Origin of the sequence: Trichococcus sp., assembly GCF_049684335.1 — a bacterium.
Lineage (GTDB): Bacteria > Bacillota > Bacilli > Lactobacillales > Aerococcaceae > Trichococcus.
The window spans coordinates 1-47,144 of sequence record NZ_JBAVFV010000050.1 but is presented as its reverse complement, the minus strand read 5'-3'; the positions used below and the strand labels follow the sequence as shown (position 1 = coordinate 47,144).

General features: G+C 46.4%; 45 protein-coding genes. 43 read left to right on the top strand and 2 right to left on the bottom strand.

Going from position 1 to position 47,144, the window contains the following annotated elements; all coding sequences use genetic code 11:
* Positions 1-141 precede the first annotated feature (141 nt).
* The 35 genes from WBM30_RS09230 (at position 142) to WBM30_RS09060 (ending at position 36,699) form a co-directional block, all read left to right on the top strand.
* Positions 142-1,155 (top strand): ABC transporter ATP-binding protein, encoded by a 1,014-nt coding sequence (locus WBM30_RS09230; protein ID WP_424900442.1) that lies wholly within the window; start codon positions 142-144, stop codon positions 1,153-1,155.
* 1 nt (position 1,156) lies between these two features.
* The gene (locus WBM30_RS09225; protein WP_424900441.1) at positions 1,157-2,098 is read left to right on the top strand and encodes an ATP-binding cassette domain-containing protein; all 942 of its coding nucleotides are present in this window, start codon (positions 1,157-1,159) and stop codon (positions 2,096-2,098) included.
* Between the two features lie 2 nt (positions 2,099-2,100).
* Positions 2,101-3,063 carry an ABC transporter permease gene (locus WBM30_RS09220; RefSeq protein ID WP_424900440.1) on the top strand — a complete coding sequence of 321 codons (963 nt, stop codon included), beginning with the start codon at positions 2,101-2,103 and terminating at the stop codon, positions 3,061-3,063.
* Positions 3,064-3,219: 156 nt separating this feature from the next.
* Positions 3,220-4,056, top strand: a complete 837-nt coding sequence (locus WBM30_RS09215; RefSeq protein WP_424900443.1) for an ABC transporter permease — start codon at positions 3,220-3,222, stop codon at positions 4,054-4,056.
* A 15-nt stretch (positions 4,057-4,071) separates the two neighbouring features.
* On the top strand, positions 4,072-5,844 hold the full coding sequence (locus tag WBM30_RS09210) for an oligopeptide ABC transporter substrate-binding protein (RefSeq protein WP_424900439.1): 1,773 nt from the start codon (positions 4,072-4,074) through the stop codon (positions 5,842-5,844).
* Between the two features lie 198 nt (positions 5,845-6,042).
* A complete protein-coding gene (gene rnc, locus WBM30_RS09205; RefSeq protein ID WP_424900438.1) occupies positions 6,043-6,732 on the top strand; it encodes a ribonuclease III in 690 nt (229 codons plus the stop codon).
* Positions 6,733-6,763: 31 nt separating this feature from the next.
* Positions 6,764-10,324 (top strand): chromosome segregation protein SMC, encoded by a 3,561-nt coding sequence (gene smc, locus WBM30_RS09200; RefSeq protein ID WP_424900437.1) that lies wholly within the window; start codon positions 6,764-6,766, stop codon positions 10,322-10,324.
* A 14-nt stretch (positions 10,325-10,338) separates the two neighbouring features.
* A complete protein-coding gene (gene yidA / locus WBM30_RS09195; RefSeq protein WP_424900436.1) occupies positions 10,339-11,151 on the top strand; it encodes a sugar-phosphatase in 813 nt (270 codons plus the stop codon).
* Positions 11,152-11,183: 32 nt separating this feature from the next.
* Entirely contained in the window at positions 11,184-12,197 is a 1,014-nt protein-coding gene (gene ftsY, locus WBM30_RS09190) for a signal recognition particle-docking protein FtsY (RefSeq protein ID WP_424900435.1), read from the top strand.
* Between the two features lie 225 nt (positions 12,198-12,422).
* Entirely contained in the window at positions 12,423-12,770 is a 348-nt protein-coding gene (locus tag WBM30_RS09185; RefSeq protein ID WP_086628138.1) for a putative DNA-binding protein, read from the top strand.
* 20 nt (positions 12,771-12,790) lie between these two features.
* Complete coding sequence (ffh, locus tag WBM30_RS09180) at positions 12,791-14,203, top strand: signal recognition particle protein (RefSeq protein WP_424900434.1); 1,413 nt, start codon at positions 12,791-12,793, stop codon at positions 14,201-14,203.
* A gap of 92 nt (positions 14,204-14,295) precedes the next feature.
* Positions 14,296-14,568, top strand: a complete 273-nt coding sequence (gene rpsP / locus WBM30_RS09175; protein ID WP_068560440.1) for a 30S ribosomal protein S16 — start codon at positions 14,296-14,298, stop codon at positions 14,566-14,568.
* Positions 14,569-14,581: 13 nt separating this feature from the next.
* On the top strand, positions 14,582-14,827 hold the full coding sequence (locus WBM30_RS09170) for a KH domain-containing protein (RefSeq protein ID WP_086628136.1): 246 nt from the start codon (positions 14,582-14,584) through the stop codon (positions 14,825-14,827).
* 159 nt (positions 14,828-14,986) lie between these two features.
* A complete protein-coding gene (rimM, locus tag WBM30_RS09165; protein ID WP_424900433.1) occupies positions 14,987-15,502 on the top strand; it encodes a ribosome maturation factor RimM in 516 nt (171 codons plus the stop codon).
* Entirely contained in the window at positions 15,502-16,248 is a 747-nt protein-coding gene (trmD, locus tag WBM30_RS09160; RefSeq protein WP_424900432.1) for a tRNA (guanosine(37)-N1)-methyltransferase TrmD, read from the top strand. The genes rimM and trmD overlap by 1 nt, the downstream gene beginning before the upstream one ends.
* Positions 16,249-16,415: 167 nt before the next feature.
* Positions 16,416-16,769, top strand: coding sequence for a 50S ribosomal protein L19 (rplS, locus tag WBM30_RS09155; protein ID WP_086628133.1), 354 nt, complete (start codon positions 16,416-16,418; stop codon positions 16,767-16,769).
* A 126-nt stretch (positions 16,770-16,895) separates the two neighbouring features.
* Positions 16,896-17,330: a hypothetical protein gene (locus tag WBM30_RS09150; RefSeq protein ID WP_233442740.1), complete on the top strand. Its 435-nt coding sequence runs from the start codon at positions 16,896-16,898 to the stop codon at positions 17,328-17,330.
* A gap of 36 nt (positions 17,331-17,366) precedes the next feature.
* A complete protein-coding gene (locus WBM30_RS09145; RefSeq protein ID WP_424900431.1) occupies positions 17,367-18,176 on the top strand; it encodes a Cof-type HAD-IIB family hydrolase in 810 nt (269 codons plus the stop codon).
* A 32-nt stretch (positions 18,177-18,208) separates the two neighbouring features.
* Positions 18,209-18,967 carry a prolyl oligopeptidase family serine peptidase gene (locus WBM30_RS09140; protein ID WP_424900430.1) on the top strand — a complete coding sequence of 253 codons (759 nt, stop codon included), beginning with the start codon at positions 18,209-18,211 and terminating at the stop codon, positions 18,965-18,967.
* 64 nt (positions 18,968-19,031) lie between these two features.
* Positions 19,032-19,376, top strand: coding sequence for a metal-sulfur cluster assembly factor (locus WBM30_RS09135; RefSeq protein ID WP_424900429.1), 345 nt, complete (start codon positions 19,032-19,034; stop codon positions 19,374-19,376).
* 130 nt (positions 19,377-19,506) lie between these two features.
* Entirely contained in the window at positions 19,507-22,128 is a 2,622-nt protein-coding gene (clpB, locus tag WBM30_RS09130; protein ID WP_424900428.1) for an ATP-dependent chaperone ClpB, read from the top strand.
* A 159-nt stretch (positions 22,129-22,287) separates the two neighbouring features.
* The gene (locus WBM30_RS09125) at positions 22,288-22,890 is read left to right on the top strand and encodes an NfeD family protein (protein ID WP_424900427.1); all 603 of its coding nucleotides are present in this window, start codon (positions 22,288-22,290) and stop codon (positions 22,888-22,890) included.
* Positions 22,887-23,873, top strand: a complete 987-nt coding sequence (gene floA, locus WBM30_RS09120; RefSeq protein ID WP_424900426.1) for a flotillin-like protein FloA — start codon at positions 22,887-22,889, stop codon at positions 23,871-23,873. The genes WBM30_RS09125 and floA overlap by 4 nt, the downstream gene beginning before the upstream one ends.
* Positions 23,870-24,523, top strand: a complete 654-nt coding sequence (locus WBM30_RS09115) for a hypothetical protein (RefSeq protein ID WP_424900425.1) — start codon at positions 23,870-23,872, stop codon at positions 24,521-24,523. The genes floA and WBM30_RS09115 overlap by 4 nt, the downstream gene beginning before the upstream one ends.
* Positions 24,524-24,544: 21 nt before the next feature.
* Positions 24,545-25,300: a sugar phosphate isomerase/epimerase family protein gene (locus WBM30_RS09110; protein WP_424900424.1), complete on the top strand. Its 756-nt coding sequence runs from the start codon at positions 24,545-24,547 to the stop codon at positions 25,298-25,300.
* 191 nt (positions 25,301-25,491) lie between these two features.
* Positions 25,492-26,637 (top strand): tRNA guanosine(34) transglycosylase Tgt, encoded by a 1,146-nt coding sequence (gene tgt, locus WBM30_RS09105; RefSeq protein WP_107996018.1) that lies wholly within the window; start codon positions 25,492-25,494, stop codon positions 26,635-26,637.
* A gap of 77 nt (positions 26,638-26,714) precedes the next feature.
* Positions 26,715-27,062 (top strand): preprotein translocase subunit YajC, encoded by a 348-nt coding sequence (gene yajC / locus WBM30_RS09100; protein WP_108033845.1) that lies wholly within the window; start codon positions 26,715-26,717, stop codon positions 27,060-27,062.
* Positions 27,063-27,096: 34 nt separating this feature from the next.
* The gene (locus WBM30_RS09095; protein WP_424900423.1) at positions 27,097-27,378 is read left to right on the top strand and encodes a post-transcriptional regulator; all 282 of its coding nucleotides are present in this window, start codon (positions 27,097-27,099) and stop codon (positions 27,376-27,378) included.
* A 629-nt stretch (positions 27,379-28,007) separates the two neighbouring features.
* The gene (gene adhE, locus WBM30_RS09090; protein WP_424900422.1) at positions 28,008-30,611 is read left to right on the top strand and encodes a bifunctional acetaldehyde-CoA/alcohol dehydrogenase; all 2,604 of its coding nucleotides are present in this window, start codon (positions 28,008-28,010) and stop codon (positions 30,609-30,611) included.
* 266 nt (positions 30,612-30,877) lie between these two features.
* On the top strand, positions 30,878-31,522 hold the full coding sequence (locus WBM30_RS09085; RefSeq protein ID WP_424900421.1) for a metal-dependent transcriptional regulator: 645 nt from the start codon (positions 30,878-30,880) through the stop codon (positions 31,520-31,522).
* Positions 31,523-31,547: 25 nt separating this feature from the next.
* Positions 31,548-32,678 carry a DNA polymerase IV gene (dinB, locus tag WBM30_RS09080; RefSeq protein WP_424900420.1) on the top strand — a complete coding sequence of 377 codons (1,131 nt, stop codon included), beginning with the start codon at positions 31,548-31,550 and terminating at the stop codon, positions 32,676-32,678.
* A gap of 40 nt (positions 32,679-32,718) precedes the next feature.
* Positions 32,719-33,540 carry a ZIP family metal transporter gene (locus tag WBM30_RS09075; protein WP_424900419.1) on the top strand — a complete coding sequence of 274 codons (822 nt, stop codon included), beginning with the start codon at positions 32,719-32,721 and terminating at the stop codon, positions 33,538-33,540.
* A gap of 158 nt (positions 33,541-33,698) precedes the next feature.
* The gene (locus tag WBM30_RS09070) at positions 33,699-34,379 is read left to right on the top strand and encodes a metal-dependent hydrolase (RefSeq protein ID WP_424900418.1); all 681 of its coding nucleotides are present in this window, start codon (positions 33,699-33,701) and stop codon (positions 34,377-34,379) included.
* Between the two features lie 23 nt (positions 34,380-34,402).
* Positions 34,403-35,725 (top strand): DRTGG domain-containing protein, encoded by a 1,323-nt coding sequence (locus tag WBM30_RS09065; RefSeq protein ID WP_424900417.1) that lies wholly within the window; start codon positions 34,403-34,405, stop codon positions 35,723-35,725.
* An 11-nt stretch (positions 35,726-35,736) separates the two neighbouring features.
* Positions 35,737-36,699, top strand: coding sequence for a DHH family phosphoesterase (locus WBM30_RS09060; RefSeq protein ID WP_424900416.1), 963 nt, complete (start codon positions 35,737-35,739; stop codon positions 36,697-36,699).
* A gap of 68 nt (positions 36,700-36,767) precedes the next feature.
* Here WBM30_RS09060 and zwf read toward each other — a convergent pair whose 3' ends face one another.
* Positions 36,768-38,288, bottom strand: coding sequence for a glucose-6-phosphate dehydrogenase (gene zwf / locus WBM30_RS09055; protein ID WP_424900415.1), 1,521 nt, complete (start codon positions 38,286-38,288; stop codon positions 36,768-36,770).
* A 265-nt stretch (positions 38,289-38,553) separates the two neighbouring features.
* Here zwf and WBM30_RS09050 point away from each other — a divergent pair, with 265 nt between their 5' ends.
* Entirely contained in the window at positions 38,554-39,870 is a 1,317-nt protein-coding gene (locus WBM30_RS09050) for a DEAD/DEAH box helicase (protein WP_424900414.1), read from the top strand.
* 102 nt (positions 39,871-39,972) lie between these two features.
* Here the strand turns inward: WBM30_RS09050 and WBM30_RS09045 are convergent, their stop codons facing one another.
* The gene (locus tag WBM30_RS09045; RefSeq protein ID WP_424900413.1) at positions 39,973-40,761 is read right to left on the bottom strand and encodes a DUF1189 family protein; all 789 of its coding nucleotides are present in this window, start codon (positions 40,759-40,761) and stop codon (positions 39,973-39,975) included.
* A gap of 141 nt (positions 40,762-40,902) precedes the next feature.
* Here WBM30_RS09045 and WBM30_RS09040 point away from each other — a divergent pair, with 141 nt between their 5' ends.
* From WBM30_RS09040 to WBM30_RS09010, 7 genes are all read left to right on the top strand, one after another.
* A complete protein-coding gene (locus WBM30_RS09040; protein WP_424900412.1) occupies positions 40,903-41,511 on the top strand; it encodes a superoxide dismutase in 609 nt (202 codons plus the stop codon).
* Positions 41,512-41,721: 210 nt separating this feature from the next.
* Positions 41,722-42,177 carry a MarR family winged helix-turn-helix transcriptional regulator gene (locus tag WBM30_RS09035; RefSeq protein WP_424900411.1) on the top strand — a complete coding sequence of 152 codons (456 nt, stop codon included), beginning with the start codon at positions 41,722-41,724 and terminating at the stop codon, positions 42,175-42,177.
* An 83-nt stretch (positions 42,178-42,260) separates the two neighbouring features.
* Positions 42,261-43,352: an ABC transporter permease gene (locus WBM30_RS09030; protein ID WP_424900410.1), complete on the top strand. Its 1,092-nt coding sequence runs from the start codon at positions 42,261-42,263 to the stop codon at positions 43,350-43,352.
* A 10-nt stretch (positions 43,353-43,362) separates the two neighbouring features.
* A complete protein-coding gene (locus WBM30_RS09025; RefSeq protein WP_424900409.1) occupies positions 43,363-44,040 on the top strand; it encodes an ABC transporter ATP-binding protein in 678 nt (225 codons plus the stop codon).
* 35 nt (positions 44,041-44,075) lie between these two features.
* Positions 44,076-44,474: a DUF2177 family protein gene (locus tag WBM30_RS09020; protein WP_424900408.1), complete on the top strand. Its 399-nt coding sequence runs from the start codon at positions 44,076-44,078 to the stop codon at positions 44,472-44,474.
* Positions 44,475-44,512: 38 nt separating this feature from the next.
* Complete coding sequence (locus WBM30_RS09015) at positions 44,513-46,306, top strand: DAK2 domain-containing protein (protein WP_424900407.1); 1,794 nt, start codon at positions 44,513-44,515, stop codon at positions 46,304-46,306.
* Positions 46,307-47,074, top strand: coding sequence for a DUF1295 domain-containing protein (locus WBM30_RS09010; RefSeq protein WP_424900406.1), 768 nt, complete (start codon positions 46,307-46,309; stop codon positions 47,072-47,074).
* Positions 47,075-47,144 lie beyond the last annotated feature (70 nt).

Here is a 47,144-nt window from a genome sequence, read left to right as displayed (position 1 = left end):
GGCCAAGAGGGCCGATTATGGCAGAAATATGAAATGCATTAAAACTGAATGAAATAGCGGTTGTTTTTGAATGTGCTTAAACGTATAATGTTAGGAGATATTTCATCAAGTTAGTTATATAAGCATGGAAGGAGGCGCACGATGGGACTTGGAAGACCTTTGTTGGAGATAAACGCATTACACACCGCATTCCGAATGCAGGAGAACTACTATGATGCAGTGGATGATGTTTCCTTCAGTCTGGAGAAAAATGAAATTTTGGCGATTGTCGGAGAGTCCGGCTGCGGGAAAAGTACCCTGGCCACAACAATCGTCGGACTCCATAATAAGGCGAATACCCGAATTTCGGGAGAGATCATCTATCAGAACCTGAATCTTATCGATCTGAATGAAACGCTCTATAACCGCATTAGAGGAAACGATATCGGGATGATTTTTCAAGATCCTCTTTCGGCCCTCAATCCTTTGATGACGGTAAGTGAACAGATAGACGAAGTGCTGCTTTATCATTCCAGAATGACAAAAGAGGAACGTGCGCTACGTGTGAACGAATTGTTGCTCCAAGTTAAAGTGGAGGATCCGGAAGGGACAGCGACACGCTACCCGCATGAGCTGCCCGGGGAAGCGCGCCAACGGGTCGGCGTGGCCATTGCTGTTGCCTGTGAGCCGCCGATCATCATCGCTGATGAACCGACGACCTCTTTGGATGTCACTGTTCAAGCTCAAATATTGGATCTGTTGAGTGAAGTGAGGGATGACACAGGTGCCGGGATCATCCTGATCACCCATGATTTGGGTGTCGTAGCAGAGATTGCGGACAGAGTAGCCGTCATGTATGCGGGCCAGATTGTCGAAACAGCCGCTGTCGTTGATCTGTTCACGGATCCGAAGCATCCGTATACCCGTTCTTTGTTGCGTTCGATGCCGCAGGCGAATGGCGCCCTAGATTCGGATTCCGGGGAACTTTATGTGATTCAAGGGGATGTTCCTTCCTTGCAACGATTGCCTAAACAGGGTTGTCGTTTTGCGGAACGGATTCCATGGATCCCATTTTCCGCTCATGAACAATCACCAAAAATGCACGAGATTTCTAAAGGACATTTTGTCAAATGCACGTGCTATGAGTCCTTCCGTTTTAAAGGGGAGAGTGAATAAAATGGGACTTTTGGAAATCAAGGATTTGAAGGTTCACTACCCGCTCAAGAGCGGCTTCTTATCCAACAAAAAGAGCCTTGCAGCCGTTGACGGCATCAGCCTTTCCTTGGAAGCAGGGAAAAATTACGGTCTGGTGGGCGAATCAGGGTCCGGAAAATCAACTGTCGGAAGAGCGATCGTCGGATTGGAGCGGATCACTGCCGGCCAAATCATTTATGAAGGCACTGATGTAATCTCTGCGATAGGCAAGCGGAAATCAGCCCACAAACGCAATGTTCAGATGATTTTTCAAGATTCGAGTGCGAGTCTGAATCCAAAAAAACAAATCGGGCAGAGCATTTCTGAACCTTTGCATAATTTTGAGCAGCTTTCCCATCAGGAAGAGAAAAAACGCGTGCTGGAACTGCTGGAAATGGTAGGATTGCCGGAAGATGCGCTACGTAAGTATCCTCACGAATTCACGGGTGGACAGAGACAACGCATTGCATTGGCAAGGGCGGTTGCACTACGGCCAAAGTTTGTCATAGCTGATGAACCCGTTTCGGTATTGGATCTTTCCGTTCAGGCGCAAGTGCTGAATTACATGAAACGTATCCAAGAACAATATAAACTCAGCTATCTGTTCATTTCTCATGACCTAGGCGTCGTGAAGCAGATGTGTGATGAATTGGCCATCATGTACCGAGGAAGGTTCGTGGAATACGGAGACAGGCAGGACATCTATCTCAACCCGCAGCACATCTACACGAAACGGCTCCTTTCCGCAATTCCGAACTTGGATCCGGGCAATCGGGAGTTGCACAAGCATTTGCGGCGGGAAATAGAATCAGAATATAAACAAAGCATGGAAAGTTATCTGGCAAAAGACGGTCGTGTTGGGGATTTGATCCCGTTGTCGAAAACGCATCAGATTGCCGGAAAACCATCGAAAGGAGAGCGTTAACGATGTGGAACAGAATTCTGAGACGCTTCTTCTTTATCATTCTGCAACTGTTGGCATTCAGTTTATTGGTGTTTGCACTGGCGCAATGGATGCCTGGAGATGCTCTGACTGGGCTGATCATCCCGGGGATGGACCAGAACAGCGTTGACGCGATCCAAGTGAGCGCGGTCCTGGATAATCCTTGGTACATTCGGTATCTGCAGTGGATCACAAATATGCTCAGCGGGGATTTCGGCCTCAGTTACACTTACCGGATGCCTGTTGATGTTCTGGTTGGCGCAAGGCTTGGCAACACGCTCTGGTTGGCAGCGGCCTCGCTCTTGTTATCATATCTGGTTGCTGTTCCGCTTGGCATATATGCAGGACGTTTTAATGGCTCTTTGGGAGATAAAATCATTCGTTTTTTGAACAACATCAGTTTTGCGTCGCCGATATTTGTTGTTGCCTTGCTGTTGGTTTGGCTTTTTGGATTTCAACTGGAATTGTTTCCGACGCGGGGTATGCCCTTGTTGCCGGAAACGCTAGGTGTATTTGCTTCTCTTTGGAATAGACTCAACCACTTAGCGTTACCGGCGCTGACTTTTGCCCTCTCGGCATCCGCAGGCAACATCCAACGGTTAAGGTCGGGTATCATCGAGGCAAAGCAAGAAGATTATGTACTGACAGCCCGCTCAAAAGGGGTTCCGGAGAGCATGGTGTATCGAAGGCACATTTTCAGGAATGCGAGTATGCCGGTAACTTCTCTATTGGGCTATGACATTACCGGTTTCATAGGGAGCAGCATCTTTATCGAATACATCTTTTCCTATCCGGGAATCGGCCGATTGTTCATCAGTTCTTTAAATTCACGTGATTTCAGTGTCATCGTTGCCTTGTTGCTGATTTATGGGCTGGCTGCTTTGATCGGTACGGTAGTATCTGACATCATTTTGACTATTGCGGATCCGCGCGTTAGGATGAGATAGCAAGAAGAAAGGGGGGATATGTTGAATACGGAGGAAGAAAAGAAAGCAGGAAGAATGGAAGAGTTGAAGACGGAGATTGCCTCCATTGCGGTAGGCGAGCACCGTTTGAGCCACGAAGTGAATGAGGAAACCAAAATAGTTGTTGATTTCCGCGGTATGCTAAGAGAATTCCGAAAAGACAAGTTGGCGGTCATTGCTTTTGGAACGCTCGTTTTTCTCTTGTTTTTGGTCTTTGTTGGCTCCCTTTTTTTTGATGAGAGTCAAGTCCTGCAGGTAGATTTGTTGAACAGGTATGCTTCGCCGGGGAATAACCATCTGTTGGGGACGGATGAAGCGGGACGGGATGTACTGGGCCAAATCTTGCTGGGAGCGCGCACCTCGCTAGTGGCGGGGACCGCCGTGACAGTCTTGACCGGATTTATCGGAATCGGATTGGGTCTGTTGTCAGGCTATTACGGGGGAGTTCTGGATGTCCTGCTTATGCGCTCTGTTGATTTCATCATGTTTCTGCCAGCAAGTGTATTGGTTCTCGTGCTGGTAGCCATCGTATCGGAATACAATTTCTTTACTTTCATATTGCTTATGAGCGCATTCAGCTGGGCTGGGAAATCAAAGGTTTTTCGTAACCGGACGCGTGCGGAGGCCAAACATGACTATGTGCGGGCGTCCAGAACTGCAGGGACAAACGACTTGCTGATCATGTTCCGTGAAATCCTGCCTAATTTAAGTTCCCTGGTCATCATCAATACGACGATGTCCTTGGCAAGGAATATCGGGATGGAGATAGGTTTGAGTTTTTTGGGCTTAGGGTTACCATACAGCATGCCGAGTATAGGTAATTTACTGCGCTATGCCATTTCCCCCACAGTCTTTGAAAACTATGTATGGGTATGGTTACCAGCATCCATACTCATCTTTGCAGTGTTGTTGTGCATCATTTATGTCGGACAAGCATTGCGGCGGGCGGCAGATGCTAAACAAATGCAAGGATAATAAGGAGGATGAGGTATGCTGAATAAAATGATTGTTCCGTTCTTGTTGGCTGCGCTGTTGGCCGGTTGCGGAAACAAGGATATCCTATTGGAAACGGACGGAGACTTGTCCAATTCATCAGCTGTCATACAGGAATTCGATACTGTCATGAACAGCGATGCTCCTGCCATCGCCGGCGGAGTGTTGAAATACGCTCTGGTTGCCGAATCCTCTTTCCAAGGTATTTTCAGCCCTGTTTTTTCCGAAGATTCTTATGACGAGGAACTCATGGGTTTTTCCCATGAATCCATTTTTTCGTATGATGAGAAGTTTCAGCTTACGCAAGATGGTATGGCCACGTTTGTGCGCAATGAAAATTTAAAAACAGTATCGATCACATTACGGGATAACCTGAAGTGGTCGGATGGAGCGGCACTTACAGTTGATGATATCCTGTATGCCTATGAGGTGATCGGGCATCCGGACTATGCCGGATCCCTTTATGGAGCGGCTTTTGCGAATATCGTGGGCATGACCGAATACCATGAAGGCACTGCAGATACGATTGGCGGTATCGAAGTATTGGATGATACGCACCTCACCATCGCTTTCGAAGAATTGAATCCGTCCCTTATGCAGGCAGGAGGAGCCTTGTGGAGCCAACCACTACCAAGGCATCAACTGGGAAGTATTCCTGTATCCGAAATGATGAATGCCTTACAACTCCGTGAACAACCAGTAGGGACGGGTCCGTTCCGGGTCAAAGCCATTGTTCCAGGCGAGTCGGTCCTTTTTGAAGCCAATGAATATTATTGGAAAGGGAAACCGAAACTGGATAATATCCTTGTTGAAGTAGTCGGGGCGGCAACGATCGTATCCGAAATGGAAGCAGGAAATTACGACGTCGCTGTCATGCCGGCAAGCTCTTACGAAAGCTACAAAGATTTCGACAATATAACCTTGCTGGGCAGAAAAGAATTGGCGACAACTTACATTGGGTTCAAATTAGGATCCCGAGATGTTGAATCAGGCAACAACAGCCTTAATCTGAGTTCAAAAATGGCGAATACGGCATTGCGGCAAGCGATGGCGTATGCACTGGACAATGAATTTGTTGCCGCGGTCCTATTCGACGGGCTGCAGCAACCGGCAAACGCTATGATTCCGCCAGAGTTTGAAGGATTCAGTGAGAATGAGTCAACGGGCTTCAGTTACGATCCTGTAAAGGCCGTAGAGCTACTGGATGAGGCCGGATATCTGGACAGTGATGGCGATGGTTTTCGGGAAACACCGGACGGAGAGCCACTCAAAATCAGCTTTGCGGCCGTGGCAGGTGGAGACGCTACGGAGACGGTTGTTGCCTACTATATCCAGCAATGGCAAGAAATCGGTTTGGATGTCTCGCTCGCCACAGGAAAATTGATTGAATATCAGAAGTTCCATGATATGCTTGCATCAGATAGTCCGGCTATTGATGTCTATCAAGCAACCTGGGGGACAGGTATGGATCCCAATCCGACCGAAATGTTTGGTCGTACCAGTTCTCTCAATTATACCCGTTGGACTAACGAAAAGAATGACACTTTATTGGATCAGATCAACGCTGAGGCTGCCTTGAACGAAAATGCGCGGATGGAAATCTATCAAGAATGGCAAGCGTTGCTGTTTGAGGAAGTTCCTGTCATCCCCACTTTCTGGCGTACGCAGATTTTTGCTGTCAATAACCGCGTCAAGAACTTCAATATCCGTTATGGTGCAACCAGAGGATGGGAAACCATCGAGCTGACATCAGAAGACCCTGTTCGGTAGCGTACGATCAGTTTATTTATCAGAAATGAGGAAGAGGCCCGGACTTTTGTCTGAGCCTCTTTCTTATGAAAACGGACAGACTGTTCGAGAACGAAATTTGCGTGCTTATGGCAAGCATTTGTCGTATAATGAAAAAGGACTCTATTTTCAAAAGTACCTTGACTGCAAGGAGTCCATTCAAGGAAAGGAGGGAACAAGTTGGAAAAAATAGTCAAACAAATAGCAACTGATTTCTCGATTGTTTTCAGCAATGAGAAACTCTTGCGTGAAGCATTTACCCATTCATCTTATGTGAATGAGCATCGTCATCTGGTATTGCAGGACAATGAACGACTGGAATTTTTAGGCGACGCAGTTTTGGAAGTCGTCATCTCCGATTATTTGTTTCATACCTATGATACGTGGCATGAAGGCAAAATGACCCGTCTGCGTGCACAGATCGTCTGTGAACCAAGCTTATCCGCTTTCGCGAAGGACTGCCATTTTGACTCCTATATCCGTTTGGGTAAAGGGGAAGAGAATATGGGCGGAAGGCAACGTCCGGCTTTGCTATGTGATGTGTTCGAAGCATTCATCGGAGCCGTATACCTAGACCAAGGAATCGAAGCCGCCAGAAAATTCATTAACCAAGTCATGATCACGAAGTTAACAGAGGATGCTTTTTCACATGTGATGGATTACAAGACCAGCCTTCAGGAAGAACTGCAAAAAAATGGGGACGTGGATATCCAATATATCCTCCTGAACGAAGACGGTCCTGCTCATGCAAAACAGTTTGACGTGGAAGTGCGAGCTTTCGGAAAAGTCCTGGGCCAAGGACAAGGCCCAAGTAAAAAAGCCGCCGAACAGAAAGCGGCACAAAACGCTTTGGAATCTATAAAAAAATGAAAAGCAAGGTTCACCGGAAAGGATGTTATCTTTGCATCTTGAAAGAATAGAAATGTCGGGTTTCAAATCATTCGCCGACAAAACCGTAATCGAATTTGATGAAGGTGTGACAGCAGTAGTAGGGCCGAACGGGAGCGGCAAAAGCAACCTTTCGGAAGCTGTCCGCTGGGTGTTGGGGGAACAATCCGCAAAAAATCTGCGCGGGAAAAAAATGGACGATATCGTTTTTGCCGGATCGCAGACACGCAAACCTGTCAACATTGCTGAAGTTACCCTCATCCTGAACAACGAGGACGGATTCCTGCCGCTGGAATTCAGCGAAGTGAGCATCACCAGGAGATACAACCGCAATGGCGACAGTGATTGTTTCATCAACAAAAAACCATGCAGATTGAAAGACATAACAGAATTATTGATGGATTCGGGTATCGGAAAAGACTCTTTTTCCATGATTTCGCAAGGGAAAGTGGAACAGATTTTTCAGAATAAACCCGAGGACAGAAGGATCATCCTTGAAGAGGCTGCCGGGGTAGCCAGATACAAAAACCGCAAAACGAGTGCCGAACGGAAGCTCTCACAAACGGAAGAGCATCTGAATCGGATCGAGGACATCCTGCACGAAATCAACAGCCAACTCGCTCCGCTGGAAACTCAACGGAAAACGGCTTTGGCGTATAAGGATAAAAAATCAGCATTAAGCGAGATCGAAATTGCTTTGACCGCTTCCGAAATTGAGCGGCTGAATGCGCAGTGGCAGACGAGCAAACGCGAGCTGAGCGAGTACGACCGAAAAATCAGCACGGAAGAACGGTCTCTAGCAAGCACGCAGACTGCTTTGCAGCAACTGAAACAAAAGTTGGATATGTGCGACGAACAGTTGGAAACACTTCAGACCGGCTATGTCACTGTCATCCAGAAATTGGAGCAGCTAGAAGGGCAAAAGCAAGTCTTCCAACAACGAGCGATGTACTCGTCAAAAAATCAAGAAGAGCAAGCCCAGATCATCGCTGAAAAAGAGGCGCTGATCAAGACGGAAAAAGCCAATCTGGCGGCCTTGCGTACGGAGCTTGCGGCGAAAGTGGAAGCGAGGAAGGAGCTTTCGGAAAAAAGAGCGAGCCTTTCCGAAAAAGAAGCGCAGCTGACGCAAAATAAGGCGGAGCTTGTCCAGCAACTCCGGAATGATTACATCAACAGGTTGCAGGAGCAATCCAGCAACCGGAACACAACCGTCCATCTTGAAAAAGAAATGACGCTTGCAACCGAACAGGAGCACCGTTTCCTTTCGAAAGGCGACGAACTCAGGAAGAATCTGCGCCAACTCAAAGCAAAACAGCAATCGTTGAATGAGGAATATGTCCAGTTTGTTGAAGAAAATGCCAATCTGGAATCGGAACTGCACGACTGCAAACAAAACAGCTTCCGGCTTGTCTCCAAGCTCCAACAACTGAACGCGGAGCTGGATACCGTAACCCGGAATCTGCAGCAGGCGGAAGCCCGGCGCGAAAGCCAACAGGAGTTGGACGACAGCTATGCCAGCTATTATCAAGGCGTAAAGGAAATGCTTCGGAGAAGGGAAAGCGTTCCGGGCATCCGTGGTCCAGTCGCTGAATTGATCCAAGTTCCCGAAAAATATACCTTAGCCATCGAAATCGCTTTGGGAGCCACGATGCAGCACATCGTGGTCGCGGACGAACGTACTGCTTCCCAATGTATCGGCATTCTGAAAGCCCAACACTTGGGGCGCGCCACGTTCTTGCCGATGACAGTCATCCAGGGCAAGTCTTTGCCCGCGGCTGTGCGGACGACATTGGCGAACAGCCCCGGATATATCGGCATCGCGAATGAGCTGATCGATCATGAGGAAATGTATAATGCGATCGTCAGCAGTTTGTTGGGGACAACGATTGTAGCGTCAAATATCCAGGACGGTTTGCAGATTTCCAAGAAATTGCAGAGCCGTTATCGCATCGTAACCCTTGAAGGGGATGTCATCCATGCTGGCGGATCGATGACGGGTGGTGCGACAAGGCGTCAACAAGAGGCATCCTTATTGGCCCGAAAAAATAATCTGAACAAGCTGACCGACTATGTGCAACAGTTGTCCGTCCAATACAATCAGCTCAAGCGCGAGCAAGAGAAATGGTCGCTGCAGCAACAAAGTCTGCAGGAGGAACTGGATGATAAACGCCAAAAAGCGACCATCAAACAGTTCGAACTGCAGCAAAGGGAAGCTTCCCTGCAGCAAGTGAGAGCTGAAATCGCAACGAAAGAAAAAGAATCGGCCGCACATGAATATGAAAAGCGCATGTTCTATGAAGAGAAAGAGGACAGACAAACGCGATTGGCCCAAGCCCAACAAAATTTGCTCGTCCTCAACAGCGAAATCGACCAGCTTCAGAAGGATATAGCGGAATCCAGCTTGGATGAAGAGGAGCGCTTGAAACTGCTGCAGGACGTCCAGTCGAACCGTCAGCAGGCAGACCAAGAGCTTGCTGTCCTACAGGAGCAGGAAAAGCAATTGCGGCGTGACGTGAAACTGTCGACTGAGCGCATCCAAACGGAGCAGGAAGTCATCAGCTCGCTGAAAGGCAAACAAGATCAAGTCGCCAAGTTGGCCGATACGGAGACGCTGACCATCCAAGAGATCACGATGCAGCTGAAGTCCACTACTGCAGAAAAAGCTGGATTTGATGCAGATTTGAGACAGTTGCGGGAGCGGAAAAAGCAAACCGAACAGAATCGTGCCGTTCAGGAAACCGAACAGAACGAAAAAAATAAAAATCTCCAAAAATTATGGAGTGAGCACGCCAAGCTGGAAACGAATGCCGGGCGCTATGAAATCGCCATTGACCATCACCTTGCGCATTTGAGCGAGGAGTACGGTCTCAGCTTTGAAGCCGCGAAACAGGACCATCAGTTGACCCAGGAGCCTGAAGAGGCGACCCGCCTAGTTAAACAGCTGAAAAAGGACATCGAAGAGCTGGGCCCGATCAACATGGGTGCAATCGAGGAATATGATCGTATTTCCGAAAGGTTCACTTTCCTTTCGGAACAGCAGACGGATCTGCTGTCTGCCCGAGGAAACCTTCTGAACACGATGAACGAAATGGATGATGAAGTCCGTTTGCGTTTCAAGGAGACTTTCATTCAAATCAAAAAGCAATTCGAAAAAACCTTCCCGAAATTATTCGGTGGCGGAAAAGCGACGTTGGAGCTGACGGATCCGAACGACCTGTTGGAAACCGGCATTGAAATTGTCGCGCAGCCACCAGGCAAGAAACTCCAGCAGCTCAGCCTGCTCTCCGGAGGGGAAAAAGCCTTCACGGCGATTGCGCTCCTGTTCGCCATCATCGAGGTCAAACCGGTGCCGTTCTGCATTTTGGATGAAGTGGAGGCTGCCTTGGATGAAGCGAATGTATCCCGTTTTGGGAAATATCTGGCAGCATCAACCGAATTGACTCAGTTCATCGTGATCACCCATCGCAAAGGCACGATGGAAGAAGCGGATGCATTGTACGGTGTGACCATGCAGGATTCCGGTGTATCCCGCTTGGCATCAGTCAAATTTGAAGATTACGAAGACATAGGTTAAGGGGATGAAGATAAATGATTAAATTGATTGCACTCGACTTGGATGGCACGTTGCTGAATCCTGACAAAAAGATCAGCGATGCGAATAAACAGGCGATCCACCGCGCCCGGGAAGCCGGCGTGAAGATTGTCCTTTGTACTGGACGCCCGCTCATGGGCATCAAAGATTATGTGGATGAACTGGACCTGCTTCAAGCAGAAGATTACTCGATCACCTATAACGGCGGATTGGTGCAAAAGAATAAAACATCGGAAATCATTTCCCAAAAAGTGTTGAATTACGGACAGATTGTGGAACTCTATGATCTGAGCAAAGAACTGAATATCCCGATGAACATGCTGGATCTGGAGTCCGTATACGAACCTGAATATCCGGAAGGCAGAGAGTCGTTGTACAAGAGCCTACAGAGTTCGAGTTTGCCGTTCGTAGAAAAAAACATCGAAGACTTTCAAGCGCAGCATGCGTTCAATAAAGTTGTTTTTTGTATCGCGCCTGCTGTCTTGGATGAAGCGATCGCCAAAATACCGGCGGACTTCTACAGCAAATATTCGATGATGAAATCACGTCCGCTTCTGTTTGAAGTCATGCATCCTGAAGTCGACAAAGGCAATGGCATCGCGGCTTTATGCGATCATCTGGGCATCACTGCCGATGAGGTTATGGCTTGCGGAGATGAAGAGAACGATTTGGCGATGCTGGATTTTGCGGGCGTAAGCGTTGCGATGGGTAACGCTCCCGATAAGATCAAGGAACGGGCGAGCTTCGTCACGAAGACAAACGGGGAAGATGGCGTCGCACACGCAATCGAAACGTTCGTCTTTGCGTAAAAAGAAGCAGCCATAAGAGAGGAAGTGTTCAGATGGGATTATTTGATCGAATAAAACGCGCGTTTACAGGTGAAGATGTCGTTCAGACACCGGTAACCGAAGAAAATAAGATTGTCATCGACAAATTCGACAAGGGCATGGAGAAGACGCGCAAAAGCTTTTCAGAGAAGATGAATGAACTGTTCGCCGGTTTCAGAGAGGTGGATGAAGAGTTTTTTGATGACCTGGAGGAAACGCTGATATCCGCAGACGTTGGTTTTGATATGACACTGGCACTTTCGGATGTGCTGCGTGATGAGGTCAAGATGAAGAACGTGCGCACCGGAGAACAAGTGAAGAATGTCATCATCGAAAAAATGGTCGAAATCTATGAAAAAGGCCAGACGGAATTGCCTACCATCAAAATAAATGAGGATGGGCCGACCGTTATCCTGTTTGTGGGCGTAAACGGAGTGGGGAAAACGACGACCATCGGTAAGTACGCTTATCAGTTGAAGAACCAAGGGAATAGCGTCTTGTTGGCGGCCGGAGATACTTTCAGAGCCGGGGCAATCGAACAGCTGGAAGTTTGGGGGGAACGTGTCGGTGTGCCGGTCGTGACGAGCGATGCAAAAAGCGATCCCGCTTCCGTCGTTTATGACGCGTTGAAACAAGCCAAAGAAGAAAACTACGACTATCTGCTGATCGATACAGCGGGCAGACTGCAGAACAAAGTGAACCTGATGAAGGAATTGGAGAAGATCAACCGGATCATCGCAAGGGAAATCCCCGGCGGCGCAACCGAAACGTTGTTGGTGCTTGATGCCACGACGGGTCAGAACGCTTTGATACAGGCGAAGCAATTCAAGGAGACGACGGATGTCACCGGCTTGATCCTGACAAAGTTGGATGGCACGGCGAAAGGCGGCGTCATCCTGGCGATCCGCCAGGAAATGGATATACCCGTCAAATTCGTCGGTTTAGGCGAAGGTTTGGATGATCTGCAGGCGTTCGATCCGGAACAGTACATCTACGGACTGGTAAAAGATTTGCTTGAGAAAAAATAGCGAAGCGGGTTGTCCCTCCCGATGAGGAACGCTTGCATAAGCAAAAGGTGACAGAAGCATGGTCAGGCCGGCAATCCCGTTGCGATTGCCGGCCTGACCTTACTTTTTGCTGCGGTAACACGGCATCAGTACAATTTATGGTTGACTAAGCTCAGCAAAATCGGTAATCTAATGAAGTGTAAAGTTTTTTTCTTGACAAGTCCGTATGAGAAGGAAGGTATTCTGATGGAACTGGAAAAAACCAATAATATGAATACTCTTTATGAATTCTATAATGTCCTGTTGACGAACAAGCAGAAAGGCTATCTTTCTTTGTATTATGGTGATGACTATTCGTTGGGCGAAATCGCTGAAGAATTCGCGATCAGCCGGCAGGCAGTGTACGACAATATCAAGCGCACCGAAAAAATTCTGATGGATTATGAACAGAAATTGAAATTGGCGCAAAACTATAGCCTCCGAAACAAAAAATTGGACGAATTGGCGAACTATGCCGAAGAAAAATATCCCGCAGACAGAACTTTGCAGAGCTTGATCAACAATCTGGAAGAACTGGATGACAAAGACGAATAAACAGTTAGGAAGTGGCAAATATGGCATTTGAAGGGTTATCCGAGCGTCTCCAAGGCGCGATGACCAAAATCGGCAAAAAAGGTAAAATTTCGGAAGCCGATCTGAAGGAAATGATGCGTGAAGTACGTCTGGCTTTGCTGGAAGCTGACGTGAATTTTAAAGTCGTAAAAGAATTCGTCAAAAAAGTGAATGAACGAGCGTTGGGCTCAGATGTGCTCGAGTCGCTTTCACCGACACAGCAAGTCATTAAAATCGTCAACGAAGAACTGACGGAATTGATGGGCGGGCAGCAGGAACCATTCCAATTTTCTGCCAAGCCACCAACTGTCGTAATGCTGGTCGGCCTGCAGGGTGCAGGTAAGACTACGACTGCCGGAAAACTTGCCAATTACATGAAGAAAAAAGAGAACAAACGCCCGATGCTGGTCGCAGCCGACGTCTATCGTCCAGCGGCGATCAATCAGTTGCAGACATTGGGCAAACAATTGGATTTCCCGGTGTATGCATTGGGTACCGAAGCAAATCCGGTCGATATAGCGAAGCAGGCAGTTGAGCAAGCCAAACTCGATGGACGCGATCTGGTCATCATCGATACGGCGGGACGACTGCACGTGGATGAAGTGTTGATGACAGAGTTGAAGAACATCAAAGCTGCCGTCAATCCTACGGAAATCCTGTTTACGGTAGATGCGATGACGGGGCAGGATGCCGTCAATGTGGCGCAATCCTTCAATGAACAGCTCGGCATAACCGGTGTCATCCTTACCAAATTGGACGGGGACACACGCGGCGGGGCTGCGCTATCCATCCGTTCCGTAACCGGCAAGCCAATCAAATTTACGGGTCAAGGCGAAAAGTTGGAAGACTTTGAACCGTTCTACCCTGAACGCATGGCTTCCAGAATACTGGGCATGGGCGATCTAATGACGTTGATCGAACGTGCGCAACAAGATTTTGATGAGACAAAAGCGGCGGAAATGGCTGAGAAAATTCGCGAGAATACCTTCAACTTCAATGATTTCATCGAGCAGATGGATCAAGTTACCAACATGGGGCCGCTTGAAGACCTCCTGAAGATGATTCCGGGCATGAGCAACATTCCGGGACTGGACAAAATGAAGATCGATCCCAAAGATGTGGCCCACATGAAGGCAATCGTACTTTCGATGACGCCCGCTGAACGCGAAAACCCTGAGCTTCTGTCGCAGAGCAGACGCAGACGGATCTCGAAAGGTTCCGCAAGATCATTGGCGGAAGTCAACCGTCTGATCAAGCAGTTCAACGAATCCAGGGAAATGATGAACAAGATGTCCAAAGGCAATTTTGCAGGGATGGAAGGTCTCCTTGGACAAGGCCCGAAAGGCAAGATGGGCAAGATGGCCATGCAGCAAATGGCCAGACGAATGAACAAAAAGAAGAAAAAGAAAAAATAATTCCAAGTGTAAAGAGAAAACACTTTACAAGCAAATGGAAAACTGGTAATATATAAAAATGTGAGATATAGATATATGGAGGTGTTATATAAATGGCAGTTAAAATTCGTTTAAAACGTATGGGTTCTAAAAGAAACCCGTTTTACCGCGTCGTTGTAGCTGATTCACGTTCTCCACGTGATGGACGTTTCATCGAAAAAGTAGGTACATACAATCCAGTTGTTGAACCAGCTGAAGTTAAATTTGACGAAGAGTTAGTTTTGAAATGGTTAGCTGAAGGTGCACAACCTTCTGATACAGTTCGTAACTTACTTTCTCAACAAGGTATTATGAAAAAATTCCACGACTCTAAGTTAGCTAAATAAAAGGGTGGTTTAAATGCCTGAAATTTCAGATTTAATCCTGGCAATTGTCAAACCTTTGATCGTCCACGATGATAAGATGTCCATCGAAATCAAAGAGACAAGTGAGTTCATGGAATATCACTTGCATCTTGATGCCGAGGACGTCGGCCGTGTGATCGGGAAACAGGGACGTGTCGCTAGAGCGATCCGTACAATTGTATACAGTGTCAGAACCAAAGGCACAAAACGTGTCCGCCTTGTGATCGAAGGGGCCGAATAATCCGCTTCAATTGCGGATCCGGTCGTTTCCACTCGGTGGATGCCTAACTTAATAGCGAATAGATAGAAGCGGATGATGATACAATTGTAGCACTTATCCCTTCTATTTTATTATGTACAGAAACGTTGACAGTACGATTTATGTAAGGAGAGGTGAAAAATGGAAAAATTTTATGATGTCGGAAAAGTTGTGAATACGCAAGGGCTTAAGGGTGAAGTGCGTGTCATTTCCAGCACTGATTTTGCGGATGAACGCTACAAAAAAGGGGCTACGCTCTACTTGTTCCGCGAAAACAGCGAACCCATCACTCTGAAAGTAGCCAGCCACCGCGTGCACAAGAATTTTAATATGCTGACATTCGAGGGGTACAATCGGATCGAAGAGGTTGAGCCGTTCAGAGGTGGGATCCTGCGGGTTTCGGAAACACAGTTGGAGGACCTTTCGGATCATGAGTTCTATTATCATGAGATCATCGGCTTGTCCGTCGTCAGTGATGCCGGCGAAGAATTGGGTATCATCAAAGAAATTTTGCCGCTTGGGGCGAATGATGTGTGGGTTGTATCCAAACCAGGCCGAAAAGATTTATTGGTTCCGTATCTCGCTTCCGTAGTGGAAAAGGTATCTTTGGAAGATAAACAGGTCACAATCCACCTTCTAGAAGGAATGATGGACTGATGAAGATAGATATATTGACGTTGTTTCCGGCGATGTTCGAAGGCCCATTGTCCGAGTCGATCATCGGGAAGGCGATCGAGAGTGGTCGTGTTTCGATCACTTGCACGAACTTCCGCGATTATTCCGAAAACAAACACAATTCCGTCGATGATTATCCTTTCGGCGGCGGAGCAGGCATGCTGCTGCGGGCGCAGCCGATAGTGGATGCGCTGACGGACATCGAGGTCCAGTCTCCCGAAACAAAAAAAAGGATTGTCCTTTTGGATCCATCCGGAAAAACCTTCAATCAGGATCTGGCGGAAGAGTTTGCCGAAGAAGAGCACCTTGTCTTCATCTGCGGTCATTACGAGGGCTTCGATGAACGCATCAAGCAACACGTTACGGATGAAGTTTCGATTGGTGATTATGTTCTGACCGGAGGCGAATTGGGCGCGATGGTCATGATCGACGCTACAGTACGTCTGTTGCCGGCGGTATTGGGCAATGAACAATCGAACAAGACTGATTCATTCTCGACCGGCTTACTCGAGCATCCCCAATATACGCGACCGCGCGATTTCCGGGGGGATGTCGTTCCTGAAGTGCTTTTCAGCGGCAACCACCAGAAAATCGCTGATTGGCAAGAAAAAGAATCTTTGCGCAAAACCTGGCTGAGACGTCCGGAAATGTTGGGGAAAATCACTTTGTCGAAAAAACAGCAAGCTTGGTTGGCGGAGATACTGCTGGAAGAAAAGGCCGACAATTAAGCGCAATAGTGCGCCTTAAATTTCAAACAATGTAAACGAAAAATACTTTACACGTCAAAATTATTGTGGTAGAATTCTACAGGTGAGCAGAGAGACTGCTCCATAATACGATATTCCGCTGTGCAGAATGATTGTGTATGAATGTCGGTTGGAAGGAGAAAAAAAACATGAGTCAATTACCATTGATTGAAGCAATTACACAAGGACAATTACGTAGTGATATTCCTACATTCCGTCCTGGAGACACTGTTCGCGTCCACGCTCGCGTAGTCGAAGGAACAAGAGAACGTATCCAATTATTCGAGGGCGTAGTCATCAAACGTCGCGGATTCGGAATCAGCGAAACTTATACAGTACGTAAAATTTCCAACGGTATCGGTGTGGAACGTACATTCCCATTGCACACACCTCGTGTAGCTCAAATCGAAGTTGTTCGCTTCGGTAAAGTGCGTCGTGCAAAACTTTATTACTTGCGCGCATTACACGGAAAAGCTGCTCGTATCAGAGAAAAACGTCGTTAATATTCCGCATGTCATATGGAAAGGTCTGGACTTCGGTTCCGGACCTTTTTTGTATACCGTGAGAAGCGTATTTCTTGGGAAAAATGTGCTATACTTGTAGCACCATATATGAAAAGAGTGATAGTCTTGACGATATTAGCAGCGCTTGATCAAAAATTCCAAGAAAAAGGCATGCCACTGAAAAGTCATCCCATCCAAAATGGTCAGTATTTGTATCAAGGAAAATTCAATCTCGATAAAGAACATTCCTTGCCGTTTGGTGTAGTCATCGCTAAAGATGAGGCCGAAAGTGATTTTCAGATCAGTTACAGAAAATTGGCTTACCTGAATAATTATGCTGATAAAGTGAACCTGTTGGAACTGATCAATGAATTGAACCAAACCAAAACTTTTTATTATACACTTTGCCTGGCGGGGGATGGCGAGATTTTCCTTCGACTTTTGGGCCGCTCGACAACGGATGTCAAACCATTATACGAAATGCTCGTGATCGGATCGAATATAGCAAAGGTCATGACAGCAGAATTAAAAAGCAAATTTCCGTCGCTTGGGATCGAATGAGTATTCGTCTCTGTAGCGGCAACCGCAGGAGGAATTATGAAACAAAAATTAATCGCTTTAGATTTGGATGGAACTACACTCAACAATCAGTCGTTGTTGAGCGATCGGACAAAAAAAGTGCTGGCAACGTTGCAAAAGGATAATCACCTGGTTATGATCGCAACTGGCCGTCCTTACAGAAACAGCAAAGAGTTTTATGAGACGCTCAAGATGACTACTCCGTTGGTGAACTTCAACGGTGCTTTATGCCACAATCCCACTGACAGCAATTGGAGTAATTATTATCATAAGACGCTCAACAAAGATTTTGCGATGGATCTGATCGAACAACGTGAAGAGATGGGAATCGACTTCATCTGTGTAGAAGGCAAAAATAAACTGTTTGCATCCACCGCAACGTTGCCCGCAAACGAATATTTCCCGAAAAATCTTCTGGCGACGCAAATCACTTCTAAGGATACGCTGTCGGAAAACCCTACTTCGATGAATGTATTTTCGGAGGAACGGAATTTGGAAGCCATCCGTGACCGGATATTGGCGCGTTATGGGAATTCCATTGAAATCCGCACGTGGGGTGGCACGATGCCCTGTCTTGAGATCGTATCCGCCGGTGTCCAAAAAGCGCTTGGCGTTGAAGTGGTCGCTAATAACTACGGCATCAAGCGGGAAGATATTCTTGCCTTCGGTGACGAGGACAACGATATGGAAATGATCCGCTATGCTGGTCACGGTGTCGTCATGCAGAATGGAATCACGGCATTAAAGAATATTGCCGACGATGTAACGATGCATACGAATCATGAGGACGGCTTGGCCATCTATCTGGAAAAATATTTTTGCTTATAGCAGCCAATCAGAGCTGAAAAAGAGGGATCCAATTGATCGTAATCGAAAGAAAACTCATAAATAATATACCAATTCTGGAAATCGTAGAGGAAGACAAGAAAAACAAGACTATTCCGCTCGCGTTCTTTTATCATGGTATCACGAACCAAAAAGAAAGAGGTTTGGAGCCCGGCTATGCATTAGCCAGTAACGGCATGAGGGTTGTCATCCCTGATGCCTATCGTCATGGTGAACGCAAAGATGAGGCCTATGCTGGTGAGCCGGCGGCAGAATTCTGGTCGGTAGTCCTGCAAAACATCAAGGAACTTCCTGATATTGTAGCGTTTTACGTCGAAGCGGGATTGGCAAAAAGAGACAAGGTTTCGGTCACAGGACTTTCGATGGGAGGCATCACGACGTGCATCGCCTTGACGCAATATCCATGGATCCATTCGGCAGCCTGCTTGATGGGCAGTCCGGATCCGATTGGGTTATCCCATTGGGCATTGAAGTCTCGCTGGGTGGAAGGCTTGCCGCCGATTGATGATGAGAAAGTCAAAGTCTTGATGGCGCCTTTTGAAAGTCTAAGCCTCAAAGAACATCCGGAGTCGCTCGTGGACACGCCGTTTTACATCTGGCACGGCACAGCCGACGAAAGTGTTCCGTACGAACAGATGGCTCAGTTCGTCAACTCCATCAGCGAGGAAGCTTTTGCGGAGAATATTTGCTTCCGGACCACAGAAGGTGCAGGGCATCGGGTTCCTTACGCTATTTTTGAGGAAATGGCTGTATTTTTGGGGAACGTATATTAACATTGAATTTCTGCACACAAACTGTTATCATCAAATTAATCCTGAAAAGTTAGAGGTGTATGCAATGACTGAAGAAATAAATCCCCAATATTCGCAAGAAGAATTGGAAAGCATAAAAGAACGCGTCTTAGCGGCGCTTGAGCAAGTGATAGATCCTGAATTAGGAATAGATATCGTCAATTTGGGTTTAATCTATGAAGTGGAATTGGAACAGGATGGATTCTGCCTGATCCAAATGACGCTGACAACGATGGGCTGCCCATTGGCGGATGTCATCACCGATGAAATTCACCGTGCTTTGAAAAGCGTTCCTGAAGTAACTGAAACGCAAGTGAAATTGGTTTGGTATCCTGCCTGGACAACCGACAGGATGTCCCGATATGCACGCATCGCGCTAGGAATCCGATGATAAAAAGAGCAACAAAGGAAATTACCTTTGTTGTTCTTTTTTTTTACGTTATAATTTGACCAATTCTGACCATGGTCGTATACTTGTCCTATAAAGCACCAAAGCAGTAGAATTTCGAGGAGGTACTAACATGGAAATGGAAAAAATGACGACAGCACTGCAGGAGACAATTGCGGAAGCGCAACGTATCGCCATGGTGCGCAAGCACCAGACCATCGATGTCGCGCATCTGTGGAAAATATTTCTGCAGCCGGATAGTTTTGCGCGTAATTTTTATATTGATTCAGGGGTTGCAGTCGATGCATTTGAATCGGCCATTGATAAGGAACTGGACAAATCAGTAGTGATTGAAGGGACTTCTGTACAGTATGGGCAAACATTCAGTCAGAACCTGTACAACCTCTTTCTGGAAGCAGATCGCAAGCGATCAGAGCTGAAGGACGACTTCATCGCCACTGATACCGTGCTTTTGAGCTTGATGACACTGAAAAATCATCCATTGACCAAATTCCTGGCAAATCAAGGCCTGACGGAAAAAATCATCGCCGAAAAAATTAAGGATATGAGAGGTGGAGACCGAGTGACTTCGCAGAATCAGGAAGATCAGTATGAAGCATTGGAAAAGTATGGCATAGACCTAGTGCAGGCGGTAAGGAGTGGGAAACAAGACCCGGTCATTGGCCGGGACGAAGAAATAAGGGATGTAATCCGCATTTTATCGCGCAAAACAAAAAATAATCCGATCCTGATCGGTGAACCGGGCGTCGGCAAGACCGCCATCGTGGAAGGTTTGGCCCAGCGGATCGTGAAAAAAGACGTGCCGGATAACCTGAAGGACAAAACAATCTTTTCATTGGATATGGGCTCGTTGATTGCGGGTGCCAAGTACCGCGGAGAATTCGAGGAACGCCTGAAAGCGGTATTGAAAGAAGTGAAGAAAAGCGACGGCCGCATCATCCTTTTCATTGATGAGATCCATACGATCGTCGGGGCTGGGAAAACAGAGGGGAGCATGGATGCCGGCAATCTGCTGAAGCCTATGCTGGCCAGAGGCGAATTGCACTGCATAGGAGCGACCACTCTGGATGAATACCGCCAAAATCTGGAGAAGGACAAGGCACTGGAACGGAGATTTCAGAAGGTATTGGTGAAAGAACCGACAGTCGCCGATACGATCAGCATCTTGAGGGGGTTGAAGGAACGGTATGAAATCCACCACAGCGTCAACATCCATGACAATGCCCTCGTGGCGGCTGCGACCTTATCCGATCGCTACATAACTGACCGGTTTCTGCCGGATAAAGCAATCGATCTTGTCGATGAGGCGTGCGCAAACATAAAAGTGGAAATGAATTCGATGCCTACCGAGTTGGATCAAGTGAGCCGCAAATTGATGCAACTGGAGATCGAAGAGGCAGCCCTGAAGAAGGAATCCGACGATCAGAGCAAGAAAAGATTGGCGACTCTGCAAGTCGAGTTGGCCGATTTGCGCGAAGAATCAAATGAATTGCGCATGAAATGGGGCAACGAAAAGGAAGAGGTCGAAAAGCTGCGTGCTAAACGGGAAGACCTGGAGGATGCGCGCAGACAATTGGAGGATGCGGAAGCAAATTATGATTTGGAACGGGCGGCGGTTTTGCGCCACGGCAGCATCCCACAGATGGAAAAAGAATTGGCGGCTCTCGAAAAAGAGAATGCAACCCGCAGGAATAAAGAAGGCAATCTTGTCCAGGAATCAGTGACCGAGAACGAAATCGCAACAGTTGTGGGACGGATGACGGGCATCCCGGTGACGAAGCTGGTTGAGGGGGAAAGAGACAAACTCCTGAAATTGGAGGAAACGCTGCATAAACGTGTCATTGGCCAGGAAGAAGCGGTGGAAAGCGTCACGAATGCCGTCCTTCGTTCGCGTGCCGGCCTGCAGTCACCTAACCGGCCGATCGGATCCTTCCTGTTTCTGGGGCCCACAGGGGTCGGGAAAACAGAATTGGCGAAAGCTTTGGCGGAAAATTTGTTCGACTCCGATGAACATATGGTGCGACTCGATATGAGCGAATACATGGAAAAATTTTCGGTTTCTCGACTCATCGGGGCACCCCCTGGCTATGTCGGCTATGAAGAGGGCGGCCAATTGACGGAAGCGGTCCGCCGAAGCCCCTATACGATCATTCTCTTGGATGAAATCGAAAAGGCGCACCCGGATGTATTCAACATTTTGCTGCAAGTATTGGATGATGGGCGCTTGACTGATTCAAAGGGGCGCGTAGTCGATTTCAAAAACACCGTTTTGATCATGACCAGTAATATTGGGTCGCAACTCCTGTTGGAAGGCGTCCAGTCCGATGGTACGATTCCGGAAGAAGTGGCCAATGAAGTCATGAAAGTATTAAGAGGATCGTTCAAACCTGAATTTTTGAATAGGATTGATGATACCATCCTCTTTACACCATTAAGTAAAGAGGATGTCAAAAAGATCATCGTCAAAATGGTCAAGGAACTATCCGGCCGGCTGGCGGACAAACAGATCCAGCTCTCCGTTTCTGATGAGGTTGCCGCCTGGATAGCGGATAATGCTTACGATCCAATTTATGGTGCTCGGCCGCTCAGAAGATTCATCTCAGCTGAGATCGAGAATCCATTGGCACGTGCCATCATAAAGGGCGATATCCATGAAAATCAGGCGGTGATGGTGACGTTGGTGGGCAATCAGGTCGGGTTCCAGACCATCGATCTCACTGAATTTCAACAATAATTTGACAAGTCAGCACGCAGAGAGGAAGTCCTGAAAGGGATTTCCTTTTGTTATTTTTGTATTTGCGGTAAAATGATAATATAAATTTTCTTATTTTTATCTTCAATAGTCTGGCCGTTTGTTGCTTTTATCGGAAAAAAGCCGAAGGAGGCGTTCATTTTGCTGTTTTTGGTCATCGGGTTCCTGTGTCTGGTTTTTATGCTGTTCACTTCGAGGTATTATGTCTTCGGAGGTGCGGCCATCCTAAGTTTTTTGTTGTATTTCATGTATTTCGGGAGTGGGAATTGGCTGACATTGCTGCTTTTTATGTTCGGGATTCTGTTGTTGATGCTGGAGTTGTTCATACCCAATTTCGGGCTAGTGGGGATCGCGGGTTTCCTGATGGTCGCGGCCGGCCTGTTTTTGAACAATGAGCGTATTTTGGAAAGTGTACTGGATGTCAGCTTGGCCATCATCATTTCCGGGATAGCGACATCCTTGCTGTTGAAAAAAGGCTATAAATTCCTGCCGGACCGCAGCAAATTGATTTTGGATACATCCCTGAATCGTGAGCGCGGTTATTCGTCCAGCAAAGACTATTCCGAATTCTTGGGAATGATCGGCACAGCCACGACGACGCTGCGGCCTGCCGGAAAAGTCTCTATCGGAGATGTAGTGCTCGATGTAGTCAGTGACGGGAAGATTATATTTGAAGGGAAACAGATTCAAGTTATCCAGGTTGAAGGGGTCAAAATTACAGTCAAGGAGTTGGATGGAAAATGACAGAAGGATTGATAGGACTCATCTTTATTGCATTGTTTGTCGTACTGTTTTTATCTTTATTTTTCCGCTTTGTGCCGGTTGGTCTATGGATCACGGCTTACTTTTCGGGAGTGAAAGTCAAAATTTCGAATCTGGTCGGCATGCGACTGCGGCGGGTAATTCCTTCTATGATCGTGCAGCCGATGATAAAAGCCACAAAAGCGGGACTGATAATTGATATAAATGAATTGGAGGCGCATCATCTTGCCGGAGGAGATGTTAATATGGTCATCGACGCGCTGATTGCGGCGCAGCGTGCCGATATTGATTTAGGTTTTGAAAAAGCCGCTGCCATCGATTTGGCCGGTCGTAATGTATTGGAAGCAGTGAAAATGAGTGTTAACCCAAAAGTCATCGAAACACCGATCATTGCGGGTGTCGCTATGAACGGGATTGAAGTAAAAGCCAAAGCAAAAGTAACGGTACGTGCCAATATAGAACGATTGGTCGGTGGGGCTGGCGAAGAAACAATCATCGCCCGTGTCGGCGAGGGGATCGTCACAACCGTCGGCTCTGCCAAGATGCACACTTCCGTGCTGGAAAATCCGGACTCCATTTCCCAAACGATCCTGAAAAAAGGACTGGATTCAGGTACCGCCTTTGAGATACTGTCCATCGATATCGCCGATGTTGATGTCGGCCGTAACGTGGGCGCCAAACTGCAGGCGGAACAAGCGGAGGCGGATAAGCGGGTGGCCCAAGCGAAAGCGGAAGAGCGCCGTGCTTTTGCGGTCGCAGAGGAACAGGAAATGATCGCTGAGGTGCAAAGGATGCGGGCGAAAGTGGTCGAAGCCGAAGCGCAGGTGCCGTTGGCGTTGGCTGAAGCGCTGCGCAATGGAAATCTAGGCGTGATGGATTATTATAAAATGAAAAATATCATAGCGGATACTGAAATGAGGAGCAGCATTTCGGAGTTGCCGACAGATAGAAGCGAACCGGAATGACTAGCCTAGCCTTTCTATTACCGATTCTGTTGCCGATCATTTTCCTGGTGTTCTTTCTTTCTGTGCTCATCTCGATAGTCAAGAGGATCAATCGGCTATCGGAGAACGCCAGACTTCGAGTGGGCACAGCCCAAGCAGCTGCCCTGCAGCAGACATTTCGCCAGTCGTTGGACGGTGCCGGAAATGAGAATGCGAAACAACTGATCAAAAAACTGGCTACATTGAAGCCTGAACAGGTCTATGGCTTTTTTCAGGAGCGCTTGCCTGAAAAATATCTGAGGGAAGTCAGCCGGATCTTGACCAAGAGAAATTGGCGGAGGGAAATCCTGATTTTCGTTAACCGCGAAAATTTATGGCAGTTGCTGTTGCGGGCGAATCCGCCAAAAACAGGCAGCGACCAAAAGAACACGGAACCCTCGGATGAAATCGATGAGGTACCGGTGTTTACGGACTATAATATGGATCCTGCCGTGGGGTTGGCCGATGACTTCACCGTCTTTTCTGAAGACAAAAAGGAATTGAAAACTGCCAAAAGGATGGAGAAATCCACCATTCATAACAAGAAAAAATATTCCGGCAATCAGAAAGCTTTGATGCGAGCCGTCATTGCCAAAGAAATACTCGATAGGCCGGACTTTGACCGCAAATAGGAAATTGAAGGAGACAGATGAATGGCAAGAGAGATCGGATTGAACACTTTAGCGTACATGCATAGATCTGCGGACAATAAAGTGGAACAAAAAGAAATATTGAAGGAAATCAAGGAAATGGGCTTTCCGATTGTGGAAGTCAGAAGAGAATACATCCTGTCCGGCAAAACGGAAATGAAGGAAATAGCCCAGCGAGCCTCGGAGTCTGGCTTGAAGGTGTTCTATTCCGTCCCGGCAGAACTGTTTACAGCAGGCGTGTTGAATGGACAACTGGGCAGTTATTTTGAGGAAGCCACCCTATTGAATGCAGTCCAGCTGAAACTGACTTTAGGGGAATTCAGGGAATTCACAGCCAAGCTGGCTGAAGAATTACGGGAATTGCTGACGACCTATCCCATTCATTTGACGATCGAAAATGACCAGAGCACCAAGAAGGGTAGCCCAGCTGTCCTGATGGGGTTCATTGCAGAAACCCGCAAGGCCTCATTGGACATCGGACTGACTTTTGACACAGGCAATTTCGTTTACATCGACAGCGATCCCTTCGCCGCGGCAGAGCAAATGCGCGAAGCGGTAACCTACATCCACATCAAGAACGTTGCCATCACGGACAGCGGAATTGTTTTATCCGGACTGGAATCCGGATTGGTGGATATGCGCCGTCTTTTGTCGTTGTTCCCGGACTCGGTGCCGGCCAGCATCGAATATCCCTGCGGTGTCGGCGACGAAGTGACAAAAACCATCAGCGCGGATTACAAAAAGATTCAATCTTGGTGAACGTCTCTCAAAAAAACCATGATGTGCCGTTCCGAGGGGTGGTTGACAGTCACCGCAAGTCAATCAGAATAAGCAACAAAAAATGCAATCCGAAGCATCCGGATTGCATTTTTTTAGTAGCGAATACAAGAAAATAGTGTGCGACTGTGGTATACTGATTGCCGGATATCTATAAGAAAGAAGTGAATACATTGACTGAACCAGCGATTCGTTATCGCCTTATCAAAAAAGAAAAACATACAGGTGCGCGCTTGGGAGAAATCATCACCCCCCACGGCACTTTTCAGACTCCCATGTTCATGCCGGTAGGTACTTTGGCCACCGTGAAGACGATGGCTCCTGAAGAACTGAAGGCGATGGGCTCTCAGATCATTCTGAGCAATACTTATCACCTATGGCTCAGACCGGGCTCAGACTTGGTTGAAGAGGCAGGAGGCCTGCATAAATTCATGAATTGGGACAGAGGGATCTTGACCGATTCAGGTGGTTTCCAAGTCTTCTCTTTAAGCCAGAACAGACAGATCACGGAGGCCGGCGTACATTTCCGCAATCATCTGAACGGTTCGAAAATGTTCCTGTCACCGGAAAAAGCGATCCATATCGAAAATCAACTGGGTGCCGATATCATCATGAGTTTTGATGAATGCCCTCCTTACAGCGAAAGCTATGATTACATCAAAGCATCGGTCGAAAGAACGACCAGATGGGCAGAGCGTGGCCTTGAAGCCCACAAAAAGCCCAATCAACAAGGCTTGTTCGGAATCATCCAAGGAGCAGGCTACAAGGATTTAAGACTGCAGAGCGCCAAAGAACTGATTTCCTTGGATTTCCCAGGCTATTCGATTGGTGGACTTTCGGTCGGCGAAACGAAGGAAGAAATGAATGGTGTGCTGGATTACCTGACGCCAGTCATGCCTGAGGACAAACCAAGGTATCTGATGGGCGTAGGTGCGCCGGATTCCTTGATCGACGGCGTCATTCGCGGAATCGATATGTTCGATTGTGTCTTGCCTACCCGTATAGCGCGGAACGGTACGTGTATGACAAGCAGCGGCCGTTTGGTCATCAAAAATGCGAAATATGAACGGGATTTCCGGCCATTGGATGAAAAATGCGATTGCTACACCTGCAAAAACTATACACGTGCGTACATTCGTCATTTAATCAAAGCTGATGAAACATTTGGCTTGCGCTTGACCTCATACCATAATCTACATTTCTTGATAAACCTGATGAAAAATGTGCGCCAAGCCATCATGGATGACAATCTGTTGGAATTCAGGGAAGCGTTCGTGGAAGAATATGGCTTCAACGTTGAAAATCCGAAGAAGTTTTAGGTTTTGGGTGGTAGTCTATCCTAAAGTTTGGTAAAGTGGATGATAGATAAAAATAATCCACAGATGGAGGAAAATGTATGGATACAGTAATCATGATTGCCTTTTATGGGGTGCTGTTCGGCGTAATGTATTTCATCCTGATCAGACCACAAAAGAAACAAGCGCAAAAAACGCAAGACATGCTGAGTCAAATCAAACCAGGAGATAGAGTAGTCACCATCGGCGGCCTGCACGGAATTGTCGAAGAAATCAATTCTGCGGATAACACAGTCGTATTGGATTGCGAAGGGATCTTCCTGACTTTTGAAAAACGCTCTATTTCACGTATTTCAAAAGTTGCCACTATCACAACTGATGATGCGATTGTCGAAGATTATTCAGCAACAGAATCAGAGCAAGAACAAGAAGACAAAAGCGAAGAGTAAAGCGATTTGATTCATCGGAAAGGAGGGACGGCATTTGCCGAATATATCAGAGAAGCAATATGATCAATTGGAGCCCTGGTTCAAACTGAAAGCAACTGAGTTCAATCAATTGGGCTACGATAACATCCAAGTCGACGATATCTATCGCTATTTCAAGGAATTTTCTTGGAAGCATACCGTCCCTCCGCATTATTACCAACAGATCCGGGATATCATGAAGACGACGGTAAACCACTACTTCGACTTTGTTGCTTTGGAAGCGCAAGTCTATAAGGTCTCTTCATTGGATGAAATGAATTTTGATGATTTCCTATGAATCGTTCCACGCGAAAAGTACAATACTTCAAAGTATTGTGCTTTTTTTTAGGAGTTTGGCGAGAACCCGCATAACTATCTGACATCTTGATTTAAAAAACTTAAATAATAACGTATGATTTGGAAAACCAAACGTGTTTTCGTATAATATCCTTGTGAGGTGATTGCTTTTTTTGATGGCATCATAAAGGCGGGACGATTTCAGCCCTCGAAATTAAGCGAAATAAGTTTATCACTCGAATATGAATCGCTAAATACAAAAAAAGGGGGGTTCAACTATTAGTAAGCGGATTTATTAGAGTGGGGTGCCTTGTAAATGCGGAAATCAAACGGATAGGGACGTAAAACGACCATATATGTTTCCGTCATAAAAATTATTCCAAAAAAACTTTTTAAAGGCACTGATTCCGAACAATGATAATAATTTCACAATCGAAAGGTTGAGAAATAGAATGTTTCCATTAACTATTTGTGAAAACAAGTAGAGACAAAAAACTCTGCTGAACACGCTTACAGGGCCTGTGTGGAAAATACGTGAAGAATATCACATTTATCCGCTTTACAAACGAAATCCCATGAAATATAATAAGCATGTGAAAAGGATAACATACATTTTTAGGAGGATCTCACATGAGTAAAGAAAAAGTAGTTTTAGAGGAGAAAAAACCCATGATGACTGCAAAAGAAGAAATCAGCAACTACACTGGAAAAGCCCAAAAAGCTTTGACTCTATTTGAAGATTATACCCAAGAACAAGTCGACCACATCGTCCACGAAATGGCATTAGCTGCAATGGAGCAACATATGCCACTTGCAAAAATGGCAGTTGAAGAAACAGGCCGAGGCGTTTATGAAGATAAATGTATCAAAAACATGTATGCCGCTGAAAACATTTGGCATTCAATCAGAAAAAATAAAACAGTCGGAATCATCGAAGACAATAAAGTTGATCAAATCATGAAGGTTGCCGCTCCTGTAGGCGTTGTTGCCGGTATCATCCCAACAACCAACCCAACTTCGACAACAATCTTCAAAGCAATGATCTGTATGAAAACAAGAAACCCGATCATCTTCTCTTTCCACCCAAGCGCAGAAAAATGTTCGGCTGCAACTGCAAAAGTTGTTTACGATGCTGCCATCAAAGCAGGCGCACCTGCTGACTGTATCCAATGGGTAGAAGGCGTATCAATGGAAAAAACAGCTGAATTGATCAACCATCCAGAAGTTGCTGTCGTATTGGCTACAGGTGGAGCTGCAATGGTTAAAGCTGCTTATTCTACTGGTAAACCAGCATTGGGAGTTGGTCCTGGTAACGTTCCGGCTTACATCGAAAAATCAGCAAACGTTAAACGCGCTGTAAACGACATCATCGTTTCAAAAACGTTCGACAACGGTATGATCTGTGCTTCAGAACAAGCTGCAATCGTCGACAGCGAAATCTATGATGAAGTCAAAAAAGAATTCCAATTGCACAATGTATACTTCGCTAAACCTGAAGAAATCCAACAATTGGAAGACGTCGTGATGAATGACGCCAAAACTGGCGTGAGACCGAATGTTGTCGGCATGCACGCTCGTAAAATCGCTGAATTGGCTGGATTGAACGTTCCTGCAAACACTAAATTGTTGATCGCTGAATTACCGGGCGTCGGAGCAGAATACCCAATGTCAAGAGAAAAATTATCTCCAGTATTGGCTATGATGAAATCAGACAGCACAGAGCATGGTTTCGAACTATGCAAACAAATGCTTGATTTGGGTGGTTTAGGTCACTCGGCTGCACTGCATACTCGCCGCAATGATTTGATCGAGCAATTCGGAAAAGAAATGAAAGCTTGCCGCGTGCTTATCAACTCTCCATCTTCTCAAGCTGGTATCGGTGACTTATATAACAACAATATCGCTTCATTAACTTTGGGTTGCGGATCTTACGGCAGAAACTCAGTTTCTCATAACGTTTCTGCATTAGATTTATTGAACGTGAAAACTGTTGCTAAAAGGAGAAATAATATGCAGTGGATTAAATTGCCAGAGAAGGTTTACTTCGAAGAAAATTCAGTTAGATACTTACGTGACATGAAAGATGTCGAAAGAGTCTTCATCGTCTGCGACGACGGCATGGTCAAATTCGGCTATGTGGATGTAGTCATCGAACAATTGAAACAACGCAACAACAAAGTATCTTACGCAATCTTCTCAGATGTTGAACCTAACCCGACAACAAATACTGTAAACCGTGGTACTGAAAAAATGCGCGACTTCAAACCGGATACAATCATCGCAATCGGCGGAGGTTCCCCTATGGATGCTGCCAAAGCGATGTGGTTGTTCTATGAGCACCCAGAAAGCGACTTCTTCGGCGCTAAACAAAAATTCTTGGATATCCGCAAACGTACTTACAAGATCAAGGACATGGAAAAAGCGAAACTTGTCTGCATCCCTACCACATCAGGTACTGGTTCGGAAGTAACGCCATTCGCGGTTATCACAGACAGCGAAACACACATCAAGTACCCATTGGCTGACTACGCATTGACTCCGGATGTTGCTATCGTGGATCCACAATTCGTATACAGTGTTCCTAAATCTGTAACTGCAGATACTGGTATGGACGTATTGACGCATGCCATCGAATCTTTTGTTTCCGTATTGGCAAACGACTACACTAAAGGTTTGAGCTTGCAAGCCATCAAACTGGTATTCGAAAACTTGAGAAATTCATACAACTACGGCGACCAAGAATCACGCGAAAAAATGCACAACGCTTCAACAATCGCTGGTATGGCCTTCGCGAATGCGTTCCTGGGTATTTCCCACTCGATCGCACACAAAATCGGCGGACAATGGGATCTGATCCACGGACGTACGAACGCTATCCTGTTGCCGCATATCGTCCGCTACAATGCGCTCGATCCGCAAAAACATGCATTGTGGGCTAAATACGAGTACTTCCGTGCAGACGAAGACTACGCTGAAATCGCTCGTTACCTAGGCTTCAAAGGCAACACGACTGCTGAATTGGTAGAAGCTTTGGCTACTGAAATCACTAAATTAGGTCAAGATGTCGGCATCAAGATGAACTTCAAGGATCAAGGCATCACTGATGAAATGCTTGATCGCGATGCGGACCGCTTAGCTGAATTGGCATTCGAAGATCAATGTACAACAGCTAACCCTAAACAACCACTGATCTCAGAATTGAAAGAAATCATCTACGCAGCCTACAAAGGTTAATAGCAGATAAGGAAAAGCCGGGACACGCTCCCGGCTTTTTTTGTTGCACAAAAAATTTTATGATTCGTTGACGGATATAGCATCCTGGATTGTCCATCTTTCCCGATAGCCTCCGCCAATTTGTCGCCAGCCAGCGTAGTCTGTTGCCTAAGCGGAGTATGTACTGACAGTGAAGGGATTATTGTGGGTTTTTAGCTTGTAATCAAGTGAAATTGTCGTATAATATAAAATATAGTTTAGGTTAGCCTAAAAAGAGGAGGGAGCGCATGACACCGCATAAAGAGGATTATCTGAAAGTAATCATGGAATTGGGTGGAGACAAACAGCTAGTCAACAATAAGCAGATCGGGCAGGCTTTATCCGTATCTGCTGCTTCTGTCACCGAAATGTCCGTTAAATTGCTCAAAGATGGCCTGATCAGCCACATCCCGTACCAAGGGGTGCAAATCACCGAAAAAGGCCAATTGATCGCAAATAAGTTGATCCGCAAACATCGGCTTTGGGAAGTGTTTCTCTCGGAGAAATTAGCTTTCAACTGGGATGAAGTGCATGACGAAGCGGAACTGTTGGAGCATGTCTCATCGGATCGTTTGATCGATAGTTTAGATGCTTATCTAGGTTTTCCTAAATATGATCCGCATGGGGGCGTGATACCCGACAAAGAGGGGCGGATCGAAGTTTATGAAAGCAAACCATTGATTGAGCTGGAAGTCGGCAGCCGCTTCATCATTAGGGAAGTTGATGACGATCAGGAATTTCTGGCGTATCTGCTCAATAAGGGCGTAAAGTTGAGCGTCCCTTATCTTTTGACAAACGTGGAGCCGTACGAAGGCCCGTATACGTTTGAGGCGCAGAATCACCAGTCTTACCAAATCAGCTTCAAAGCGGCAAGTAAAATTCACGTTCAATAAAGCAGTTCAAAACAAGGAGAACAGTATGCAGATTGGGATCTTGACCTTCAAGGAACCCGAAAATGATAAAAGCAGAAAAATCATCCACGTGGATATGGATGCCTTCTACGCTTCAATCGAAGAAAGGGATCATTCGGAACATCGCGGTAAACCGATCGTCATTGCGAATCATCCGAGAGATACGGGGCGCAAGGGGGTTGTGACTACAGCCAATTATGCCGCCAGGAAATTCGGCATCCATTCGGCGATGAGTGCGCAGAAAGCTTTTGAACTCTGCCCGGATGCCATCTTCATTCCTCCGCGCATGAGCCATTACAAGACTGTTTCCCAACAGATCAGGGGGATATTCGCGCGCTATACCGATTTGATAGAACCTTTGTCGCTTGATGAAGCCTATTTGGATGTCACCAAGAATAAGCAGAATCTGTCCAGTGCGACAATGATTGCCCGACAAATCCAAAGAAAAGTCTGGCAGGAAACGGGTCTGACTTGTTCGGCCGGTGTTTCCTACAATAAATTCATTGCAAAGATTGCTTCCGACTTCCAGAAACCGGCTGGCATGACTGTGATCACACCAAATGATGCAGCCCACTTTTTGCGGGGACTGCCAATCGAAAAGTTTTATGGTGTCGGCAAGAAGACAGTCGAAAAGATGAAACTGTTGGGCATCCATTCCGGAGAGGATCTCTATCTTTTTGATCAAAGTGAATTGCTTTCACGATTCGGGAAGCACGGATATATCCTCTATCAACGGATCAGAGGCATTGACAACCGAGCTGTGGAGCCTGAAAGAGAAAGGAAGTCAGTCGGGAAAGAACACACCTTTACACAATTCCTGACTGATGAGGAACAGGTCAGAATGGAACTGAAACAAATCGCTCTGGCTGTCCAAGTAGCCCTGCACACCAATAAGTTGCACGGTCGGTCGATTGTATTGAAGATCCGCTACGCTGATTTCGATACCATAACCAGAAGAAAGACCCGTGTCGATCATTTTTCCCAAGCAGAGGATATTTTCCGTCATGCCTGGGAACTGTGGTTGGACCACGGCACGATAGAACGGCACGTACGTTTATTAGGGATAACCGTCACACAGCTCGACCCAATCCATTATGAGAACATTCAGTTGCCATTATGGGACACGACGCATCTATAGAAATCATTCATTATTTCATTATAAAGGGGAGATAAAAATCATGTTAGAGTCATTCAGTCAGTTAAATCCTATTATGCAAGCATTCATAGCGGGATTATTCACTTGGGGTTGTACCATCGTAGGTGCCTCATTTGTATTTTTCTTCAAATCCGTAAATCGCAAAGTTCTTGATGTCATGAGCGGCTTCGCTGCCGGGGTCATGATAGCGGCATCGTTCTGGTCATTGTTGGCTCCATCCATTTCCCATGCCGAAGAGAGCGGCTACGGTGGCTTGTCATGGGTTCCGGCGGCAATCGGTTTTTTGCTGGGTGGCGTGTTCCTGCGCATGACGGATAGAATCGTCCCCCATCTGCACTTGGGTGAACCGATGGAACACCGGGAAGGCCCGCAGACACAGGCTTCCCGCAATCTGTTGTTGTTCCTTGCAATCACAATCCATAACATTCCCGAAGGCTTGGCAGTCGGGGTCGGTTTTGGTGCGGTGGCAGCCGGCATATCCGAGGATAATACGTTAATGAGTGCCATCGGTCTGGCAATCGGTATCGGCATCCAGAACATACCTGAAGGGTCGGCCTTGTCTATGCCAATCCGGGCTGATGGTAACAGCAGGATGAAGGCCTTCAATTACGGCCAGCTTTCTGCCATCGTTGAGCCGATTGCGGCAGTCATCGGGGCAGCCGCCGTCATATCGATGAGTGCGATTTTGCCGTACGCGCTTGCGTTCGCTGCTGGGGCCATGATTTTTGTTGTCGTCGAAGAACTGATACCGGAGTCGCAAACGAACGGCAACAGCGATATCGCCACGATGGGACTTATGGTAGGCTTCTCAGTCATGATGATTCTTGACGTCGCTTTAGGATGATGAATAATCCGTTAAAAAGGCCTTCTATGCGGAAGGCCTTTTAATGTATGCAGAACAAACTAATAGCGCTCGCTTTTAGTTGTACTAATAAACTGTTTCATGATACGATGAATACTGAATAATACAGTTTTTTGTCAAAGAGAAAGGTGAGGAATCGCATGAGGATATCTTTTCACGGGCAATCCTGCGTATGCATCGAAACAGCGGAACAAAAGCATCTGCTGATCGATCCGTTCCTGTCAGGAAACCCACTGAGCGACCTGAATCCGGACACGGTACTTTGCGATGTGATCCTGTTGACACATGCACACGGTGATCATGTCGGTGATACAGAAAGGATCGCACGCAGAACAAATCCGCTGATTATTTCGACTGTTGAACTGGCGGGCTATTTTGCCGCGAAAGGATTCCGTACACATGGCATGCAACCGGGTGGCGGTCACCAGTTCGAATTCGGGTATGTCAAACTTACTCAGGCTATCCATGGGTCGGCAATGACTGTCGATGGTCTGCCTTACACATTTGGGTTGGCAACCGGCATCCTCCTGAACGTTGAAGGGAAAACGATTTATCATGCGGGCGATACAGCGCTGTTTTCCGATATGAAATTGATAGGGGAAGATTACCCAATCGATGTGGCATTTCTGCCGATCGGAGACAACTACACGATGGGACCAAAAGACGCCGCCAAAGCTGTGACGTTTTTGGAACCTCGAATGGCGGTTCCGATCCACTACAACACGTTTCCGTTGATCAAGCAAGATCCGAATGATTTTCTATCCCTTCTGGATGATGGAGTCGGCCTCATCATGCAACCGGGAGATTTTATTTCAATATAATAATGAAAGCAAGGGAGTGCACTATGGCAACGAAACACGAGCAAATCATTCAATACATCGAAACGCTGCCGGTCGGAGAAAAGCTTTCCGTCCGTACGATAGCTAAAAATTTGAACATGTCTGAAGGGACGGCTTACCGCGCCATCAAAGATGCCGAGAATATCGGATTGGTTTCAACCATTGAGAGGGTAGGCACCATTCGGATCGAACGCAAGTCGAAAGAGAATATCGAAACACTGACTTTCGGCCAAATCTGCAAAATCATCGATGGGGATATTTTGGGGGGCAAGAAAGGCCTGGACAAGACGCTGAGCAAATTCATCATAGGTGCTATGCAACGCGAAGCGATGGAGCGATACATTTCACCCGGATCGCTTATGATCGTCGGTAACCGGAATGATATCCAGGAATTCGCATTGGAGAAAGGCGCTGCTGTCCTGATTACGGGTGGGTTCGATACGGATGATGGTATCGTCCATTTGGCTGATCAGGTCGAAATGCCAATACTGCGCACGACCTATGACACCTTTACCGTAGCGACAATGATCAACCGCGCCATGACGGATCAACTGATCAAAAAAGAAATTATGTTAGTGGAGGATATCTACACCCCGATAGATGAGACAAAATTTCTCTCGTTGGACGACACCGTTTTCCAATACCGTAATCTCAATACCGAAAGTACCCACTCACGTTTCCCAATCGTCAATCACAATATGCGCCTTGTGGGCATCATCACAGCGAAGGACATCCTGGGCAAAGCAGACACGCTTTCACTTGAGCGGGTAATGACCCGGGATCCGATAGTCGCAAAAACGCACATGAGTGTAGCGAGTGTGGCGCACCGGATGATCTGGGATGGCTTGGAAGTGATGCCTGTAGTGAAAGATAACCTGCAGTTGCTGGGCATCATTTCGCGCCAAGATGTCATGAAGGCCATGCAGCTTGCGCAGCGTCAGCCGCAAGTCGGCAACACAATCGAGGACCAAGTTGTAGAAAACCTATCCTTGACCAGCTCGGAAGAAGGAGACAGCTTACCCGCTTATCGCTTCAGAATCACACCACAAATGACGAACAGTCTGGGGACTGTGTCGTTCGGAGTGCTGAGCGAAGTTTTGGCGAGCACAACCAAGAAAATCTTGTATACCTTACAGAAACGGAATGCTGTCATCGAGCAGATGGACATCTATCAATTGAAGATGATCCAGATAGACAGCATCATTGAGATACGTTCAAAAATATTGGAATTGGGCAGAAGATCATCCAAATTGGATGTCGAAGTCTATTTAGAAAATTCACTGGTCAGCAAAGCGATCGTCATTTGCCAACTGATGGAAAAATCCTAGGAGGTAAGTAAGTGGGAAATCCGATTTATGCAGATATAGTCAGTAAAATTCAAGAGTATGCCACCATCATCATCCATCGGCACCTGCGTCCGGATCCGGATGCGTTGGGGTCTCAGAACGGCCTTGCCAACTTAATCAGGCAAGCCTATCCTGAGAAAAAAGTATTCGTTGTCGGCGAAAATGAAGACAGCCTTTCCTACCTCGGCAGCATGGACAGCATACCGGATGAGGCCTATGAAGGTGCTTTGGTGATTGTCACGGACACCGCAAATCAGCCCAGAGTCAGCGACAAACGTTTTGTCAAAGGGGATTATCTGATCAAAATCGATCATCATCCGAATGAAGATCCCTACGGTGATATTTGCCTTGTGGAGACGCAAGCCAGCAGCAGCAGCGAAATCATCGCAAAGATTGCTTTTTCAACTGGGGACAAGTTGCCGATGAACACCGCAGCGGCGAGACTTTTGTATGCCGGTATCGTCGGTGATACCGGCAGATTCCTTTATCCGGCGACTACAGCAGTGACCATGGAAATAGCCTCCAAACTGATGCAGTTTGATTTTTCCGCGTCGGATATCAGTCAAATGATGAACACAAATTCTTTGAAAACGGCCAATTTGTCAGGGTTCGTCCTGCAGAGTTTGACAATCAATGATGTTGGGGTTGCCAGCATCATCCTCTCCCAAGAAATCCTTGGGAAATTCGGTGCGGTCGACAGCGATACTGCTCCAGTTGTCCCATTGCCGGGTACCGTAGAGGGCGTTTTATGTTGGGGGATTTTTGTCGAGCAACCGAACGGTACCTATCGTTGCAGATTGCGCTCAAAAGGTCCAATCATCAATGAGGTCGCCAAACAGCACGGCGGGGGCGGCCACCCACTTGCGAGTGGAGCGAACGCAAAGGATGAGTCGGAAATAAACGACATCATTTTGGAATTGGAAGAATTGGCGATTGAATGGCAGAATACGCATTAATGAAGCGGACTTGAATCAAAAAAAGCCGTACAAAAGCGTCAGTTTCGCTTTTGTACGGCTTTTTAGTTTTATTCGTTTTCCTGTTTTTCTTTGTAACTTTGACTCCAGTTGAATTCAGTCCAGTGGAATCCGTCCTGCTCAAGCAACGTGTCACTTTCTTTTGGACCCATCGAGTGGCTCTCATACGCGAAAAGGGTATCCGAGCAATCTTCTTGGGCGTCCCAAACTTTGCGTATTTCATCGACGAAGTGCCAAGATTGTGCGACTTCATCCCAGTGGGAAAAGTTTGTCGGATCGCCGTTCAGGCAATCCAATAAGAGGCGTTCATATGCTTCAGGGCTGTTTGCTTGCGTTTCCTCATCGTAGATGTGATGCATGCGAATATTTTTCATCTCAGTTCCTTGGCCGACACGCTTGGCATTCAAGCGTAAGGAGAAGCCTTCGAGCGGAGAAACATGGATCGTCAGTACATTCGGTTCAGCGATTTCGTCGACGCCTTCTGTAGGGAAGATATTCATCGAGACGTGTTTGAACTGGATATGGATGTATGTTTCTTTTGAAGCCATTTGTTTTCCAGTCCGGATGTAGAAAGGAACGCCTTTCCAACGGAAATTATCGACTAATATTTTACCGGCCACAAAGGTTTCTGTTGATGAATCAGGGGTGACGTTAGGTTCCTCCCGGTAGGCTTGCAACGCTTTTGCAGGGTTTCCGGCGTACTGGGCCCGGATAAAGTTGCGGTTGACCTCTTCTGGTGTGTTGTACAGACGCAGGGAACGAAGAGCTTTAATTTTCTCGGAACGGACATCTTCGCCTTGCAAGGAAAGTGGCGGTTCCATAACCAACAAGGCAACGATCTGAAGGATATGATTTTGCACCATATCGCGCAAAGCGCCATTGTTGTCGTAATAAGCACCGCGTTCTTCCACGCCAACAGTCTCGGAGAGGGTGATCTGAACATTGTCGATGTACTTGTTGTTCCACAGCGATTCGAAAATCATATTGGAGAAACGGACGGCAGAGATGTTCTGCACCATTTCTTTGCCCAAATAATGATCGATGCGGAAGATTTGGTTCTCGTCAAACGATTTGCGCAACTTAGTGTTCAGCTCATCCGCGGATACGAAATCGCGCCCGAATGGCTTCTCGATGATCAAACGGTTAAATCCGTCTTCTGTAATCAGTTTTTGTTCTTTCAGTTTTTCGGCAATGATACCGAAAAATTCAGGAGACATCGCCAGATAGAAAATACGGTTTCCTGCCAGCGAATACTTGGCATCCAAGGATTCGGACAAGACCTTCAATTTGACGTAGTGTTCCGAGTCGTTGACGTTGTGGGCGATGTAATAGAAATGGGTTGCGAAAGAAACAGCTTCTTCCTTATCCTCAGTCAAATCTTTGATGGAATCCAAGACCACTTCACGGAAATGTTCATCGGACCAATCCCGTCGCGCTGTTCCGATAACGGCAAAATTATCTTTAATAAATCCTTTTTTGTATAAGCGAAATAATGATGGATACAGTTTACGGTGAGCCAAATCACCAGTTGCTCCGAAAATAGTGAACAGAGCAGTATTTTGGGTAATCATTACATGCCCCCCTTTTTATTATGATTAGATTCTATTCATTATATCATTATACTATTATCATATACGGTTGGCAATGAAAGAAAGCGTCTGTTTTCATGTTGACGGTATCTTTGGCGGGGTGCTTCCGCTTGCTTGTATAGATATATTGCGAATAAATTTACGCGTTGGATTTTCAAATTCTTATTTGAAATTAAGGTTTAAAACTTGCGCATGTGTTATAATGGAAAGGCATAAAATACGCAGAAGAAAAACAAGAGGTGTAAACGTGGAATTTAAAGACTTTCAATTGAAGCCATTTTTGCTGGAGGCAATCAGCAAATTGAATTTCAAAGAACCGACCGATATCCAAAAACAAATTATCCCGATCATTCGAACAGGCAAGAGCGTGATTGGTCAATCGCAGACAGGAACAGGGAAAAGCCATAGCTTTTTGCTGCCCCTGATAAATGACATCGATCCAACAAAAAATGAAGTCCAAGTTGTCATCACTTCACCTAGCCGTGAGCTAGCTGAACAACTGTATCAAACAGCCAGTCAGCTGGTCTCAAATGCTCCCGAAGAAATCCGTATCGTCAGCTACGTAGGCGGCACAGACAAAAAACGTCAAATGTCCAAACTGGTCAACAACCAACCGCATATCGTCATCGGAACTCCCGGCAGGATCCTTGACCTGATCAATGAGCAGGCACTGAAGATCCATACAGCTAAAAAGATGGTCATTGACGAGGCGGATATGACGCTGGATCTAGGCTTCCTGCATGATGTCGATCAGATTGCCGGCCGTTTGCCGGAGAAACTGCAGATGCTGGTATTCTCCGCTACGATCCCAGAAAAACTGAAGGGCTTCTTGAAGAAATACGTCGAAAACCCTGTCGTTGTCCAGTTGAAACCGGAACATATCATTGCTCCGGCGATCGATAATCTGTTACTGTCCACTAAAGGCCATGCAAAAATTGATGTTCTGTACCAAGTGTTGACAATGGGAGAACCGTATCTGGCATTGATTTTTGCCAATACAAAACAAAATGTCGAGGAAATTGCTGATGGACTGAGACAACGTGGCATTCAGCCAGCTGTCTTGCATGGCGATGTGCCGGCTCGTGAACGCAAACGCATCATGAGAAGAGTCCATAATATGGAGTACCAATTCATGGTGGCTACCGATTTAGCGGCACGCGGCATCGATATCGAAGGCGTTTCACACGTCATCAACTATGAATTGCCGAAGGACATGGAATTTTTCGTACACCGTACGGGCAGAACGGGACGCAGCAACTTAAAAGGAACTGCGATCACTTTGTACGCACCAGGTGAGGAAAAGGCAATCGACGATTTGGAGAAGTACGGTGTTGTTTTCAAACCGGTCGCTATCGAAAAAGATCAACTTGTCGAAACGTACGAAAGAAAACGCCGTGAGATGAGAAACGCTCCGAGTCAATTGGAACCCGATCACCGCATCCGCGGTATGGTAAACAAGGCTAAGAAACAAGTGAAGCCTGGCTACAAACGCAAATTGAAAGAAAATATCGCCAGCCAACAGAAACGCAAAAGAAGAGCAAGCCAAACCCGCAACCACGGGTAAAAGATAAGAAAAGAGGCCGCAGCAAGATGATCTTTCGATCATGTGCTGCGGCCTCTTTTTGGGCAGGAACCGGATGTTACTGAATAATTACGGTTTGCCGTGCTATTCTTTAAGGGCTTTGTAGAAATAGAACATACCGATGAGAGCAATCGCTTCATCCTGAATCATCGGGTAGAGGCCGAATCCGTTCAATAGACTAAAGAAAACTAACGGGACTACGGAGGCTATCAGCGCCATCTTCAGTATTTCGCGGAAAGGAAGTTTCTTTCGCATGAATCCTGTCAACACATTCGCGAACAGCGCGATTATCAACAGCGTCAGAAGCACACTGAACGAAGAAATGAAAAGACTGAACATTAGCATGATCACGCCGGAAAAAAGCTGGTCGCTGGAAAAATTGCGCAGCAACTTTTTGAACGACTGGTCCGTGAGGTCATCTGACTGCGCATAGGGCAACCTGAATGGGACATCTTGAGCGTAGAGCGTGAAGGCATCCTTTGAAAATACGAGGCTCAAAATCAAAACAGGGGAGGACATTTCTTTTTCGATTTCTCTCAGCGTGTAAACTTCCTGACTATCGAAAGCCAACAGGACTGTGTCGGTTTTATAAATGAAACCTTTTTCTGTGGGATTCTCCAACTGCAATTCGCTGTCCGAAATAGTGAATGAAGGTATTTTGTCCGCTATCAAGCCTGCATCAGCCGAAAACTTTTGCAGCGTGGCATACCCATCCAGAAACAGGGGGATGCTGACGGTCAATGAGAGCAAGATGAAGAGTAAAAAGGCAGAGCCCTTTTTTAATGTCTTGGCACCCAACAATTGCTTTGGATCCATAAAACTGTCTTTGACTAAACTGACGATTGAGATTGTGATCACCGCTTTCTGCATCATACTTATCCAGTCTATCGAAAATAGATTCATTTAGCAATCAAAAATTGCTACGGCTTCGAGGCATTATTTTTGATTAAGTGAGCAATTGATGATACAGTGAAATCAGTCAGAAATAACTAAACCATTTAGGAGGAATTTAACATGGCTTTTACATTACCGGCATTACCTTATGCGTACGACGCTTTGACACCATATATTGATGAGGAAACGATGCATTTGCATCATGAAAAACATCATAATACCTACATTACGAATGTGAACGCAGCTTTGGAGAAACACCCTGAGTTGGCTGAAAAAACGATCGAAGAATTATTGGCTGATTTGAACAGCGTTCCGGAGGACATCCGTACGGCTGTCCGCAACAACGGCGGCGGACATGCAAACCACAGCTTATTCTGGACGGTTTTGGCGCCTAATGCAGGTGGAGAACCTACAGGAGCTGTTAAGGACGGAATCGAAGAAGCATTCGGCAGCTTTGATGCTATGAAAGAAAAATTCGCAGCAGCAGCAGTTGGTCGTTTCGGATCCGGTTGGGCTTGGCTAGTAGTTTCCGATGGTAAATTGGAAATCACATCCACACCAAACCAAGATTCACCGATCAGCGAAGGCAAAACGCCAATTTTAGGTCTTGATGTATGGGAACATGCTTACTACTTGAACTACAAAAACGTCCGTCCTGAGTACATCAAAGCATTCTGGAACCTTGTGAACTGGGATGAAGTCAACAACCGTTTAGCAGCTACAAAATAAACAACAAAGTTATTGCAATCCGCTTAAAGGATTCAGGGCATCCGCTCTGAGTCCTTTTTTTACTATCAAAATATTGTGATTCAGGGCTGGCTTCACCTATGCGCACTTCCAAGGCCGATTGTTTTACTTTCCGGATTCTATCGCTTAATATATATCTTGTAAGATATATATTAAGTAATGAGAATCATTCGGAAAGGAGGCGGTATCAAGATGGAGGAATCTATTTTTGAAAGGCCGCTTGAGGATCAGCTTTGTTTCGAGGTTTATCGGACTGCAAATGCCTTTGGCAAAATGTATAACCGTGCTTTGAAAGAATTCCATTTGACATTCCCACAGTACCTCGTTTTACTTGCTCTATGGGATGAAGACAAAGTATTGATCAAAAACATTGGGGAGCGTTTAGGGATGGGTATCGGAACATTAAATCCAATCTTGAATCGTCTCGAGAAACAAGGTTGGCTCACGAAAGAATCGTCCCTTGTGGATAAGCGCGCTACAATCATATCATTGAGTAAAAAAAGCATCACTTCTAAGAGAACAATCCATTTAGCTATTTTATCCGAAGTGAATGCCTGTAACCTCGATGGCGTCGATGGCTTATTTTTGATGAAACAGTTGAAAATACTGAATAACGCGATGAATCAGGCAGATGACGATGCAGGCTAGGAATGGACAGACATCCTGTTTGAGGCATCAAGATATTTTCGCCAACTATAGAAAAAAATTGAAGAAATGAAGGAGTTGCAACAATGTTCTTAGCTTGGAAAGAAATTAAGCACGCAAAAACAAGGTTTTCGCTGATCATCGGCGTCATGGTGTTGGTGTCCTACTTGGTGTTCTTTTTGGTGGGTCTTGCCTATGGTTTGGCCCAGGACAATAGAACCAGCGTAGATAAGTGGGATGCGGACGGCATCATTCTGACAGACGAATCAAATACAAACATCAACATGTCCATGCTTCCGAAAGGTGCGATCAATGAAGTTGCGGCGGATGAGGCTGCGGTAATCGGAATCGCGCCGAATGTCGTCAACAAAAAAGGGATATCAGGTGATGATGCCAAGATCGATACGACGTTCTTCGGAATCGAAGCGGATCAATTTCTGATGCCAGAAGTGATCGAAGGGGAACCCTTCGAAAACGATGATGAGGTTGTCGCCGACATCAGTCTGAAGGAAGAAGAGGGCATCGAGTTGGGAGATGTCCTGCAGCTCGCGGGCTCCGACAAAGAAGTTACGGTTGTCGGATTTACGGAAGATGCCAGATTCAGCGTCGCACCGGTGCTTTATACAACGGTCAATTCTTATCAGGAAGTCCGCTTTGAACAAATCGATGAATCGGATGAAGGACGCGTCAGTGCTATCGTTGTTCGGGACAAAGGTGATTCCATCGCGGATGTGGATACAGGAAGCACGGACTTGAAAATCTATTCGATAGCTGACTACATCAGTGAAATTCCAGGCTACACTGCGCAAGTGTTGACGTTTGGACTGATGATCGGCTTTCTGATCGTCATCGCTGCCGTCGTGATCGGGATCTTCATCTATGTGTTGACTATGCAGAAAACCAGTATGTTCGGTGTGATGAAAGCGCAAGGGATTTCGAGCGGTTATATCGCAAAATCGGTCGTCATCCAAACGTTTTTATTGGCTGCTATGGGAGTCGGCATCGGGTTATTGTTGACGGGCGCAACGGCTATGGTGTTGCCGGCAGCTGTCCCCTACCAAACGAACCTCAATTTCCTGGGCATCATTGCGGCCTTGTTGGTCATCATGGCCATGGTCGGCGGCGCATTTTCAGTAAGAGCAGTAGTCAAAATAGATCCATTGAAAGCAATCGGATAGGAGTGAGCATATGAAATTAATCGAATTGATAGATGTATCCCGTTCATTCGGGGAAGGCGAATTGAGGATAGACGCATTGAAGTCAACCAATCTTGCTGTTGAAGCCGGAGAATTTGTCGCAATCATCGGGCCGAGTGGATCGGGTAAAAGTACATTTTTGACCATTACAGGTGGATTGCAGTCGCCTTCCGAAGGGCAGGTGCTGATCAACGGCAATCCATTCAGTGATGTGAGCGAGAAAAAACGAGCAAAATTACGGTTCGAGGAGATCGGATTCATACTCCAAGCCTCCAACCTGGTCCCGTTTCTGACTGTCCAGGATCAATTGCATTTGGCCAATAAAGTCGAACGTAGCAAAGTGGATAAACAAAAACGGGATGACTTATTGAAAGAATTAGGTATCTTCGAATTGAAAAATAAATTTCCGAGTGACCTCTCTGGCGGCCAGAGGCAACGAGTCGCCATCGCCCGTGCCCTCTACCACGACCCTGCTGTCATTCTTGCGGATGAACCGACAGCCAGTTTGGATACGCAAAAGGCTTTCGAAGTGGTGGAAATTTTGGCGAGGGAAACAAAGCTGAAGAAAAAGGCCACCATCATGGTGACGCATGATGAGCGTTTGATAGACTATTGTGATAAAGTTTATGTAATGAAAGACGGCATTTTGACAGAAAGAATCGGAAGCTGAAACAACGGCGGGTAACGAAAAGGGAGGAAGAAATGATGGACAGCATCAAATTGTATTTCTTGACATTTTTTGTGTTTTTTTTAGTGGATATTGTCTGGTTGGGCGTGTTATCCAAAAATATTTACAGCAAGTATTTGGGTCACCTCATGGCTCCGAATGTCAATTGGGTAGCAGCAATAATCTTCTATCTATTGTTCATAGGTGGACTCGTATTTTTCGTGATTCATCCAGCGCTTTTGAAAGGAAGTTTGCAATATGCCATTTTGGCTGGCGGTTTTTTCGGGTTGATCGCGTATGCAACGTATGATTTGACCAATCTGGCCACTTTGAAAGATTGGCCGATTACGATCACCCTAATTGATTTGGCCTGGGGAACGTTTTTGAACGCTGCAACTGCAGGCATCACATATGTTGTGGCACAAAGATTTCTTTGAGCAACAAAAAAAGCCTAAGATCGGATGGAGGAAGACCAATGGATATTTCAAAATTGGACAGCGAAAATCTTTACTATTCTTTTGTGTCGGGTGCACAGGAGGTCATAAAAAACAAAAATAGCCTGAATGAAATCAATGTGTTTCCGGTCGCTGACGGGGACACTGGCAGCAACCTTTCTTCAACCATGCATGCGATCATCTTGGATGCGAGAATCTCCGGATCCGTTAAGGAAACCATGAACAGTATAGCCGATGCTGCTTTGACGGGTGCCAGGGGGAATTCCGGTATCATCATTGCGCAATACATCAACGGGATTTTTCTCAGTCTGATGGATGAGGAGACGATAACCATCCCTTCATTTGCAGAAACGGTCAAAAATGCGGTTCCTTATGCCTATCAGGCGATTTCCGATCCGGTGGAAGGGACAATCATCACCGTCATCCGGGAATGGGCGGATGCAGTGTACAGCCATAAAGACCTTTCGGCTAACTTCTCCGAATTGTTTTCAAAATCGATGTTCACGGCCAACAAATCTTTGGAAGCGACAACTTCTCGTTTGAAAGTGCTTCAGGACTCCAAAGTCGTCGATTCCGGCGCGAAGGGGTTTGTCTACTTTCTGCAAGGATTTGCAACATTTTTGCGCACCGGAAAGGTGGACTTGGAGGTCAGCGATGAGCCGGAAGATCTTGCTTTCAATGAGGAATTGATCCATAGTCAAGGGGAGATACGCCATCGCTACTGTACCGAAGCACTGTTGTCAGCGGCTTCGATTGATCTGGAAGCACTCAGAGCGGAACTGGCACTGTATGGTGATTCCTTGATTGTGGCAGGCAATAACCACAAAGCTAGAATCCATATCCACGCCAATGCGCCGGAACAAGTATTCCAGGTTTTGCGCAAAAAAGGCATAATCCTACAGCAGAAGGCGGATGATATGGTAAGACAGAACGAATCAGCCTTTGACCGGAAATACGACACTGCACTGATCACGGACTCGATCGCGGACCTTCCGCTGGAAATGCTCGATCGCTATCAAGTGCACATGCTGCCGCTCAACCTGAATTTTGACAACACCTCCTATCTCGACAAGGTGACGATGACGCCAGAACTTTTCTACCCTTTGTTGGAAGAAGCCATCGAATACCCGAAGAGTTCACAGCCGAATCCGATTGTTGTAGAGAAATATCTTGACACTGTGCTCTCTCATTACGACAAAGTCATCATTTTGACTGTCGCGAAAGAGCAGAGCGGAACCAACAGCGTGTTCCAAAATGCTGTCTCGAAAAAACTGCATGAAGGGAAAAAAATTGCCGTGATCGATTCGAAGCGGAATTCCGGTGCGGAAGGATTGCTTGTCATGAAAGCGGCAGAAATGATCGCGGCGGAAACGCCTTTTGATGAAATCGTTGGAGCGATTGAACGCTTGAGGGACCGTACAAATATCTTCGTCAGCGTGAACAACTTAAAATACATGGTGAGATCCGGACGGTTAAGTAAAGTTTCCGGGTTAGCTGCGATGACAATCAATCTCAAACCTGTTGTGTCCATCGATGCAGAAGGCAAAGGATCGATAGCTGAGAAGGCGTTCAGCGAGAAAGGGAATGAAAAGAAGCTATTCCGTTTGCTGGAAAAGGTAAATGCACAGGAGCAGATTTCGAGATATGCGATCGTGCATGCCAATAATCCCGAAAAAGCTGAAGCCTATCGTAAGCGCAGCGTCGCCTTACTTGGCAAGGAACCTGAATATATCATGAACATTTCTACAATCGTCGGAATGAGTGCCGGTGTCGGCACTGTGGCGATTTCTTATATGTGTGAGGAGGAATCATAGATGAATGCTTTTCTGTTAAGTGCTCTAGTACTATGGATCTTATTTTCAATCATATTCATAGTCGCGCAATATCTTGATAATAATTCGATTGTGGACAGTTTTTGGGGACCGGCCTTCCTGTTGGTCGCAATCGTAACATTCCTGAATTCCGACGTCATCGGTTTGCGGGCGGTCGTACTGTTGACAATGGTGGCAGTCTGGGCTTTGCGGCTCTTTTTGTACATCACCGTCCGGAATTGGAACAAACCTGAAGATTACCGTTACATCAATATGCGGAAGCGATGGGGGACCTCTATGGTGCGATTGAAGGCTTACGCGCATGTCTTTGTTCTGCAAGGCGTGCTGGCCTTTATCGTATCTTTGCCGATCATCGTCACGAATACTTCGACAGAGCAAGAATTGGCGCCGTTTCATTTTGTCGGCATTGGCTTATGGATCGTCGGTTTTCTGTTTGAAACGATCGGAGACGCACAACTTAAGCGTTTTAAATCGGACCCTAGCAACAAGGGCAAGCTGATGATGGAGGGCCTCTGGCAGTACACGCGGCACCCGAATTACTTTGGTGAGTCTGCGATGTGGTGGGGCATTTTTATCGTAGCGCTGGATGGATTGGGCAGCCTGTATATGATCATCAGTCCAATCATCATGACATTACTGTTGTTGTTCGTATCAGGTGTTCCGTTACTTGAAAAGAAATATGCAGGCCGCGATGATTTCGCAGCCTATACTAAAAGGACAAATAAATTTTTCCCATGGTTCCCAAAATGAAGAAAAGCTGAACGGGTTCGTTCAGCCCTGAAATAGACAAGAAAAGCGGCTTGGTTCAAAATACCAGCCG

Bases quoted from the DNA above. Each gene is read 5' to 3' on its own strand.
- WBM30_RS09030 (WP_424900410.1), top strand. From the start codon at position 42,261: ATGTTCTTAGCTTGGAAAGAAATTAAGCACGCAAAAACAAGGTTTTCG.
- WBM30_RS09220 (WP_424900440.1), top strand. From the start codon at position 2,101: ATGTGGAACAGAATTCTGAGACGCTTCTTCTTTATCATTCTGCAACTG.
- adhE (WP_424900422.1), top strand. From the start codon at position 28,008: ATGAGTAAAGAAAAAGTAGTTTTAGAGGAGAAAAAACCCATGATGACT.
- WBM30_RS09070 (WP_424900418.1), top strand. From the start codon at position 33,699: ATGAGGATATCTTTTCACGGGCAATCCTGCGTATGCATCGAAACAGCG.
- WBM30_RS09210 (WP_424900439.1), top strand. From the start codon at position 4,072: ATGCTGAATAAAATGATTGTTCCGTTCTTGTTGGCTGCGCTGTTGGCC.
- clpB (WP_424900428.1), top strand. From the start codon at position 19,507: ATGGAAATGGAAAAAATGACGACAGCACTGCAGGAGACAATTGCGGAA.
- zwf (WP_424900415.1), bottom strand. From the start codon at position 38,288: ATGATTACCCAAAATACTGCTCTGTTCACTATTTTCGGAGCAACTGGT.
- ffh (WP_424900434.1), top strand. From the start codon at position 12,791: ATGGCATTTGAAGGGTTATCCGAGCGTCTCCAAGGCGCGATGACCAAA.
- yajC (WP_108033845.1), top strand. From the start codon at position 26,715: ATGGATACAGTAATCATGATTGCCTTTTATGGGGTGCTGTTCGGCGTA.
- WBM30_RS09025 (WP_424900409.1), top strand. From the start codon at position 43,363: ATGAAATTAATCGAATTGATAGATGTATCCCGTTCATTCGGGGAAGGC.
- WBM30_RS09045 (WP_424900413.1), bottom strand. From the start codon at position 40,761: ATGATGCAGAAAGCGGTGATCACAATCTCAATCGTCAGTTTAGTCAAA.
- WBM30_RS09185 (WP_086628138.1), top strand. From the start codon at position 12,423: ATGGAACTGGAAAAAACCAATAATATGAATACTCTTTATGAATTCTAT.
- WBM30_RS09020 (WP_424900408.1), top strand. From the start codon at position 44,076: ATGGACAGCATCAAATTGTATTTCTTGACATTTTTTGTGTTTTTTTTA.
- WBM30_RS09075 (WP_424900419.1), top strand. From the start codon at position 32,719: ATGTTAGAGTCATTCAGTCAGTTAAATCCTATTATGCAAGCATTCATA.
- WBM30_RS09135 (WP_424900429.1), top strand. From the start codon at position 19,032: ATGACTGAAGAAATAAATCCCCAATATTCGCAAGAAGAATTGGAAAGC.
- WBM30_RS09065 (WP_424900417.1), top strand. From the start codon at position 34,403: ATGGCAACGAAACACGAGCAAATCATTCAATACATCGAAACGCTGCCG.
- WBM30_RS09110 (WP_424900424.1), top strand. From the start codon at position 24,545: ATGGCAAGAGAGATCGGATTGAACACTTTAGCGTACATGCATAGATCT.
- WBM30_RS09170 (WP_086628136.1), top strand. From the start codon at position 14,582: ATGCCTGAAATTTCAGATTTAATCCTGGCAATTGTCAAACCTTTGATC.
- WBM30_RS09225 (WP_424900441.1), top strand. From the start codon at position 1,157: ATGGGACTTTTGGAAATCAAGGATTTGAAGGTTCACTACCCGCTCAAG.
- yidA (WP_424900436.1), top strand. From the start codon at position 10,339: ATGATTAAATTGATTGCACTCGACTTGGATGGCACGTTGCTGAATCCT.
- rplS (WP_086628133.1), top strand. From the start codon at position 16,416: ATGAGTCAATTACCATTGATTGAAGCAATTACACAAGGACAATTACGT.
- WBM30_RS09085 (WP_424900421.1), top strand. From the start codon at position 30,878: ATGACACCGCATAAAGAGGATTATCTGAAAGTAATCATGGAATTGGGT.
- WBM30_RS09115 (WP_424900425.1), top strand. From the start codon at position 23,870: ATGACTAGCCTAGCCTTTCTATTACCGATTCTGTTGCCGATCATTTTC.
- rpsP (WP_068560440.1), top strand. From the start codon at position 14,296: ATGGCAGTTAAAATTCGTTTAAAACGTATGGGTTCTAAAAGAAACCCG.
- ftsY (WP_424900435.1), top strand. From the start codon at position 11,184: ATGGGATTATTTGATCGAATAAAACGCGCGTTTACAGGTGAAGATGTC.
- WBM30_RS09040 (WP_424900412.1), top strand. From the start codon at position 40,903: ATGGCTTTTACATTACCGGCATTACCTTATGCGTACGACGCTTTGACA.
- WBM30_RS09010 (WP_424900406.1), top strand. From the start codon at position 46,307: ATGAATGCTTTTCTGTTAAGTGCTCTAGTACTATGGATCTTATTTTCA.
- WBM30_RS09145 (WP_424900431.1), top strand. From the start codon at position 17,367: ATGAAACAAAAATTAATCGCTTTAGATTTGGATGGAACTACACTCAAC.
- WBM30_RS09035 (WP_424900411.1), top strand. From the start codon at position 41,722: ATGGAGGAATCTATTTTTGAAAGGCCGCTTGAGGATCAGCTTTGTTTC.
- WBM30_RS09230 (WP_424900442.1), top strand. From the start codon at position 142: ATGGGACTTGGAAGACCTTTGTTGGAGATAAACGCATTACACACCGCA.
- rimM (WP_424900433.1), top strand. From the start codon at position 14,987: ATGGAAAAATTTTATGATGTCGGAAAAGTTGTGAATACGCAAGGGCTT.
- dinB (WP_424900420.1), top strand. From the start codon at position 31,548: ATGCAGATTGGGATCTTGACCTTCAAGGAACCCGAAAATGATAAAAGC.
- floA (WP_424900426.1), top strand. From the start codon at position 22,887: ATGACAGAAGGATTGATAGGACTCATCTTTATTGCATTGTTTGTCGTA.
- WBM30_RS09015 (WP_424900407.1), top strand. From the start codon at position 44,513: ATGGATATTTCAAAATTGGACAGCGAAAATCTTTACTATTCTTTTGTG.
- trmD (WP_424900432.1), top strand. From the start codon at position 15,502: ATGAAGATAGATATATTGACGTTGTTTCCGGCGATGTTCGAAGGCCCA.
- WBM30_RS09215 (WP_424900443.1), top strand. From the start codon at position 3,220: ATGCTAAGAGAATTCCGAAAAGACAAGTTGGCGGTCATTGCTTTTGGA.